The organism is Collimonas sp. (assembly GCF_035566555.1).
Lineage (GTDB): Bacteria > Pseudomonadota > Gammaproteobacteria > Burkholderiales > Burkholderiaceae_D > Collimonas.
In genome coordinates this window covers 1-56,756 of the sequence record NZ_DATMRB010000089.1, presented here as the reverse complement: position 1 = coordinate 56,756, position 56,756 = coordinate 1, and the positions used below count along the sequence as shown (strand labels likewise).

Here is a 56,756-nt window from a genome sequence, read left to right as displayed (position 1 = left end):
GGCTGGTGTCCGGCCCCGGCATCGAAATGATCTATCAGGCCTTGGCCGAGATGCAAGGCATCGCCAAGCCTGAGCCCCTGCAGACTGCACAAATCGTCGAGCGCGCCTTGCAAGGCCAGGATGGTTTGTGCATGGAAGTGGTGGAGTGCTTCTGCGCCATGCTGGGCACGGTTGCGGCCGACGTTGCCGTCACCCTTGGCACTTTGGGTGGCTTGTACATCGGCGGCGGCGTGGTGCCGCGCCTGGGCGAATATTTTGCGCGTTCGCCGTTTCGCGCCCGCTTTGAAAACAAGGGGCGCTTCAGCAGCTATCTGGCGAAAATCCCGACCTTTGTCATTACCGCTCCGTATCCGGCGTTTGTCGGCGTCGCCGCGATCCTTTCCGAGCACCTGGGCGGCGGCAACGCAGTGCCTATCCTGGAAAAAATCCGCAAGGCGCGCGACCAGTTTTCGCCTGCTGAGCAGAAAGTCGCCAGCCTGATCCTGGCGCATCCGCGCGCCGTGATGAGCGAGCCGATTTCAGAAATCGCGCGCCGCGCCGATGTCAGCCAGCCGACTGTGATCCGTTTCTGCCGCACCATGGGCTGCCAGGGCCTGGCCGATTTCAAGCTGAAGCTGGCCTCGGGCGTCACCGGCACGGTGCCTGTTGCGCATAGCCAGGTGCATGTCGGCGATTCGTCGCTGGATGTCGGTGTGAAAGTAGTCGACAACACCATTTCCGCGATGATGGAGGTACGCGATAACCTGAACGCCGATACCTTGTCGCGCGTGATCGAGGTGCTTAGCCAGGCCAGCCGCATCGAATTCTACGGCTTCGGCAGCTGCGGCCTGGTGGCGGAAGATGCGCAGCAAAAATTCTTCCGCCTCGGCATCCCATCGTCGGCCTATACCGACCCGCAGTTGCAAGAAGTCTCGGCCGCCATGCTGAAAAGCAGCGATGTGGTAGTGGTGATCTCGAATTCGGGGCGCCTGCGCCACCTGGCGCCGGCAGTGGAGGTGGCAGTGCATTCCGGCGCCACCATCATTGCGCTGGCGCCAAGCAATTCGCAGCTGGCCAAGCGTGCCCATTACACGCTGGCGGTCGAGCATGATGAAAGCAGCATGATGCATATCCCGATGGTGTCGCGCATCCTGTTGCTGCTGCTGATCGATGTGCTGGCGGTCGGCGTCTCGCTCAACCGTTCCAGTCCGTTCGCCGAACTGCAGCGCCAGGCCAAGCGCGGCATCCTGACCCATATCGCCTCGCTGGGCGAGTCGGACAGCGACAAGATCGCCGCTGAAGGCGACGGCAAATCGGCGCAATCGGCGCGCGGCAACCAGGAAGTGACCTTGTCGCCAAACGTAATTTCGCACATCAAATAAATGGCAATGCGGCTGCCGGACCTTTTTCTTGAAAGAGGCCGGCGATGCCTCCCTAGATGATGCGGCGCAAGGTATTGTCGCGTTTGACAAAGTGGTGCCATAGCGCCGCCAGGGCATGCAAGCCGATCACCCAGTAAAAGACATTTCCCAGCGTCTCGTGGATAGCCTTCATCGATTTGGCCAGATCATGATCGGGGCCGATGACCGTGAATGAGCCCAGTCCTGCCAGGTTGACCGGATGGCCGGCGAGGTTGACGGTCAGGATGCCGAGTATGGGCTGGGCGATAATGAATATATATAGCGCCAGATGCGCAGCCTTGGACAGAAATTGCAGGACCGGCAGATCCGCCAGCGGCGCCGGCGGCGATTGATAGCTGCGCCAGGCGACGCGCACAACTGACAGCATCAGCACGCTGCAGCCGGCCCAGAAATGGGTTGCAGTCCAGAATGCGCGCGAGTCGCTGCCCTTGGGGCCGCGCATTTCAATCGCCAGGTAGGCCAGCGCAACCAACAGGAAAATAGCCCAGTGCAACAGGATTGCCGGCCGTGAGAAACGTTCTTGCGGGGGAAGGGGTGACATGGTCGCCGTTCTATGGAATATGCTAGCGCTGATTCTGGCACACGGGATAGTCAAAAACAATGCCGCCTGACGATCGCCAGGCAGGGATAAAGCTGTCGCCCACAAAAAATGCCCATTCGCACGCGAATGGGCAAAGTCTGGGAGTTACCCAGGGACGTCTTTCACTAATGCCACTCTTCGCAGCAAGCACTACAAGGCAGTACTGACAAGAATGATCGGCGCGCCGAGCTCAAGCGGCGCGCCAACAACGCTTGCCGTCTTTAGAACGAGTGGCTGATACCAGTATAGAACGTGCTTTGGTTCTGTCCAACCAAGCCTGTGCTGTCGCCAGTTTGCACTTGGAAGTCCGTATTCGAACCATTGCGGACGGTGCCGACGCTTGCGTACAGCAGAGTGCGCTTGGACAAGCTGTAGTTGGTGCCCAGCATGAACACGTTTGCGCTGCCGACGTCGTGGTTAAGCTTGACGTGGTAAGCCGCGCCGATCAGTGTCAGGGCTGGAGTCAACTGGTAGTTGGCGCCGAGCCAGAATTGATTGGCTTTGTTGGCTGAAGCCATACTTCCTGCAGCCGCCGTAGAAATGTCTTGCGCCGGCGCCGAAATGTTTTGCCAGCCAGCGAACAGTTTCGCTGGACCGAAGGTCACGTTGCCGCCGACGGTGATTTCCTTGGAGTGCTGAAACAAGCTGTCGTAACTACCGTTGTCATCACGTGCTGCGTCATACATTGCCAGCAACTCATAGTTTGGCTGTACGAAACCAACTGCGAGACCGGTGGTGTTGCCGCTTCCGGAACCAGTCGGGCCCTTTGTAAAGGAGCCTGCGGCTTCGCCGGCGCCATACATGGCGTGGACATACAGGCCGCCCATGGTGTCAGGTGTGATGTACTGGATCTGGTTGCTGGTTTGCGGCCAGTTGCGGCCTTTGAACAAAGTCGAAGTACTGACGTTCTGTTGGCCGGTCGGATCGATGCTCCATACGCGGTCGCTTGGCAGCGCCAGGTCGCGGCCGATTTTCACGGTACCGAAACCGCCGTTCAAGCCAACATAAGAGCGGCGTGACCACAGACGGCTCGAACCGCCGTTGACGCTACCAGTGCTGGAGTCAAAACCGTTTTCCAATGTGAACAGCGCTTTCAAGCCGCCACCCAGATCTTCGGTGCCCTTGAAGCCGAACATGCTGGTGCCCCATTCGTTGCCGCCGACACCCCATTGGCCGCCGCGGGTGAAGCTGCCGTCTGCATTTTTCTGGACTTGATTGCTTTGGTAGTTGATGCCTGCGTCAACGCGGCCGTAGATGGTCACATTGGTTTGCGCTTGGGCCTGGCCGGCGAAGGCGCATGCCAGGACAGCGGCAACCGCGAGCGGCTTGGCTTTCAGAACAGATTTTCTCATTTCATCTCCTAAGTAAAAATGTGGCGTTGACCACTGCTTTCCGAGTCTTGTGTTGCTCGAAATTCTTGAATCGGACTTTGGTTAGTGCGTGTACCTTGGTGCTGTACTTTGCGTTCAGTTAATGCCGATTTCTTTATTGGTATTGATGGTAAACCGATTTATGAAATTTTTGTTTTATTTGTGTAGTTTTACTATATTTCTGTTGCTAATTTACAGCACTATTTAATTGCTCATGCGCACAGCGGCGAGTTGTGGCAGCGGATGGCCTATCAGGAGTGCCCGGATTCGGTGATTAATTTATTTGTTTTCTTGTGGAAATGTTTTTTACTGTATTTTTACTACAAGTAATTTTGATACATTTATGCGCGCCCGGGCAAGCCGCGGACGCGCCAGCATGCACCTAGACCCGCTCCAGCAAGGCATGGACCTGCGCCAGTTGCGGCGGCTTGGCGCCGGCATTCAGGCAAGCGGCTGAGCCGCAGGCAACCGAAAATCGCAGATGTAGCAGCCAGTCGGGGCTGGCGCCGGGAGCCGTGGCGGATTCCTGGATCAGGGAGTAGATGAGCCCGGCGATGCCGGCGTCGCCGGCGCCCACGGTATCGACCACCGTGATCGGCGGCGGCGCTACCTGCCAGTATTCGGCGCCGGCGTGGATGGCGGCGCCCTTCGAGCCCAGCGTCAACAGCACAGTGGCGGAGGGGTTGAAACCGCGCAGGGTGGCCAGGGCGGCTTCGGTATCGTCGCTGCGGAACAGGCCGGCCAGGTCTTCGTCCGAGACCTTGATGACATCTGCCAGCTGCGCCATTTTTTTCAGCACGCTGTCGTAGCGCTGGTCCATCACGTTGCGGAAATTGGGATCGTAGCTGATCTTGACGCCGCGGCTGTGCAGGTCTTCGGCCAGCTCGATCAGTTGTCCTGCCAGCGGCGCGCGGGTCAGGCTGATGCCACCGAAATGCACCCATTGCGCCGCCTGCTGCCAGCCGTCAGGCAGCAGGGCAGCATCGAAGGCGAGGTCGGCGCTGTTGTCGCCGATGAAATTGTATTGCGGCGGCGTGGTTTCATAGACGATCGCCAGCAAGGGCGAGCGCGCGGCGCGCTGCAGGAAGCGCAGGTCGAGTTGGCCAGCCTGGCTGGCGGCGTACAGTTCGTCGCCGAACCAGTCCTGGCTGATGGCGCCGGCAAATGCGGAAGGCACGCCGAGGCTGGCGGCGGCGCGCGCCACGTTCCAGGTTGAGCCGCCGGTCTTGCTCAGCCATTGGTCGGCGCCGACCCGTATCAGATCGGTGAGTGCTTCACCGGCGCTGACGAACTGGGGCAGGGGGCGGGCGGGTTTGTTTGTTTCAGACATGACGGCATCCATGCAATGTGAAGTGTGATTTATGTAGCTTATTTATGTGGCTTATTCGAGCGGGCTGCCGACAGCCGCCAATGCTTCCAGATAGGCGCCCATCGGATGATAGAAGTCGGTCTTGCCGTGCGGCGGCTTTTCCGGACCGTAGCGCCGGTTGTCGCGCTGCAGGATGCGATACCAGCCGCCGCGTTCCTGGTCGATCAGGTGTGCGTCGCTATAGGCCCATAATTTCTGGTAGCTGTCCCAGTAGGCGGTGTCGCCGCTGCGCGCGGCCAGCAGGGCGGCTGTCGCCAGCGATTCGGCTTGCACCCAGAAATACTTGTCGCCGTCGCATACGCTGCCGTCCGGCGCCAGGCCGTACACCAGGCCGCCGGATTGCTGGTCCCAGGCGGCCGGCATGGTGACATCGAACAGCGCCCGCGCACGCGGCAGCAGCCAGCCGGCATCGCCTTGCAAATGCCGGGCATGGCGTTCCAGCAGCAACAGCAGCTTGGTCCATTCGGTCATGTGGCCGGGCTGGAAGCCCCAGGGGCGGAACATGTTGCTGCTGTCATGCCGGTTGTATTCCCAGTCGATGCTCCAGTCAGCGTGATAGTGCTCCCAGATCCAGCCGTCCGCCATGGCAGCCTGGCGCACAGTGATGTTGTGCGCCAGCAGTTCGGCGCGCAGCAGATAGCGCCGTTCACCGGTGGCTTCAAAGGCGGCGATCAAGGCTTCGCAGCTATGCATGTTGGCGTTCTGGCCGCGATACGTCGACACTACGCCCTCGGGCGTGGCCTCGTCAGCGTACAAGCCATCGGCTTCCGACCAGAACAGTTTTTCCATCAATTCAAAAGTAGCGGCGATGCCCTCAACCGCCTCGCCGATGCCGATGTGCGCCGCATGGGCATGCGCCAGCAGGACGAAGGCCAGGCCGTAGCAATGCTGGGTGCGGTCTGCCGGCAAGCCGTTTTCCAGCACCCAGGCATAACCGCCGTACGACGGCTGCCAATGCCGTTGCTGCAGGAAGCGCAGGCCATGGCGCGCAGCATCGCGGTATTCTTCCTTGCGCTCGAGGCGCCAGGCCAGCGCATAGCAGAACACCATGCGGCTGCTGTTGACCAGGTGACGGCTGGCGCTGTTGTAGACGCTGCCGTCATCGTTCAGGTAATGGAAGAAGCCGCCGTTCGGATCGATCGCACGCGGGTGGAAAAAGGCGATGTCGCGCCGCATGCGGTCGCGCAGGAATTCCGGGTCGCGGTAATCGGGCGTGGAAGGAGCTGGTCTCATGTTTGTAGTTTTTATAGGTCAATACAGGCGACGGCCGGCCTGGCAAGCCGTCAGCGGAAAAACGAGTCGAATTGCATGTCGAACTGTTGCAGGGCTTTTTGCGCATTCTGCATTTTCTTGCGGAATTCCGGACCGCGCTTGAGCGCCAGGCCGACCGCCAGGATATCGATCACGACCAGGTGCGCGAGCCGCGCCGAGATCGGCGTATACGGGTCGATGTTGAAACTGAGGTCGATCGGCACCAGCACCGTCGCCAGTTCCGCCAGCGGCGTGCCGCTCGGTCCCAGTACGATGATGTCGGCGCCGCCCTTCTTGGCCAGTTGCACGCTACGCAGCAAGGCAGCATTGCCGCCGCGCTGCGAGATGGCGACCACCGCATCGCCCGGCTGCAGCAACGAGGCGGCGATACTGTGGATATGCGGATCGGAGTAGGCGACGGTAGGAACGCCGGAACGGAAAAATTTATGCTGGGCGTCGGCCGCGACTATCCCCGAAGTACCCTGGCCATAGAATTCGATCTTGTTGGCCTTGAGCAGGACGTCCAGCGCTTTCTGGATGGCGTCGGCGCTCAGATGGTTGCGCAGGTCGAGCAGGGTGTTGATGGAACGGCTGCAGATCTTGTTGACCAGGTCGGCGGCGATATCGTCCTGCGCCAGCATTTCGTTGGCGCCCGGCAGCGCCACCGCCAGGCTCTGCGCCAGTTTCAGCTTGAAGTCGTGCCAGCCTTCATAGCCGATGGCGCGGCAGAAGCGCACCACCGTCGGTTCCGATACCTGCGCATTTTTCGCCAGTGCGGTGATGTTTTCCGCCAGCGCCAGCTGCGGGTTGTCGAGAATGGTCAGGGCGACCTTTTTCTCCGACTTCGAGAGCAGGTCGATCTGGGTCTTGATCGCGTCCAGCAGCATTGTCATGCCGGGTCCTTATAGCTCTGGCAGCGCTTCTTCGCGCCATTGCAGACCGTCGCGCGCAATCAGGGCGCTGGCCGCCGCCGGGCCCCAGGTGCCGGCGGTGTAAGGAATCGGATCGTCTTCTTCCTGGTCCCAGAATTCCAGGATAGGCTCGACCCATTCCCAAGCCGCTTCCAGTTCGTCGCTGCGCATGAACAGGGTCAGCTGGCCGCGCAAGACGTCCAGCAGCAGGCGCTCGTAGGCTTCCATGCGGGGCGATTTGAAACTCTCGCGGAAATTCAGTTCCAGCTCGACCGGCTTGAGGCGCATGCCGTCGCCCGGGGTCTTCGCCATCAGGTTCAAGGTCAGGCCTTCGTCCGGCTGCAGGCGGATCACCAGGCAGTTAGGCTCGAAGCTGCTGTTCGGCTGGGCAAAGATCGAATGCGGAATGGTCTTGAAGCGGATCACGATTTCCGCCAGCGAATCGGCCATACGTTTGCCGGTGCGCAGGTAAAACGGCACGCCGGCCCAGCGCCAGGTGTCGACTTCGGCTTTCAGCGCGACAAAGGTTTCGGTACGCGAATGCGGATTGGCATCTGCTTCTTTGCGATAGCCGGGTACGGCGACGCCTTCGACGTGGCCGGAGCGATATTGTCCGCGCACCACGTTTTGCGCCAGCGTGGTGGGCGTGAAGCGCTTCAGCGAGCGCAGCACCTTGAGCTTTTCGTCGCGTACTGCATCCGGCGTGATCGATACCGGCGGTTCCATGGCGACAATGCATAGCAGCTGCAGCAGATGGTTTTGCAGCATGTCGCGCAAGGCGCCGGAAGTTTCGTAGTAGCCCATGCGGTTGCCGACGCCGAGTTCTTCGGCGATGGTGATCTGGACATCGGAAATCCATTCGCGGCGCCACAGCGGTTCGAACAGCACATTGCCAAACCGCAGCGCCAGCAGGTTTTGCACGGTCTCTTTACCGAGGTAGTGGTCGATGCGGAAAATCTGCGATTCGGCAAACACCTGGCCGACTTCGGCGTTGATCTGCTTGGCGCTGGCGAGGTCGCGGCCGAGCGGCTTTTCCAGCACTACCCGCGAATTCGACGTGGCCAGACCGCTGGTAGCCAGGTTCTTGCAGATTTTCGAGAACAGGCTGGGCGGGGTCGCCAGGTAAAACACATTGGTGATGGCGTGGTCGGGCCGCATGGCTTCCACCAGCGCTTTGTAGGACGAGGCATCGGTGGCGTCCATGCCGACATACTTGATGCGCTGGCAGAAGCGCGCCCAGACGGCAGCGTTGAAGCTTTCCTTGCTGATATGCGGCCTGGCGTCCTGTTCCACATGCTTGAGGAAGTCGGCGTCGCTGCTGTCATGCCGGCCGATGCACAGGATGCGAGCATCCGGCGGCAAGTCGTTGGCGCGGTCGCGCGCATACATCGCCGGCAGCAATTTACGCATTGCCAGGTCGCCGGTGCCGCCAAAGATTGCCAAATCAAATTCTGCGAGAGCCATTGTTTTCCTTTGCGGGACAGCCGGCCGCCACGCGGTGGCCTGTTATCCCCAGCTAATTAAGTGAAACTAAGTAAGTGAGATATTAAATTGCAATTGCACTGTCTGCATCCGGCAGACTAGAGCGCTGCGCGCGCCAGCGCAATCAAGCCGTTGGTCGAGCTGTCATGGCTATGGCTCTGCTGCGCCGACGTCCCGGTCAGTTCGCCAAGGATGTTGCTGGCCAGGACCTTGCCCAGCTCGACGCCCCATTGATCGAAGCTGTTGACGTCCCAGATGACGCCTTGCACGAATACCTTGTGTTCATACAAGGCGATCAGCGCACCCAGGCTGGCGGGCGTCAGCGCATCCATCAGGATGGTGTTGCTGGGACGGTTGCCGGGGAAGGTGCGGTGCGGCAGCAGGGCGGCGATCTGTTCTGCCGGCATGCCCTTGGCTTGCATCTCGGCCTGCACTTCATCCGCGCTTTTGCCGCGCATGAAAGCTTCCGATTGCGCGAAGCAGTTCGCCAGCAGCGCAGCCTGGTGGCCCGGCAGTTGGTGGCTGGCGTGCAGGGTAGCGATGAAGTCGACCGGCGTGATGTCGCTGCCTTGATGCAGCAGCTGGAAATACGCATGCTGGCCATTGGTGCCGACATTGCCCCAGATGATTGGGCAGGTCGCCACTGCCTGCGTGCTGCCGTCCAGTGTGACGCGCTTGCCGTTGCTTTCCATTTCCAGCTGTTGCAGGTAGGACGGGAAATTGCCCAGGTCCTGGTGGTAAGGTGCAATCGAGACTGAGCGATAGTCGAAGAAGTCGCGGTACCAGATGCCCAGCAAGGCCATGATCACCGGCATGTTCTGTTCCAGCGGCGCGCTCTGGAAGTGCTGGTCCATGGCATGGGCGCCGGCCAGGAATTCGCTGAAATGCTCGAAACCGACTGCCAGCGCCACCGACAGGCCGATCGACGACCACACCGAGTAGCGGCCGCCAACCCAGTCCCAGAACGGGAACATATTGTCCGCATCGATGCCGAATGCAGTGACGCCTTCGACATTGGTGGAGACCGCGGCGAAATGCCTGGCCAGGTCGGACTCGCTGGCGGCGGCGCCGTTTTGCAGGAACCAGTTGCGCGCAGAGTGCGCGTTCATCATGGTTTCCGCTGTGGTGAAGGTTTTCGAGGCGATCACGAACAGCGTCGTTTGCGGATCGACTTGCTGCAGTACAGCGTCGAGGTCGTCGCCATCCACATTGGAGACGAAATGCAAGTGCAAGCCATCCTGCTGGTAAGGACGCAGCGCCTGGCACACCATCTTGGGACCGAGGTCGGAGCCGCCGATGCCGATGTTGACGATATCGGTGATCCGCTTGCCGGTATATCCCAGCCAGGCGCCGGAACGAACTGCGATCGTGAAAGTCTGAATTCTCTGTAGCACGGCATGGATATCGGCGCTGACTTGCTGGCCGTCGACCACCAGCGCCGGCAGGGCGGGCGCGCGCAGGGCGGTATGCAGTACGGCGCGCTGTTCGGTGGTGTTGATCTTTTCGCCGGCGAACATGGCCGCGCGCCGGCTTTCGACCTGGCGCTCACGCGCCAGGGCAAACAAGTGCGCCATGGTGTCCGCGGTGACGTTGTTTTTTGCGTAATCCAGGAATAAGCCGGCAGCCCTGAGCGAGAACTGTTCGAAGCGGGACGGGCTGGCGGCGAACAGTTCGCGCAGCGGCCGTTCTTTGACGCTGGCGTAATGATCGTGCAAGGCTTGGAAGCTGGCGGTAGTATTAAGCGCTGTCTGTGGCATATCCGGAATCTTCATGGTAAGTCAGGAATTTATACGACTATACAACGTCGACGGTAATTTCACTACAAATTATTTTGTAGTTTGCTGAAACTGCCTTATCTTTCGCTTGTCTTTCGTTGTCTGAGCGCGATGTTTCCCGATTGCCGCTTCGTCCGTTTCAGCGTCGCTGTTATTGCTCATTGTGAGGCGGGACTCGCGGTTTCCTGCAGATACGGCCCACTTTCAAAAATCACAACGGAAGCGGGAATGGGTTTGCAAATTAACGGCGAACCGATATTTTGTAGTAAAATTTCAATTCGTCTACTGTTTCAAGGATTTTCATCATGTCTGTTCAAGCCAGCGTAGCCAAAGTCACCGAACGTATTGTTGCACGCAGCCAGCCTTACCGCAGCGCCTACCTGGCGCGCCTGGAGCATGCGCGCCGCCAGGATGTGCAGCGCGGCGCGCTGTCCTGCACCAACCTTGCACACGGTTTTGCCGCCTTTCCAGTCAATGATAAGTTGAAACTGAAACAGGACAAAAGTTCATCGATTGCGATTGTATCTTCCTACAATGACATGCTGTCGGCGCATCAGCCGTTCGAGCATTATCCGCAGATTATCAAGGAAGCAGTGCGCGCCGCCGGCGGCGTCGCCCAGTTTGCCGGCGGCACGCCCGCCATGTGCGACGGCGTGACGCAAGGCCAGCCGGGCATGGAACTGTCCCTGTTTTCGCGCGACGCAATCGCCATGGCGACTGCGATTGCGTTGTCGCACAATATGTTCGACGCCGCGGTCTATCTCGGCATCTGCGACAAGATCGTGCCCGGCCTGCTGATCGGCGCCCTGCATTTCGGCCACTTGCCGGCCGTGTTCATTCCCGGCGGCCCGATGACCAGCGGCATGAGCAACAAGGAGAAAGTGCGCATCCGCCAGCTCTACGCGGAAGGCAAGGTCGGCCGCGCTGAATTGCTGGAGGCGGAAGCGCAGTCCTACCATAGCGCCGGCACCTGTACTTTTTACGGTACCGCCAACAGCAACCAGATGCTGATGGAAGCGCTCGGCCTGCATCTGCCGGGCTCGGCTTTCATCACGCCTAACACGCCGCTGCGCGAAGCCCTGACCGCGGAAGCCGCGCGCCAGGCCTTGCGCATCACCGATCGCGGCAACCAGTACCTGCCGGTCGGCCATGTCGTCAGCGAGAAAAGCATCGTCAACGCCATCGTCACCTTGCTGGCGACCGGCGGCTCCACCAATCACACCTTGCACCTGGTGGCGATCGCCAAGGCGGCCGGCATCGTCATCGACTGGAACGATTTCGACGCCCTGTCGGCCGTGGTGCCGCTGGTGACCCGCATCTATCCCAACGGCGATGCCGACGTCAATCATTTCCACGCTGCCGGGGGCACCGGCTTCGTGATCCGCGAACTGCTGGATGCCGGCCTGATGCATGAAGATGTCAAAACCATCCTCGGCGACAGCTTGCGCGCCCATTGCGCCGAACCGTTCCTGCAGGGCGATACGGTAGTGTTCAAACCGGCTCCCGAAAAGAGCGGCGACGACTCCGTGCTGCGCACCGCCAGCGCGCCGTTCTCGGCGGATGGCGGCTTGCGCCTGCTGTCGGGTAACCTGGGCCGTTCGGTGATCAAGATTTCCGCCGTCAAGCAGCAGCACTGGGTGGTGCAGGCGCCGGCCATCGTCTTCCATTCGCAAGAAGCCTTCATGGCCGCCTTCCGCGCCGGCGAGCTGGACCGCGATTTCATCGCCGTGCTGAGCCACCAGGGACCGCGCGCTAACGGCATGCCGGAACTGCACGCGCTGACGCCGGCGCTCGGTATCCTGCAAGATGCCGGCCGCCACGTCGCGCTGGTCACCGACGGCCGCATGTCGGGCGCTTCCGGCAAGGTGCCGGCGGCGATCCACGTCACACCGGAAGTGCTGGCTGGCGGCCCGCTGGGCCTGGTGCGCAACGGCGACATGATCCGCCTCGACGCCGAGAAAGGTATACTGGAAGCCTTGGTGCCGGCCGAAGAATGGGCGCAGCGCCAGCCGCAGGCAACTGACCTGTCAGCCAACCATGTCGGCATGGGACGCGAGCTGTTTGCCATGTTCCGCACCACGGTCAGCGCGGCGGAAGAGGGCGCTACCTGCTTCGGTCTGCCGCCTGCAATGCCGACATCGACAGAAGCCGCAGAGTCGGCGCATTCAGAACAACCACAGAAAGCAACGCTATGACATCCTCAAATCTCTTGTACGGTAATCAGCTGTTAGACATCATGCGGGCGTCGCCGGTGATCCCGGTGATCGCTATCGACGACATCGAATATGCAGTGCCGCTGGCCAAGGCGCTGGTGGCAGGGGGCATCCGCGTGCTGGAAGTGACTTTGCGCACCGTGCACGGCTTGCCGGCTATCCGTGCGATTGCCGAGCAGGTGCCGGGCGCGATCGTCGGCGTCGGCACGCTGACCCAGGCCGATGAATTCGTCGCCGCGCGCGACGCTGGCGCGGTGTTTGGCGTCTCTCCTGGACTGACGCCAGCGCTGATCGCCGCCGCCAAATCCAGCGGCTTGCCGCTGCTGCCTGGCGTCATGACGCCGTCCGAAGTGATGGCGGCGCGCGAAGCAGGTTTCCGCCAGCTGAAGCTGTTCCCGGCGGTGCCGGCCGGCGGCGTCGGCATGCTGAACGCGATTGCCGGCCCTCTGGGCGACGTCACTTTCTGCCCGACCGGCGGCATTTCGCTGGAAACGGCGCCGGATTTCCTGGCTTGTAAAAACGTCGCTTGCGTCGGTGGTTCCTGGCTGACGCCGAAGGACTTGCTGAAGGCCGGCGACTGGGCTCGCATTACCGCCCTGGCTGCCGCCGCCAGCAAGTTGCGCAAGGTGCTCTGACCGTATTTCCTCCTCTGAGCAGGCCCGCATGGTTTTTCTGCCATGCCGGCCTGATCGACCCGGCCTGCGCGCCATCTTCCCTGCAAATAAGTATTTCACCGCATTTCTTCTCAGATTAATCCTATATTCAGTAGCAAAAAGGCATGTTACTCTGGCCTTCAGACATTCCGGTAATAGCTTTTGCAAGTCACATTACTGGACGTCATCAAGAGAAGTTGTTATAATGATCGGCTCTCAACAACATCGTGCTTTCTCAACAGCACATTTTTGGGTTTCGTGGCTCGCGTCAGCGGGTTGTCTCATGCTTCGGCAGCGCCGGAGTTTCATCAAGCGTCGGGGAATTCATCCTCGCATTCTGTACCGCCCCATGCGGTAGTCGGCTCGTTCAATGTCCTCCCTGCGGGAAGACCGGACGGGATCATAAAAAATTGTTTGTTTGTCGCGCTGACAGGTTCCGGCTATTCCGGTACGTGCTCGGTGGTCATTCAATATGCATCGCCAGACAAAGTCGGATTCGCGGTCACGGGCCAGGCCCTTGCACGCCGCAGACTTTTTCCGGCCATGCTTATGGAAGGGAGAAAGCATGACAAATCGCTATCGCAACGCCATGATAGGCGCTGTCGTCACCGTTCTGGTGGTGGCTGCAATTGGCTGGTCGATTGGCCCCGCAGTGATCCGCCAATATCAGGGCGACCTGATCTACTACACCGGGCGCCACCTGGTGCTGGTGGGATGGTCGCTGTCATTGTCGCTGCTGTGCGGCATCCCCGCCGGCATCCTGCTGAGCCGGCCGTACTTTGCCCGGCACGCCGAAAAATGGATGCAGCTCTTCAATATCGGCAACACCATTCCTTCCATGGCGGTGCTGGCGCTGGCGCTGGCCTTGTTCGGCATCGGCGACAAGCCGGCCATCATCGCCTTGTGGCTGGCGGCGCTGCTGCCCATAGTGCGCAATACCTATGAAGGCTTGAAGCTGGTATCGCCGTCCATGAAAGAGGCAGCCAAGGGCATCGGCATGAAGCCGCTGCAGGTGCTGTTCCGGGTCGAACTGCCGAATGCCTTGCCGATCATCGTCGGTGGCGTCCGCACCGCGCTGGCGATCATCGTCGGCACCGCGCCCTTGTCGATCCTGATCGGCGGCGAAAGCCTGGGCGGCCTGATCTTTCCCGGCATTTATCTGAACAACCAGGGGCAATTGCTGCTGGGTGCCACCGCCACCGCGGTGCTGGCCTTGCTGCTGGATGCGATCGTCTCGCTGGGCAGCAATGCTTATCTGAGCAAGCGCGGACTGTTGCGCTGATCCACCTCAACCGGACAAGGAAAAACCATATGCAAAATCTATCTCAAGCCGCATCGCGCATTGCTGCGCTGCTGGCCGTGACACTGAGCTTCATGGCGCCGGCCGGCGCCGGCGACCTGGTGGTGGGCGGCAAGAACTTCACGGAGCAACTGATCCTGTCGTCGATGACCCAGCAATACCTGAGCGCCAAAGGCTACACCGTCGATCTCAAGAACGGCCTCGGCACCACCATCATGCGCCAGGCGCTGGAAAGCGGCCAGATCGATATCGTCTGGGACTACACCGGCACGGCGTTGATCGTCTATAACAAGATCGATGAAAAGCTGGACCAGGAGCAGTCCTATGAGCGCGTCAAGCAACTCGATGCCGCCCGCAACCTGATCTGGCTCAAGCCGTCGGCCTTGAATAATACCTACGCCCTGGCGGTGCCGCAAAAGCGCGCCGAGGAAGAGGGGCTGAACACGATCGAGGACCTGGCCAGCAAGATCAACCAGAGCCACCAGCAGGATCCGGATAAAAAATACCTGATCGGGGTCGATTTTGAATTCGCTTCGCGCCCTGACGGCCTGGAGCCGCTGCAAGCGCTGTATGGCTTTGCCTTCGATCGCAGCGAAGTGAAGCAGATGGACGCCGGCCTGGTGTACACGGCCTTGCATAACGACCAGCTGAATGTCGGCCTGACTTATTCCTCCGACGGCCGGGTGCAAGGATTCAACCTGAAGCTGCTGGAAGACAGCAAGGGCTTCTTCCCGTTCTACAGCGCCACGCCGATCGTGCGCAAGGAAATCCTCGACGCCAATCCGCATCTGGCTGAACAGCTGGACGCATTGTCGGCCAGGATCGATACCGCCAAGATGACCGAGATGAATAAGAAAGTGGATATCGACCAGTTGCCGATCGCCCAGGTAGCCGCGGATTTCCTGCGCGCCGAAGGCTTGATATGAGAGGCGCGCAATGACATTTTATAACTACCTGTTAAGCGCCTGGCCCGAAATCCTGCACCTCACCATCCAGCATCTGATGCTGGTCGGCATAGCGGTGGGCCTGGCGATCCTGATCGGCGTGCCGCTCGGCATCGTCATGATCCGCCATCGCTGGCTGGCCAGTCCGCTGATGGGCCTGGCGACCGTGATCCTGACCTTGCCGTCGATTGCCTTGTTCGGCCTGATGATCCCGCTGTTTTCGCGCTTCGGCCAAGGCCTGGGGCCGCTGCCGGCGATCACCGCGGTGTTCCTGTACTCGCTGCTGCCGATCATGCGCAATACCTACCTGGCGCTGGACGGCATCGAACACGGCATCAAGGAAGCCGGCATCGGCATCGGCATGACCTTCTGGCAGCGCTTGCGCCTGGTCGATCTGCCCTTGTCGGTGCCGGTGATCCTGGGCGGCGTCCGCACCGCGGTGGTGATGAATATCGGCGTGATGGCGGTGGCCGCGATCATCGGCGCCGGCGGCCTGGGTGTGCTGATCCTGCACGCCATCAGCCAGAGCAATATGCAAAAACTCGTTATCGGCGCGGTCCTGATCAGCTTGCTGGCGATTGCCGCCGACCTGCTGCTGCAGTGGCTGCAGCGCCTGCTTACACCGAAAGGAATGCAAAAATCATGATTCAACTCGACCAGCTCAGTAAAGTATTCACACAAAAAGACGGCGCCAAGGTCAAAGCCGTGGATCAGGTTGACCTGACGGTTGCCGAAGGCGAGATCTGCGTCTTCCTGGGACCATCCGGCTGCGGCAAGACCACCACTCTGAAAATGATCAACCGCCTGATCACGCCGACGTCCGGCCGCGTGCTGCTGAACGGCGAAGACACCACCGGCATCGATGAAGTCAGCTTGCGGCGCCAGATCGGCTATGTGATCCAGCAGGTCGGCCTGTTTCCCAACATGACCATCGAAGAAAACATTACCGTGGTGCCGCGCCTGCTGGGCTGGGACAAGAAGCGCTGCCATGAGCGCGCCACCGAACTGATGGCGATGGTCGCGCTCGATCCGAAGCGCTTCCTGAGCCGCTATCCGCGCGAGATGTCGGGTGGCCAGCAGCAGCGCATCGGCGTGATCCGGGCGCTGGCGGCCGATCCGCCGGTGCTGTTGATGGATGAGCCGTTCGGCGCGGTCGATCCGATCAACCGCGAATCGATACAGAATGAATTTTTCCAGATGCAGCGGGCGCTCAACAAGACCGTCATCATGGTCAGCCACGATATCGACGAAGCCATCAAGCTGGGCGACAAGATCGCCATTTTCCGCGCCGGCAAGCTGGTGCAGGTGGATCATCCGGATACCTTGCTGGCGCGGCCCAAGGATGAATTCGTCGCCTCTTTTGTCGGCCAGGACGCGACCTTGAAGCGCCTGCTGCTGGTGCGCGCCGGCGATGCCGCCGCTAATTCGGCCACCGTGCTGGAAGACGCCAGCCTGGCATCGGCCTACGGCGTCATGGATGATAACGACTATCGCTACGTGACGGTGACGAATGCCGCCAACCATGCGCTGGGCTATGTGGCGCGGCGCGATGCGCGCGGCGCGCAGGGCGCCTGCATCGACAAGATGAAGCCGTTTACGGTGAGCGCCACGCCCGATGAAAACCTGCGCGTGGTGCTGTCCAAGATGTACAAGCACAGCACCAGCTGGATGCCGGTGATCGACCAGGACAACAGCTACCTGGGCGAAGTTACCCAGGATTCGATCGCTGACTATCTCAGTTCCGGCCGTACGCGCAGTAGGGTGGGCATGTAATGCCCACGCGTCACGTGTGATGTGCCGCCGGCCCTGGTGGCGGCAGCGCGTGGGCAATAAAATCTGGCCACCCTGCGGCGCGAACTCTGCTCAGCATTTACAATAGACGGCTTTTCCACCCAACGCCGTCATATAAATCTATGCTTTGGTACATTAGTGGGGCAAGCGCATGACGGCTGGCGTGATTGCTTTGGTGTTGTGTGCAGCCTTGCTGCATGCTTCCTGGAACGCCATGCTGAAAAGCAGCGGCGACCGCCTGTGGGCCATCACCCTGATGACCATAGGCTCAGCGGTGGCCGCCTTGCCCATCGTACTGTGGGCGCCGTTGCCGGCGGCGGCCAGCTGGCCTTATATCCTGATGTCGGTGGCGCTGCATGCCGGCTACAACCTGTTCCTGGTGCGCGCTTACCGGGCCGGCGATTTCGGCCAGTCTTATCCGATCGCGCGCGGCTCCTCGCCGTTGCTGGTGTCGCTGGGAGCGGCATTCTTTGCCGGCGAACAGCTGGGGACCCTGACCCTGATCGGCGTCGCCCTGATTTCGGCAGGCATCGTCAGCCTGGCGCAGATCAAATTCAAACGCAACGGCAACACCGCTGGCGGCTACCGCCAATGGGATGCACCCTTGTCGGCATTTACAACAGGCGTGTTCATTGCCGGCTATACCATCGTCGACGGCCTCGGTTCACGCCTGGCCGGCAGCGCCGCCTCCTACGCCGGCTGGATGTTCCTGCTGGATGGCTTGCCCCTGCTGGTGATTTACCTGTCGCTGCACGGCCGGCTGCCGTTGGCGCTGAATACCCGCGCCAGCTGGAATGCGCTGGGCGGCGGCGTGATGTCGCTGCTGGCTTATGGCATCGTGATCTGGGCGATCACGCTGGCGCCGATGGGGCCGGTGTCGGCCTTGCGCGAAACCTCGGTGCTGTTTGCGGCATTGATCGCCCGCATTTTCCTGGGCGAAGCCCTGACCGCGCGCCGGCTCTTGTCATGTGCGGTGATTGCCGCCGGGGCGGTGGTGCTGGGCTGGACTACCTGAGCGATATCGATATTGAAGAGCCAATGAAAAAGGCCACTGGAATCCAGTGGCCTTTTTATTTATTGCGCGGCGGTCATGCGACCGCCGGCTTGTCTGGCTGATTAACGATCGCCAAACGAGCGACGTGCGCCGCTGTCGTTGGAACGGTTGCCCTTGTAGCCACCGCCGCCGCCTTCTTTGCGTGGTGCTGCACCTGGCTTGCTGAAAGTACGGCCGCCCGGCTTTGCGCCGCCACGGTTGTCGCCTGGTTTCCAGCCGCCTGGTTTGTGGTTCGAGCGCGGAGCCGAAGCCGAACGCTTTGGTTCGAAACCTTCAACCACATCGACCGGGATCAGTTGCTTGGTGAAACGTTCGATACGCTTGACGTTGACGCCTTCAGCATGGTTCACCAGCGACACGGCAACACCGTTACGGCCGGCACGGCCGGTACGGCCGATGCGGTGGACGTAGTCTTCCGGGAATTTCGGCAGGTCGTAGTTGAAGACGTGGGTGATTGCAGGAACGTCGATACCGCGGGCGGCGACGTCGGTAGCAACCAGCACACGGACTTGACCGCGACGCAGGCTGTCCAGGGTGCGGTTACGCGCGCCTTGGTGCATGTCGCCATGCAGGGCAGCGGCAGCGAAACCAGCGATGTTCAGACGGTCGGCGATAGTGTCGGCATCACGCTTGGTAGCGGTAAACACAACTGCCTGGTCCATGGTGACGTCACGCAGCAGATGGTCCAGCAGGCGATTCTTGTGCGACAGATCGTCAACGAAGTGAACCTTCTGTTGAATGTTTTCGTGCTTGGTGGCGGAACCGGCGATCTGGATGATCATCGGGTTCTTGGTGATGCGCTTTGCCATGTTGCCGACCACGCCGTCCAGGGTAGCCGAGAACAGCATGGTTTGACGCGACTCAGGAGTTGCGTCAACGATCTTTTCGATGTCGTCGATGAAGCCCATGTCCAGCATGCGGTCAGCTTCATCCAGCACCAGAATCTGCAGCTGCGAGAAATCGATCTTGCCCGATTCCATGTGGTCGATCAGACGGCCAGGCGTGGCAACCAGGATTTCCGGGTTCTTGGCCAGCAGTTGCATCTGCTTAGGGTAAGGCATGCCGCCCAGGATCGAGATCGCCTTGACGCGCTTCATGTGCGAACCGTACTTGTCGGTCGCGGTAGTTACTTGCAAAGCCAGTTCGCGGGTCGGTGTCAATACCAGCATCTTAGGCTGTGCCGGCTTGAAACGTGGACGCTCGCCGCGTGAACGGGAGGCTTGCATTTCTTGATTAGGGGTCTTGCCGGCAGCAGGCGCAGGGGCAGCTTGTTGCTCGGAAGCGAATTTGTGCAGCGCAGGCAGCATGAATGCTGCAGTCTTGCCGGAGCCGGTTTGCGAGGAAACCAGCAGGTCACGGCCTTCGATTGCGGCAGGGATAGCTTGTTCTTGAACGCTAGTCGGCTTGGTGTAGCCAGCCTCGGTCAGTGCTTTGATAACGGACGTGTGGAGGCCAAGTGATTCAAAAGTCATTTTTCTTCTTTCGTAAAGTGCAGCGTCATAAGCTACAAATAATCGCGCAAACTATCGACCAGGCGATGAATGCAGCGAACGCAAAAAAGCAACGCCAACCAACGAAATGACTAAGAGACAAATACAAAGAAATTTCGGCACAAAAGCTTTGCGCCGGGACGGTGTCAGGATCGACACACAAGGCGGGAGGGCTTTTACAATGCGATGTCCTATAAAGATCAGGACACGCCTAGGCTTGCGCAGCTACATATTATTTTTTTACAGCAGGTTTTTACAGAGCACCAGAAACTGGATATGATCGTGAAGCAGTGCACTGTCTGCGCTCGTTATTGCAACGCAGCACAGAATCATACAATACTTTCAGACTTGGTGCAGCATATTCCTGCAAATGCCGGGAATATGTAGTTGATTTGTCGCCATATCGTTGTTTGTTGGCGGCGCGTTCTGGGTATTTGCGGATTCGGATACAATTTAATATTTATTAATCAACAACAGGAGTGCTTGCATGGAAAATAACGATAGCGAACAAAAGGCAGCATTGGGGATAGTCTGGGCCATCGTCGGCGTGGTGGTGGTGGCAGTGCTATTGCTGGCAGGCTACTTCGGCCTGACCGCGGGCAAGAGCGGCAGCCAGCCGGCGGCAACGGTCTCGGCGCCCCAGAATGCTGTTGCGCCTACTGTCGCTAATGTTGCCGCGAGTACTGAGCAGGCTGCGGCGGGCGTTCCTGCCGCAGTCAAGATCTTCTTTGAAACCGGCAAGTCCGAAGTGCCGGCGAGCGCCGCCACCGATGTTGCTCCTATCGCCATGTACCTGAAGGCCAACAGCGCCGCAACGGTCGCCGTCTCCGGCTACCATGACGCCAGTGGCAACGCTGAGGTTAACGCTGAAGTGTCGAAAGAACGCGCCAAGGCCGTGCGCGCGGTACTGGTCGCTGCCGGCGTGGAAGAAAGCCGGGTCGTGCTGGACAAGCCGCAAGTCTCGCTGGGCGGCAACGATGCCGATGCCCGCCGGGTGGAAGTCACTGTGCATCAGTAAAACTGACGGCGCAGTACAGGTAAAAGTAAAAAAGCCCGGCATGCTTTGCCGGGCTTTTTTTCGGCCTCGCAGTCCTGCGAGGCTGCCGATTGCCAGAGGATTACTCGGCGATACCGCCCACCACGTGCGAGAAGCCGCCGTCGACATAGGTGATTTCGCCGGTGATGCCGCTAGCCAGGTCCGACAGCAGGAAGGCCGAAGCATTGCCGACGTCTTCCACTGTCACGTTGCGGCGCAGCGGCGCGTGCTCGGCGACGAAGCCCAGGATCTTGCCGAAGCCCTTGATGCCGCTGGCGGCCAGGGTCTTGATCGGTCCGGCTGAAATGCCGTTGACGCGGATGCCCTTCGGCCCCAGGGAACCGGCCAGGTAACGCACGCTGGCTTCCAGCGAGGCCTTGGCCAGACCCATGGTGTTGTAGTTGGGAACCACGCGCTCCGAACCGAGATAAGTCAAGGTCAGCAGCGCCGAATTCGGGCGCAGCAGCGGAATCGCCGCTTTTGCCATGGCCGGGAAGCTGTAGGCGGAAATGTCATGCGCGATCTTGAATCCTTCGCGCGACAGGCCGTCCAGGAAATCGCCGGCGATAGCGTCGGCCGGGGCGAAGCCGATGGCGTGCACCAGGCCGTCCAGGTGATCCCAGGATTTGCCGAGGTCGGCAAACAGGGCATTGATCTGCTCATCGCTGCCGACGTCGCAGTCGAAAATCAATTCACTGTCGAATTCTTTCGCAAAATTGGTAATCCGTTCCTTGAAGCGCTCGCCGACGTAGGTGAACGCCAGTTCGGCGCCTTCGCGTTTGCAGGCTTGTGCGATGCCATAAGCGATCGAACGGTTGGACAGCAAACCGGTGATCAGGATTTTTTTGCCTTGCAGGAATGCCATATTGACTCCAGATATGCGCGCCGCTTGCAGTGGGGCGCTTGGTGTTGTGTGCTTGAGGTTCTTGGCGAACAGGGCAAGATTGTAGGGGTTCGGCGAGCGGAGGGCAACCATGCCGCTAACCAGTCCCGCAATGCCTTTTTGATAATTCTGGTGATTTTAAAAAAGACCCGTGGCGCTGGCGGGCCAGCGGCAGGGGTCTTTTGACAGCGACGCCGGAGATAAGTATCAGCTGCGCGAGCCGCGTGACGACGCCAGGACCACCGGCTTGCCGTTCTTCTTCACCGCCACCTTGTTTTTGCTGCTGCGACTGGCGACGGCCGTGTGATAACGCACATTATGGCCGGCTTTCTTGCTGCCCGAGCTGGACGCCAGCATGCGGTTGGGCACCTGCAGCTGCAGGCTCTGGCCGCGGCTGACGCCGTCGTGATGCAAGCCGTTCCAGGCTTTCACCTGGCTGACGCTGACGCGATAGCGCGCTGCAATCGAGGCCAGCGTGTCGCGCTTGCCGACCTTGACGTAGATGCGGCGGCTTTCCGGCGCATCCGGCGTCACCGCCATGGTGGCGTTGTCGGCGACTTCAGCGGTGATGTCGCTGTTGGCTTCTTCGGTTTTAGGCACCAGGATGGTGGAGCCGGCTTTCAGCAGCATTCTAGGTGGAATATGGTTGACTTCGCGGATCACGGCCGGCGTGGTGTCGAACTTGGCGGCGATGGTTTCAATCCGCTCGCGCGCGCTGCCGACAGTGTGCGAGGTCCAGGAAGACAGTGTGTGGGTCCACTTGGTCAGGTTATTCTTGAATTTCTCGGCATTGCTTTCCGGCAGCAGGATCTTGGTGTCGGAGCTGCCGATGATGACCGGGCGGTTGAACTGCGGGTTGAGCGCCTTGAATTCGTCCAGCGATAATTCCGCCAGCTGCGCGGCGACCTTGACGTCGATGTCGCGGGTCTTGCCGATGGTGACGAAGTAAGGCTGGTTGTCGATCTTCGGCAGTGCGATGTTATACATGTCCGGCGCCGCGACGATGTTCTTGACCGCTTGCAGCTTGGGGACGTAGTTGCGGGTTTCGGCCGGCATCAGCGGCGCCAGGCTGTTGAAGTCGGTCGGCAGGCCGGCCGCCTGGTTCTTGTTGATGGCGCGCTGCACCGAGCCTTCGCCCCAGTTATAGGCAGCCAGCGCCAGTTGCCAGTCGCCGAACATGCCGTACAGTTTCTGCAGATAGGTCAGCGCGGCATCGGTCGAGGCCAGGACATCGCGGCGCTCATCCTTGAACATGTTTTGCTTGAGATTGTAGTCGCGCCCGGTGGACGGCACGAACTGCCACATGCCAGCCGCCTTGGCGCTGGAATAGGCTTGCGGATTGAACGAGGATTCGATGAACGGCAGCAGCGCCAGCTCGGTCGGCATGCCGCGTTTTTCCAGCTCTTGCACTACGTGAAACAGATAGGGCGAGGCGCGCAGGGTGGTGCGCTCAAAATAATCCGGCCGGGCGCTATAGAAATCGGTCTGGTTGACCACCTGCTGGTTATCCAGGTCGGGGATGCCGAAACCCTTGCGGATGCGCGCCCAGATGTCGACTTGCTCCATGCCAAGCATGCCGGCGCTGGGGTCGTTCGGGTCGATCAGGCTGAAAGTGGGGGTGTAGATGGAAATGTCGTTGGCTTGAGCCAAGAGCGGAGTGCCGAAAAAAGCGAGCGCGGCAAAGGCGAAGGTCTTGAGTTTTAGCTGGTACATGGGTTCAATTTATGTGACCGGAATGTCATAGACCGGTAATAATGGATTAGACGCAGTGTACGTAAGGCGGTTTTCTCCCGTCAAGCAGAAATTGCACTGTTACATGCGATAAGTGATTGATTTATTAGGTATTACTTTGTGGAAATCGATATGCGGAGACTATCTAACGATATCGAACGATCGATCGCAATCAATCTTTAGCGCAGGCGACGCAGTTCGCCGCCCATCTTGCCGAATCATTTGAAATTGTTTTTCCATTCCCGCAAGGCAGCGAAAGCCGCCACCGGACCATCTTTTGCGGTGAGGCGGCCGTCGCCTTGCAGGCTGGCAATGATGCTTGGCTCCAGGTAGCGCAAGAAGGGGTTGGTCGCGTTTTCCAGGGCAATCGTCGACGGCACGGTCGCCTGCTGGCGCGCGCGCTTGGCTTGCTCGGCGGCCATGCGTTCGACCAGCCGGGAATTGCCTGGCTCGACCGCCAAGGCAAAGCGCAGGTTCGAGATGGTATATTCATGCGCGCAGTAGACTTGGGTATCGCCCGGCAAGCTGGCGAGTTTGGCCAGCGAGTCGACCATCTGCGCCGGGCTGCCTTCAAACAGTCGGCCGCAGCCGCCGGCGAACAGGGTGTCGCCGCAAAACAGCCAGGGCTGGCCTTGCGCCACATAGGCGATATGGCCGCTGGTGTGGCCTGGAACATCCAGCACCGACAGGCTCAACCCCAATTCTGGAATGGTGGCAGTGTCGCCTTCGCGCAGCGGGCTGGTGACGCCGGCGATGGCTTCGCCGGCCGGGCCGAACACCGGCACCTTATAATGCTGCAGCAAAGTTTGTACGCCGCCGACGTGGTCAGCATGGTGATGAGTCAGTAAAATAGCGGCAAGCGTCAGTCCGTGGGCGTCCAGCGCGGCCAGGATCGGCTGGGCGTCGCCGGGATCGACCACGGCGGCCAGGCGGCTATCGTGGATCAGCCAAAGATAATTGTCGTTAAAAGCCGGCACCGCCAATACACTTAGCGACTTATTGACAGATTCATCCAGTGATTTATTGAACAAGGCAGGCATGGCACATCCGTCAGCAGAAAAGTCCATTATAGCGCTCGGCCCCTGGTTGCAGACGCCCACCGGCAGTTACATGCAGGAATGGGAACAGGCGCACCTGGATGCGATGACGGCGGATATCTTCGGCTTCAATGCGATGCAGATCGGCGTGCCGCAGATCAAGGCGCTGCAAGCCAACCGCATGCGCCATAAATGGCTGACCGACAGCCGCTTGCCGGAGGCGGGCGAAGCGCAGTCGGGGGCGCAGTCAGGCATAGTAGTGACCCATGATTTCGCCGAGCTGCCGTTCGCCTCGCAAAGCCTGGACCTGGTGGTGCTGCCGCATGTGCTGGAATTTGCCGCCGAGCCGCACCAGATTCTGCGCGAAGTGGAGCGGGTGTTGATTCCGGAAGGGCAGGTCATCATTTGCGGCTTCAACCCCGCCAGCCTGTGGGGCATCCGGCAAACCGTGGGCCGCATGTCGGGCGCGCACTTCCTGCCGCAGAACGCCGAGTTCATCAGCCTGCTGCGGCTGAAAGACTGGCTGAAGCTGCTCAACATGGAGGTCAACCGCGGCCACTTCGGCTGCTATGCGCCGCCGTACACCAGCAGCAAATGGCTGCACCGCGCCGCTTTCATGGAAAAGGCCGGCAACCGCTGGTGGCCGTATTTCGGCGCGGTATATATCGTGCAGGCGATCAAGCGGGTCAAGGGCATGCACCTGATCGGACCGGCGTTCAGCAAGCAGGCCATCAAAGCCGGACGCGGCGTGCCGGCTACCAACAAGATTCACAAGGCGGATCAGAGCGGCGTGGAGTGAACCCGCCATAACGGTTTTTTTACAGCACGGCCTGCCACGCAGGCCGTACCGATAACAGAGTAGTGAAAGACAGCATGGATAAAGTAGAGATTTTTGCCGATGGCGCTTGCAAGGGTAATCCCGGCACCGGCGGCTGGGGTGCGTTGCTGGTGGCGGACGGCAAGGAAAAGGAATTGTTCGGCGGTGAGCGCAACACCACCAACAACCGCATGGAGCTGAAAGCCGTGATCGAAGCGCTGACCGCCTTGACCCGTCCTTGCGAAGTGATCGTCTTCACCGACAGCCAGTATGTGCAAAAGGGGATCAGCGAATGGATACATGGCTGGAAGGCGCGCGGCTGGAAAACCGCGGCGCGCGAACCGGTCAAGAATGTCGACCTGTGGCAGGCGCTGGACGCCGCCCAGGCGCAGCACAAGATCGAATGGCGCTGGGTCAAGGGGCACGCCGGCCACGTCGGCAACGAACGCGCCGACCAGCTCGCCAACCGCGGCGTCACCACGGTAGTATAAAAGTGCGCCGAAGGCGCGGCGGCATTGCCGGCGCGGCTTTCGCAGCAAGTATTTTTTGTGTTTGTATTGAATAGAATATGAAGTGACCATGCGACAAATTGTTCTGGATACCGAAACCACCGGCCTCAACCCGCGCACCGGCGACCGCATCATCGAAATCGGTTGCGTCGAGCTGCTGAACCGCCGCCTGACCGGCAATAATTTTCATCGCTACATCAATCCCGAACGCGATTCGGAAGAGGGCGCGCTGGCAGTCCACGGCCTGACCACAGCCTTCCTCAGCGACAAGCCGAAGTTCGCCGAGATTTTCGAGGAGCTGCGCGAATACACCCGCGGCGCCCAGGTCATCATCCATAACGCTCCCTTCGACCTGGGCTTCCTGGACGCTGAATACAAGCATCTCGGCAAGAGCCCGTTCTCTGTCGATGTCGCCGGCGTCATCGACACGCTGGTGCAAGCCAAGGAAATGTATCCCGGCAAGCGCAACTCGCTGGACGCGCTGTGCGACCGCTACGGCATCTCCAATGCGCACCGCACCTTGCACGGCGCGCTGCTGGACTCGGAATTGCTGGCCGAGGTGTACCTGGCCATGACGCGCGGCCAGAACAGCTTCAGCATCGATCTCGGCGGCAGCCATGGCGACGCCGGCGGCGATGGTGCAGCCTTGGAGCTGCTGCCGCTGGCGGAAATCGTCGTGCGCAGCGCCAGCGAGGACGAACTGGCGGCGCATGAATTGCTGCTGAACGGCCTGGACAAAGACGCCAAAGGCACTTGCATATGGCGCCTGGCGGCCGCCGAACCGGCGGAAAACACGCCATCGCAGTAATCTTGCAAATTTTTTTCACAAGATACTAGCCACGAATCAAAAATACCCTTATAATTTCGCTTCTTTAGGCGCGTAGCTCAGCTGGTTAGAGCACTACCTTGACATGGTAGGGGTCGTTGGTTCGAGTCCAATCGTGCCTACCAGTATTCTCGACGTTTGCGGGGGTTCTGGGTTTTTTTTGGGTTTTTTCCAAAAGAAATTGTTGTGAAAACGTCGTTAGCAAATCATGAATGGAAGCGCAGTACGGCTTCCATTTTTGCTTTTTCTCTTCCGCGATCTGCGGCATCAATCCACTTAGCATAGACCGTAAATAGCATTTTGGCATTCGCATGGCCAAGCTGTCTAGCAATGTAAGCCGGATTTACGCCGGCCATTAGCGCGGTCGTCGCATAAGTGTGCCGGGTCTGATAGGCCCGCCTGGCTCGTATCCCCAATTTCTTTAGACATGGCTTCCAGTAATGGTCCCGTTGCGACCGCTCGTCGTGCCATGGCCTGCCGGTGACAGGGTTTTCAAAGATCTCTGCCCGTTTCATATAAGTAAACCGTTTCTGGGCTTGAAGCATATTCATGGCCCGATCAACCAGGTCGACGTCGCGGACCTCACTCGTTTTCAGATCCTTGAGGCCGCCCTTGAACGTCTTTGCGCGCGAAACGCAAATCGTCCGATTGTTCCAGTCAATATCATCCCAGCGTATCGCGATTATTTCTTCGGGCCGCATTCCGGTCAGGAAGGCGAAAATGAAATAGTGAGCAACTTGCAGATCGAATCGCTCAGTCATATCGGCAAGAATGCGCTCCATCTCCACAATGGTTAGTGGATCGGGCGGCGTTTTCTGATGCTTTGAATTCTCGATACCCTCAATCGGATTAACCACGTCCCGCATGTCACGACCAGCAAGAATGAAGGTTCCGCGCAATGGAATCAGATAGTTATTGCATAATTTCGCCGATGGCCATGGATGACCACCGACAGCCGCGGCGATTTTTCCATGGGTAATAAGGTTGATTCGCGTATCGGCTCCAAACTTTCCCTTCCAGAACTCCAAGGCATTTCTGTACTGTGATTGAGTGGCATCCGCCAGTCTCCCTTTTGTTTCAAGATACAACTCACAAGCGTCGGCGAAAGTAGGCGTGTCGGTCGCACTCTCCGCCGCATGCGGTGAGTTTGGAAAAGTGGCGGCGTAGTCGAATGTTCCAACTGAAATTTTGGATTTTATTTCTGCAACCAGGCGCTCAGCATACTTGATGTTCGCTGGCGTTGGCCGTAAATCCAGTTTCTCGCGCCGCTGCTTCCCTTGCCAGATGAAAACGACACGGATGCTCTTGTCGCGAAGCTCTACGCCCCTTGCTCTACCCATTTGTAATATTCCTCAACGTTCATTGTTATGTGGCCATCTGGCGCGCGCCGATAGTGCCTACCTTCAATCCAGATACCGTCTTCGATTTTTCGCCGCACGGCTTTATCGGTATAGCCAGTGATGGCGCAAAATACTGGAATGAGCGTGTAGCGGATATTTGCGGCAATCGTACTCACGGTTTTTCCCTGGCTATCGAAGACTGCATGGCGGCATCGATGGCATGGCGCAGCGATATGCCCTCAGCAATAAGCGCCTGATTTCGATCATAGAAGCTAGTCTTTATTGGAGTACCTCGCGGGCCATGCTGCGATTGCTGCGCGTGGATATGCTCCTGCGCATCAAGCCAATCTATGCGCAAAGTGTCATCGCTACTTTGGGTAGGCGCTACCGTCTTCTTAGTTACTTTGGTTTTGCCCGCAGATCTTGCTGTCTCTAAGTGGCCGGCGAGCACTTTCCCCGCGCCGCTACCATGCTTTTTCACGACCTCAAGAGCGACATGAGCGGCAACCTCTTTGCGCGCCACCATGCCTTGCACGTCGCTGTTGGATTCTGCCAACGTCAGCATCTGCGAAACATAATTCGCAGATTTTCCAACCTTTGATGCCACTTCTTGATTTGTCCAGCCGAACCCGATCAGTTTGCGATATTGCAAACCTTGTTCCAGAGGTGTGAGCGGCTTCCCTTGCGCACTGGTGAGCATGTGGGCGATGCGCTCGGCGTCATTGCCACGAAACTGGCGTGCATCGATCCGCAGGATTTCCACACCTTCGACGATCAATTGCAGGATGGCTGTCAGGCGATGGTGGCCGTCGACCAGGATGATTCGACCGTCCTCGACGCGAACAACCAACGCATCCAGTTCAGCTCCGGCCTTGATTGATGCCTTGATCGAATCAACGTGCTCTTGATCGATTGGGCGCCCATTGAAGCCAGGTTCAATTTCAATGATGCGTGGATCAACTTGGAATCGGGTGGTTTTCTGAACGCCATCGATTTTGCGTTCCGCCAGCACTTTGAGCGATACGGCTCCTGTCATGTGTTCTGTCATTTTTTGCCTGTCTTATTTAGGGGCTAGATTGGTTGTATTTGTACTAGTATGAAATGGCTGTTGGCCATGATAAATTTTCCTTTTGGAAACCATTTGAGGAGGACATATGCCGCAATTCGAGACAGAGCACAATGGGAGCACGATTAAAATCATGAGCACAATTGTCCGAGGCGGAAAATATCGCTGGGCGGTTTTCATCGACGGTATATTGCAAAATCCACGAGAAGTCGAGCCGTCTGACACATGGAACAATGCACGAGACCAAGGATTGGCGTTTGCAAAAGTCCGTATTGACGCTAGATGATGTCGACTGATGTGGCAGAGCATCGATTACAAAGGCTTCGAAATCCAAGTACTTCTGCATCTTAAATACTTGACTCCAACCCATGTGGCACTGTATTCGTATTTTGGATATGTCCATAAAGTGTGTGATGGTATTGCTATAGATGAGCAACGCCTTTTTTTCTCTCATCCATTGCCAAGCTTTGCCGAAGAAGATGCATTGAGGTTTGCATATGAAGAAGGGCAACTGATTATTGATGGACTTCATCCTATCTTTTCATTGAAGGTGTGCAGCAATGTGCAGATTGTGCAATCCCATGCGCTGATGTGAAACTTCAAGTCAGCTCAGCTCGATACCTGCCAGCGCTTTGATTTCCTTAGTCGACATGCCAGTGGTTTCGTGCAGCTTTACCAGTAATGTAGAACCGAGTGGTTGCACTCCATTGCGGACCTTGCTAATGACTGGCGGCGCGACTTCGATTGCCCGAGAAAGGGCTGCATCGTTTTTCAGCTGCAGCAGCTCCAATACGGTATCCAGCATGTGAGCGACGGAGTTGGTTGATTCGTTGGTTTTCATTGCGATCCTTGTAAGTAGATTTGTTGAATTGGGAATGTTGGTTCGATTACTGCATCTTCTGTTCGCCGCGGCGATTCGCTTGGTGCGTCCGCCATGCTTCAATCGTCGCCTGCGCGGCGACCATCTTCCAGCGGTGCACTTCATCCAGTTCAATCGCCGCGCGCATGGCCTCCAGGTGCGCTATGTATTCGGGACTGGAGTAGGCGTCGCGCTCCTGGGCTGTGAGGGTCTTCTCGGAACTAGCGGCCATGCAGTTGGCCTTGATCGTTTTCCGAAACTCTTCCATGTAGATGCGATTGGCGCGGGAGATCGCGGCTTCGCCAGCCTGAAAGCGCAAGAAATCTAGGGCTTTCTGGGCGGCCTCATCGCTGAAGTGGTCGATCCTTGTGTCTGTCATGATGCTTCCTGTCTAAAAAATGAGTTACTTGCGGCGGGCGGTGATGCAGGCCTGCGGGAAGGCGCGCACACCGTCGATTTTCATGTTCGCTTTCAGCGAGGTCGCCATCTGCTTGATCGGCGTCATGTTCGCTTGTAAGAATGTAATGTATTGAGGATTCGCGGCCACAAACTTGACCAGGGTTAGCAGGTCGGTGACTTCGGCGGTCCAGCGCTCTGAAGTCGATACGCCGGCAATCTTTGGCGCCGCGCTGGCGACGAGCGGGGCGGTCATGACGCTGGCGATAGTCTGGTTCAGCGTGACCCGGGCATGGGCTACCTGAGCATCTGCGTGAGCCGCTGCTTGTACCTGGTTGGCGGCGAGTGCTTCGGCACTGGCCTTGTTTGCTGTCTCGATATCGCCGGCTGCGGTAGCTTCTTCGGCGGCTTTGGTAGCGGCTGCAGCTTTCTCTGCTGCGGCCTGGGCTTCACGAACCTTCTGGTCTGCCGCCGCTTGCTGATCGCGGGCTTCACTCTCTAGGCGCAAACGCTCTTGGCGGGCCTGCTCATCGGCGATACGTTGGGTTTCAGCAGCTCTTTTCCGCTCTGCCGTCACATAGTCGAGCATGAGTTTCTTGAGAAACGCGATGCCGGCTTCGCAACGCTCAATCGGACCACGAAACAAATCCATGACTTCTTTCTTCGACGCGTCCATCGGGCGAGTGATCTTGAAGCGTTGCTCCGTCAGGTCGTCAACCTTGCGCTGGAGGTCCGTCAGCTCTTCGACGGCGATCTCGTACATGGCCGGCGAATTGATCGTGATTGAATTCGCGACGGCATTCACGCTATCAGCAACTTTCTCCAATGCTGCCTTCTGAGGCAGAGCTGGTAGGGTGGCGGGGCGGATGTCTTCAACTAATTCCATGTTTATCTTTCCATTTCCGTAAAGTTAAAAGTGATATGAATGCTGCAAAATCTGTCGAGTCGGTATAGGGCACCAGCCGGTATGTCCCATCGGGGCGCAATCCCAAGGCGTAGCGGTCCACAATTGCCGCGCCTTCCAAGTTATGGGTGGCCTGGTAAGCGGCCAGTTGAGGCCCAATCACCGGCCCCAGCGTCATCATCTTCTTGATGTCGAGGACAGCACGCCGGCCACGCACCACGCCGGTCCGGTCAGATGTGCCGCAGTAGCCGTGGAGCGGGTGATACATGCGCTTTTCGATGGTGTCTGGTACAAAGCCGGTATCGCTGCGAAACTTCTTCCAGCCGGCCAGGTAAGGCAGCATCTCCGGCGCCAGGCTGTCTTCATCAAGATCATCCAGGTCGTGCAACTCGGTCATGCGGTGGACTGCCTGACCCAGCAGTCGGGCGCGCTCCAATGCTTCCGGCGGCACCATCGCGTAATTGACCAAGGGGCTGAGAATCTGCGTCACGCTGGGCACTACCTCGCCGTGCCAGCGATATACGTGGCTGGGTTCGTCGAAAGTAAGCATCAGGCCGACGAGTTCTTGATCCACGCCAGAACGTCATTGAAATTGGCGTTCGTGATGTCAGCCATGGCAAAGCCAAACTGTCGTTGGATGTCAGTCGAGCTCAGGGCGGCTGTTTCCAGCTTCATCTTGAGGTAGTCGAACTGCGCTTCTGAAAGCGGCGACTCGTTCTTCGGTTCCTGCAGCGGAAGCTCGTCCGTTTTTGGTGGCGCAACGTTTTCGGGAGCTTTGGCCGGCTCTGCCGCTTTTGCCGACTTGGACTGCGGCATCTTTGGCGGCGCGGCCGGAAGGTCCACGTTCGCGAAAGCTTGTTCCGGTGTTGTGTCGCCTTCTTTAATAGCCGTCAGAATGCCGCGCAAGGTCACGAGTTTTTCAAGGCCAATGTCGTCAGTGCCAGAAACGCCCAGGGTTGAGCAGATCTGTTCTTGCGTGACGCCGTAAGACTGGAATGCCTTGATCGCGTCCGCGCGCCGATTCGCCAGTGTCTTGAAGTCGCCCATCACAGTCGCCCGCGCCGCGTCATACATATCAGCCCAAAATGCTTTCGGTACGCCCTTCAAGATGGCATTTCGGAGCGCGATAGAGCAGGCCGCGTTCGCCGTGACGCCGATCATGTCAGCGTTGTAGCGCTTCCCGCGGCTGTCGGTAATGCGTCGTTGCACCTCATAGGTGATAGCTACGTTCTTCTCCAGGTCGTGGAAAACACCCTGCGTGGTGACAAACTCGCCCTGGTCACTAACGACGCGAGCGCCGGCGCGGCTATTGCCCCATGCTGACGCGATTACTTCGGCAAAGCGGGCGCTCGGGCCTTCGATGGTTTTTCCTGCGCGGGGCAGGGAATAGATGCACTCGCCGGCCACCTTTTCAGTCAGCGTCACCATCTGCATTGCTTCGTCGCGAAATTTCTTGATGGAGCGAGGAAACCTGTGTGCAGTCGTGACCTGCTGTTCGATTTCCGACTTGTTCAGCAGCGCAATAGTGCCGCTTTCGATCGTCATGATGTCTTGGACTTCCATGTGATTCCCTTCAATTTGTTGAATTCTTGGGCGCCAAAGCGCCATGGAGTGAACAGGCGCTGTTACTGGCTGCGCTTCAGTTCGGTGTGGCACGCACGGCGGAACGCTAATTTGCTGTTCTCGTCGTCTGGCCAACCTTGCGCCTCGCATAGATCTCTAAGCGTAGGAGCGGCATAGCCGTCGGCGTCAGTGCAGATTGCATAGGCTGAGAATACGAGCAGAAAAAAGCAAACGGCGAGCAGCCAAGAGAACAATGTGGCTCGCGTCATTGCTGCACCATCACGGTTACACCAAGCGCACCAGCGTCGTAGGCAGCGTCCATCAGCGCATTGCGATCACCGATGCCGGAGTAGGTTTCAGTGCCGCCGTCCTGTGTCTTGATCGTGATTTGGAAGCTCATGTCAGCTCCTTGTGCGCATCTCGCATATGGTCTGGCAATCCTGTCGGCTTGACTTTGCGTCCGCACGCACTGCATTGGACTTTTGGTTTCGGCGGTTGATAGGCTGCTGCTTTGGCCTTCTTTTCTTCGGCTCTGCATTCGCGGCAGCTGCATGGAATGCCAGGAGCATCTTCGTTAAGAAATACGCCGCAGCCTTGGCAAAGTGTTCCTTCCAACATCATGTCTACTATGTCGCCCATCACATTTCCTAGTTGATTGATTTGTGCCGATCTTGAACAAAAGCGGTACAAATTCATTTTGCGTGTTGCTGCTCCAATGAAATAAATTATACGCAAATGGATAAATAAATCAATACGCGAACGGATAAATATTTTTATTTGTAAATATCAATCAGAGCCGGTGTGCGCTAGATCGAGGCTTTAAGGAAAGGGAGGGAAGTGGGGGGACGCTCTAGAAATATAACGTAATCAACAAAATTCCATAATTACTGGCCGCGATTCTTGTTGCTGTATATCAATTCCGGTGCGATTATGCTTCATCGACATTACCGTCGGAAATTTGGAGGCTATATATGTCAAACGTATATGTTGAGCCAATCCCAAAGGGGCGCGATGGCGCAATTGAGGGTTATGTCCTTGAGCATGCCAATGACGCTAGAGTTATCAATAAGATTTATCCAACGCAAAAAGCGGCAATAGACGAGGCGAAGACTTTAGGTCATAAACCACTGGTGGCCCGTGTTCGTGTCACAAACAAGGGGAATCCTGATCACTGGCGCTCTGCAGATTAGAACTCAATCAACTGTCGGCCAAAAACTGTCGTACGCTTGATAAGAAAGCTGGCGTGCCACACCTGCGAGAAAAAAATTCAAAATGTACGTCGAGCTGACTATCGATCCTCCATTTAGGACTGGGATTCGATGAGCTGACCGAAATCGGCCGTCTAGCTTTTCCATGGATTTCTTTGGGAGCATTTCACATGACGCATCGCGCCATTGATCAAGTTCTTCAGCGAGTACAGGGCGCGAAGTCCGATTCAGACTTCAACTATTTTTTCTCACTCCTTTTGGCAGGCGAAGCCCTGTTCAAGACCGTGACCCTCGGAATGATCGCGGCGCTCGTAGATGACAAGGACCGTAATCGCTATCGTCTTGAGTACACGCTTGCGCGTGCGGACGGCCTCGGCGAGTGGGGGCGGGTGCTTGAAGACGCACTTTCAGGTACAGCTTCGCAGTTTCTGCTGGCCGATGCGCGGACTGAGCAAGCGGAGCTTACGCGCATCAGCGGCCCCGGAGCGTGGCAGTATGAGGCGGTGGTTTACCTGAAGTCGGCGCTTGACGCGCTAGATATCGATGCCGAGGTAATTCCTGCAAAGTCTGACTTGAAGCGATGGTTCAGGCTCTTCGTCACTCTACGCAACAAGACGCGGGGCCATGGGGCCACTCATCCGTCAAAAGCGGGAATGGCTGCTGATGATCTTGAGAAAAGTATTAGCTGTATAAGCCAGAACTTGTCGTTGCTGCGGCGTCCCTGGGCGGATCTCCATCGAAACTACTCCGGCAAATATCGCGTTTTGTCGATTTCAGGTGATTCGTTGCCCTTTGAATACCTGCGGAAAGAGGCGCATCATGCGCTGCGGAATGGTGTGTATGTGTATTTTGGGACTTTTCGTCGAGTGCCGCTTGTGTGTGCTGGCCCCGACTTGCACGATTTCTTCTTTGCCAATGGGGGGCTGGGGCCTAAGCGATTCGAGATGTTGTCATACCTTACGGATGATAAGCTAGATGGCGAGGCCGCTGACTATGTAATACCTCCCGGCACTCTTCCCGCGAGTGAGACACAGGGGCACGGAGAACTTTTTCCCCGAGGTGAGTGCTTCTCGAACGTTCCGGATGTGCTGGAAGACTATGTTCCGCGGCCGACGCTGGAAGATGAATTGCGTCGGTTACTGCTCGATGACCGAAGGCCAATTGTAACCCTCGTTGGTCGCGGCGGAATCGGAAAGACATCGCTATCAATCAAGGTTATCCATGGCCTTTATGAGACGCTGCGCTACAGTGCAATTGTCTGGCTCAGCGCGCGCGATGTCGACCTGCAGTTTACTGGCCCTAAGCCAGTTAGACCGCAGGTGGTATCTCCAGACGAGATGGGTCGGCTATATGCAGAACTTGTTCTTGCTCCCGATCAATTGAAGGCAAAAGGGTTTAACGCGCGATCGTTTATTGAAAAGCAACTGGAAAAGAATGACCTTGGTTCGTGCTTATACGTTTTCGACAATTTTGAGACGACACAAAACCCGATTGAAGTGTTCAACTGGATTGATACTTTCATTCGATTACCCAACAAAGCTCTGATTACGACACGGCTGCGTGACTTCAAGGGCGACTATCCCCTCGAAGTCGGAGGAATGGAGGACGCAGAGGCACGAGACCTAGTTGGCCGCACAGGGGACGTTCTAGGTATTGATAAACTTCTCGATTCCGCATACGTTGCCGAATTAATCACGACGTCTGAGGGACATCCATATGTCATCAAGATACTGCTCGGCGAGGTGGCTCGGACCGGCAAGCACGCTAATGTTGCCAAGTTGGTTGCTGGCAACGACGAGCTACTTACGGCTCTGTTCGAGCGAACCTACGCCTCTTTGTCGCCGTGCGCTCAGCGCGCCCTTCTCACATTGTCTGCTTGGAGCTCATTGGTGCCACGCATCGCGCTTGAGGCCGTCCTCATGCGATCGACAGCGGAGAGGGGCGAAGTAGAGAAGGGCGTTGAGGCTCTCATTCAGTACTCCATGGCCGAATTACATACAGCGCCAACAGACCAACAGGTCTTTGTGCGCTTGCCATTAGTGGCCAGTGCATTCGGAAAGAAGAAACTAAGTGTTAGTCCATTGCGAGCGTCTGTGCTGAGCGACGTGGAGATGCTTCAAATGCTCGGCCCGAGTCGCAGTGACGATGTTCGTCTTGGGTTGGCATATAAGCTGGAGAAATTCATTGCCAACATTGCGAGTCGAGTAGAAGCGGGACAGTCCTTCGAGGACTACGCTCCAATCGTGGAAATGATCTGTCGTGCATACAATCCCGGATGGCTGTTGCTTGCACGCTGGCATTTGGAGACCGGTACTGAGGAAAACCTCAAGCAGGCCAAGATAGAGCTTACAAGATATCTGGAGCAGCAACCGGCTGAGTCAGACGCAGCGGATGCATGGCGCCTCCTTGGTCAAGCGTGCTTCAAAACTGGCGATAGACTCGGCGAGATTCACGCGTTCATTGAACGCGCCCAGCTCGCTTCGGTTGCTTACTACGACATTTCGAACACGGCAAACCGCCTGAATGCAATGTTGCGTGAATCTGCCCTGGCAGTCGACAAGGAGGAGAGGCAACACCTTGCACTGCGTCTTCTCAGCGTGCTTGAGAGCAGGAAAATAGAGGCTGGTGCCGGTGATTTTTCACGCATGGCATGGCTAGCTTTGCGCACAGACCAGCAGTCCAAGGCAATCGAGTTCACGAGAGCAGGATTGCAGCTCGAGCCTGACAATCTGTACTGCCTTGGTCTGAAGGATAAACTCCACGTAGATACCACCACTGACGGCAGATTTTGAAGCCGAGAGCTGACGTTGATCTCAGCCGCGCACGTGGCGAATTCAGCACATATCCACCAATCGGGATGGTTAAACTGTAGTAGTTTCGATTTGATCTGACAGTAAGGCCTTGCCAAAGGGTGGGGTTACCCGGTTTGATAGAGGTGCGAATCTTTATTAAACCGCGCGTAAGCGCCAAGGAGTAACCCCATGCGTAGTGTTCCTCAGAATGTCATCAAGCACAAGGTCGGCCTGCTCAATCTTGCTGCGGAGCTTGGAAACGTGTCTCGTGCCTGCAAGGTGATGGGATTTTCCCGCGACACGTTTTATCGCTATCAAACGGCAGTAGAAACAGGTGGTGTGGATGCCCTGATTGACGCCAACCGTAGAAAGCCCAATCTCAGAAATCGCGTTGAAGAAGCCACTGAAGTGGCCGTAGCTCAATTCGCCCTGGAACAGCCGGCATTCGGCCAAGTCCGTGTATCGAACGAACTGCGTAAGCGTGGTGTTTTCGTTTCCCCATCCGGTGTACGGTCCGTCTGGCTACGGCGCGACTTGGAATCGTTCAAGAAGCGTCTTGCAGCGCTGGAGCGGCACGTTGCCGAAACTGGCGAGGTTCTGACCGAAGCGCAGGTCGTCGCGCTGGAGAAGAAGCAGGAAGACGACGTGGCGCACGGAGAGATCGAGACGGCTCATCCTGGCTATCTCGGCAGCCAGGACACTTTCTATGTCGGCACCATCAAGGGCGTAGGCCGAATCTACCAGCAGACCTTCGTTGATACGTATTCGAAGTGGGCAGCGGCCAAGCTCTATACTACGAAGACACCAATCACCGCAGCCGATTTGCTGAACGACCGGGTGTTGCCGTTCTTGGCGGAGCAGGAAATGGGCTTGATCCGCGTGCTGACCGACCGTGGTACCGAATATTGCGGCAGGCCGGAAGCGCATGATTACCAGCTCTACTTGGCCCTCAATGACATTGAGCACACCAAGACGAAAGTTCGGCATCCGCAGACTAATGGAATCTGCGAGCGCTTTCATAAAACCATTCTGCAGGAGTTTTATCAGGTCACGTTTCGGCGCAAGATCTACCACTCGATTGAAGAGCTGCAAAACGATCTGGACGACTGGCTGGCTTATTACAACAACGACCGCACACATCAAGGGAAGATGTGCTGCGGTCGGACGCCCATGCAAACACTAATTGACGGAAAGGAGGCCTGGCAAGATAAAATCACGACACTGAACAACTGAATTTGACCTGACAACTGCACACGTCAAACCGGGGAATGTCCGATCAGATCGCGACTACTACAGTTAAACCGTAAGAGGCCGCTACTCTCGCGCCTTTAGCAGTGCTGAGCCGCGTGGCACGATGGCTGCAACTCGATGGATGCTACGAATATCGGCTAATTGAATTGTAATTGGGGGAATTCCATTGTTGATGGAGCCTAGGGACACTTCATCTTCACGTACCCAAAGCATTTCTTTTACAAGCGCCTTATCGTTGTTCAATTTTACGACAACATCATCACCAGGTTGGGCCTCGCTTGTAGGCTCAACGACTAGAAATTCACCGCTTTTGATTCTTGGCCTCATGCTATCCCCCCGAACACGAAGACCATATGCTCCTGGATCGCGGCTATATGTATAGATATAGCCGTCACCATCGCCGGGCAGGTAGTCATTAATGCTGATATAGCCATCTGCCCCGCCTTGCCCAATCCCCACTATTGCCACGTACTTCCCTTTTGGTAGGTTTTGTTCCGGTCCCGCGTTATATGCGTCGCCACCAGCTGGCTTGATTTCGCTTGTTTCATCGATTAGCCATGAAGCGCTGACATTGCACGCAGCAGCCAGTTTTTTAATCGTTTCTGTCTCTGGTCCCTTTTTTCCAAGACCCTTCAGTATTCGATTTATTGTTGGTTGCGGCACGCCGGATCTACGCGAAAGCGCGCTTTGCGTTTCGAATCCGGCTGCTTTCATTGCAGAGTCAAGTCGTTTGGCGATTGTCATGTTCGGAATATACATCCGCGTATAGTCGGCAGCAAATTTCTATTCGAACGCGCATTGATAATTTATTCGTTCGCGTATAATATGCTCGTATGGAAAAAGACATCAGCACAGCGCTTAGAGAAATCAAAGTTAAAACGAGGTGGAGCGAGCCGACTATCGCGACAAAAATAGGCGTATCCCAGCCTACGGTTAATCGAATTCTTAAGGGACAGGCCGATTGCATGGGGAGGACGCGGCTGGCAATTCTGGATTTGTATAAAACTGTCTATAACCTGCAACCGTGATTGGCCGCCCGCATTTTTGTTTACTGCGATGGCGTGCTGCGGTGTCACAACCCACTCCAAAGTAAGTTTGTTCGATGTGCCGCTACTCATGCTCCTTCGCAATTTTTTTGTGGGACTCGGCAATTTATTTGGGATTGGCTTTGCTTCACATTTCTTTTTTCAGATTGATTACCCATAGAAGAACTGTAGCGTCAGTTCTACAGGATTAAAACCACCATAAAGAAGGAAAGTAGGGATGAATTTACGCCAATCGTATTTAGGCATGATCAAGCAAAGGTTAGCGACGCGATTTGGTAAAGAAGGTCGACGTATAAAAGCGCTTTACGTAAATTGCGCACGGTTTTTGTTACGGCCCGTACTCCGGGCCGAGTCGGTAGAGCTACGACGTTCGCTATCCAACTGTGATGCTGGAGGAGTTTCTCCTGAAACGATTCAGCATTCGGCCCTCTGTGCAAGTACGGGGCCGGCGGAGAAATGTTGGTGTAAGACTGCGACTAGCTGCGCTGGATAGCTTTCAGCGTCTCCGTATGAATGGCCACGGGGTCGATCTGCGCGCCGAGTGATGTATGGCAAAACGGACAGTTCAGCGAAATACATTTCCAGCTTTTGCCGGCAGAAATTCCGCTCATCGCATCGATTTCTAGGCGCGATATTAATTTTTCGCATTTGGGACATTTTGTCATTGATGGTCTCTTTCGTGAAAATTTTAATGTGGGACCGAAAATTTACCACGACTGAGATGTCGTTAATTTTTTTTTAAAACTTACAAATCGTTTTTCCTTGGTTGAACTTTAGCTTTTTTTACACCCAAGAGAAACCACCACAAAGAAGGAAAAGTAGTGATGATTTTACGTCGTTCGTATCTGGGCATGATCAGGGCGGTTACAGGTGGATGGGATGCAATGTGTGCCACTCTCGGGTACTCGCGAGATGCGCTGGAAAACCGTGTATACGAAAAGAAGGGGCAATCGCTAACGGTGGAGACCGCCTTACAGATGCAATCAATCTCTGACACGAAGCTGTTCGCAGAAGCCATCGCGACTCTAAGCGGTGGGGTTTTTGTGATGTTGCCGGAGTCGAGTGAAATCGATAATGAAGCGCTGCTGAGCAAGTTCAACAAGCTGCACACTCATATTGGTTTGTTGTCTCGCCGCTTCAATGAAGCAACGGAAGACGGCGAGATCGACAAGCGTGAGCGTGCTGACTTGGCTGCTATTGGAGACGAAATCCATCGGCATACCCAGGAGCTGCTGGCGCTGACCTTTCGCATTTACTGCCGCGGTGAAGAAGAGAAGGTGGCGGCGTGAGCGAGCCAATTGTATCCATCGCCGGCATCATCCAGCATGCGCATGAAGCGGCGGAGCAGGGCAGGCCGGCGAGCGTCTGCCGGTATCCATTTCATTCTGAAGCTGCAGAGCGCTGGCATGTTGCGTATCACGAGCGCCAGAAGGAGCTACGAGAAATGGCGGCTGCATGATTCCTGTTTCTGTAGGTGATCCACGGCATGCGGCAGATCGCTATGCCGAACGCACGGCGAAGATGGTTGTTTTCAATCATGCCCAGCGAGTCTGCAAAGGGGCATGTCGCAAGAGAAAGAGTGTCGGGCAGTTCGCGCGAGGGGACGATTTTTGCAGGACGTGCAGGTTGCGTACATGAAGCGAAGCCCCATGAAGCGTTCGGCGAAGCCAATGCGCCGAACAGCAATGTCTCATGGCCTGACTGGCGTTCTGTCCTCCTCATCCTTTCAGCGATCAAAGAAGCCCAAGAAGCGCATCAAGACCCGCCATAGGCCGTTGACCAAGATACGTGCCTCCGCGTGCGACCAGGAATGCACTTTGCGTTTTCCAGGCGTTTGCAACTACCGCACCGATACGACTGTTCTTTGTCATTCCAATTTGCTGGAGGACGGAAAGGGCTACGGCATCAAGGCGCCAGATGAGAAGGGCGCCTACGGATGCTGCCGCTGTCATGACGTCCTTGACGGCCGCGCAAAGCGTCCCGTTGGCATGAGCTACGAGGTGATGATCGATTTATTTTATAACGGCGTCGCGCGAACGAACGCGATTTTGCGCCGCCTGGGATTGATGGAGGCAATTTAGTGAGTGTTCGTATTATGTCGATGGTGTTTGAGCGCTATCAAAACGGCGGTGGCGAGATGCTTCTGGCGCTGGCACTGGCCGATCACGCCCATGATGACGGGACCAGTATTTATCCATCCGTTGAGCAGTTGGCCTATAAAACGCGCCAGTCGGAGCGTACCGTGCAATACCAGTTACGCGCGATGGAGAAGAGCGGATGGCTGATTCTGGTCAACTTTGGCAATGGTGGCCGTGGTGGCGTATGGAAGGAAATGCAGGACTCCAAGATTGCTATGGGGAACGGTCCGCATGCCTGGCTGTGCCACTATTTCGTTATCACGAAGACCCGCGTGTACGTGACAGGCTTCGAGGAACAGTGGTTCGTTGGCCGTGTCGCGCTCGCCAAGGGACAGTCTGTCGGTATCGCCGGTAAGCACCGTTGGGCGCAGCTGATCATTGTCGATGAAGCCGCCGGCGTGAGCGACGACCACTTCGACGTGATCGATGGCACGCAGACGCAACCCTGTAACCGCACGCTGATCGCCTCCCAGGGTGTCCGCAGCAGCGGCCGGCATCATGCCTCGCATCACAAATTATCGGCGCGCAATGGCGGTTCGTGGCATTCGCTGCGCTTCAATTCCGAGCGCTCGCCGTTTGCGACCACCAAATGGCTCAAGGAGCGTGAGAAGGAGAGCGGCGGCCGGGATTCGGTCGAATATCAGATTCGCGTGCTGGGCCTGTTCCCTGAGCAGTCAGAGCGCTTCCTGCTAGGCCGCAGTCAGGTAGAGAAGCTAGTTGGCGCCGAACGCACCATCAGCGCCGGTGAACCCTATGGCAATCTGTTCATCATCGACGTGGCCGCCGGCGTCTTCCGAGACAAGACCGTCGGCACTTACGCGCGGGTGATCGGCAATGGTGATCGCATTGACGCTGATCCGCGCCGCGTGGACATCATGGACGTGCCTATTTTCTCGAACGCTCTGGACTGGCAGCATATCGCCGGCGAGGTGTTCCACTATACACAGCGCCTCTCCAACTGCACCATCCTTGTCGACGTCGGTGGCCAAGGCATCCAGTTCGCCAAGATGCTCGAAAACCTCGGTTGCCCGAACGTGGTCAAGATCAACTGGGGGAATCCATGCTTCAAGAAGAAGAACAAGGACCGCTTCTTCAACCTTCGGGCGCAGTGCTCCGTGCTGGCCGCCGAGGCCGTGAAGGACGCCCGCATCACGTTCTCCAATCAGCACGCCCAAGACCTACTCGACCAGGCGTCAAAAATTCCCTATTTCTTCGACGAGAGGGCCAGGTATCACATCGAGCCCAAGGACAAAATGAAGGAAGAGGGCATCCCATCGCCGGACCTGTGGGATACCGTCTGCATGGCGTTCCTTGAGAGTGCACATTACATTGGATCTGAAAACTGTGATGCTGGACTGTTGCGTTTAGACGCGGCACGTCGGATCGCAAAGGATGCCTTTGCGGAGGCATGATGTAGACAAGGGCATATTTATGTAGATGTCTAGATGCCATTTGCTACTAGTTTTGGTTAGTGCGCAGAATTACCACCCTGTCATTTGTTACATCTAGGATGGCATTCTCGAAGCAGATAGAATCGATTTGGATCAATGCTACATGCTGAGATATGAGCCGTTCCATGTCACACAGGGCGTCTTACGGAAAATCTGCTTGTATCCATTAATGGCAATCGTTTGGAATTTAGTGTTTGCCATAGCGATAGATTTGATTCGATGAAATTTTTCGAAATTACCGGGAAGAGGTTTAGCCATGATGCAGCGAAGGTACTGAAGTGATTGCACTTTAAATTATTTTTCCCTAATAAATTTTGACTTGACGGAGAGGTGAATAATGATCCATCCAGGCGCAGTGCTACGCAAAGAGATTCAAGGCGGAAAGGTTGCTCCTTTCATTGGTATTTTTGATGCTTTCTCTGCGACTATCGCCGCGCAGCATTCTGACAATCTGTTTTATTCCGGATTTGGTTTTGCCGCAAGCCATTATGGACTGCCAGACGTTGGTTATATCGCGTGGAGCGACATGGTGAAGGCGGCATGGCGTATTCGTCAAATTCTGCCCAAACATAAAATGCTCGTTGATATAGACGATGGCTACGTGGATGTTTCTGTGGCATGTCACGTCAGTACGCAACTAGAGCAAATGGGCGTGGCAATGATTATGCTTGAAGACCAAGCAAGGCCTCGCCGTTGCGGTCACTACGAGGGTAAAGTGCTGTTGCCTCTGGAGCAGTACATGGAAAAGCTTGAAATGGTGCTGGCGCAACGCACCGATTTATGCGTTTTGGCTCGTACTGATGCTGCAGGTGACGAGATTTATAGGCGAATAGAACGCTTTTCGGAAACAGATGCCGACGTGATTATGGTCGATGGAATACGCTCTATCGAAACATTGCGCGAAGTACGCAAAATGACAAAAAAGCCTTTGTTATTCAATCAGATCGCCGGTGGTAAAAGTCCGCGTGTCACATTGTCTGAGTTGCGCGAAGCGGGGGCCGGACTAACGCTCTATTCCACACCATGTCTGTTTGCGGCCCAATCTGCGATTGGGAATGCTTTGACCACTATTTTTGCCGATGATGGTCGTCTGCCGGAGGCTCTACATGGCCACTCAGTTGGTGTTGCGGAGTGCAGTGCACTTCTTCAAAAAAATATGAATCGCCATATGCCAATGCCTAAAACAAAGCTATCGGTGGTAGAACAATCTTGTTAATTTTCTCTCTGTTTGTTTACATTGCCACCGGGTGTATTGCAGGTTATCTGGCAGGCTTGTTTGGGGTTGGCGGTGGCATTATCATTGTGCCGGTTTTGACTACGCTCTTTAAAGAAATGGGCATTGAATCATCGGTCATCATGCCATTAGCTATTGGCACTTCAATGGCTGTCGTGTTTGTCACTTCCATGATGGGCGCGCGTGCCCATCATGCTAATGGCAATGTCGATTTCAAAACTGCAAAGGAATTATTACCTGCCATTGTTGTTGGTGTCATCATTGGAGCAATAGTGGGGTCGTCCATCTCGCGAAATGCATTAGCCGGATGTGTCATTGCCTTTGAAGTAAGCATAGCAGGTATGTTTTTGTATCAAGTCTGGCATCGAGAAGGGCATGCTGAAGAGGTAGCGCAAAAACAGATCTTACAACGAAGGCCAATGTTTGTTATCTCAGGTTTTCTCGGCGTGATTTCAAGCGTTGTTGGAATCGCAGGAGGAACATTATTTGTGCCTCTTCTAGGTTTTGATGGCATCCATATGCGCAAAGCGATCGGCACGGCTTCTGCATTGGGCGTTCCGATTAGCATAATCGCGGCATTTGTTTATATTGTAATGGGGTTAATGGGTGACAAGGTACTTCCCGCCTACTCACTGGGTTTTGTTTATTTGCCGGCTTTTGCTGGATGCGTTATCGGTAGCTTATGGTCTACAAAGCATGGCGCTATTCTTGGCAAGCGACTTAATCTTCGATGGCTGAAACTTGCTTTTGCATTAATATTATTAGCTGCTGCGAGCAAAATGCTGTTTTCATAGATACGCTTTTTTCGGGAGTAGGGTGTTAAACGCCAAGTCGTTTGTTCGTGCCTCAGAAGCTCGTTGAAGGTTTTCAGTGGATTAACGGTAGCTTTTCCGAAGATGTCGAGATGTTTGAAGATCGGTATCCTAAATCTGCCATGGATGTCGACATTCTCGGAATTGATTTGGTCGGGCTGCTGTTCCAGTTGTATCGCGCTGATCCGCCCGACTAAGATGGCATCATTTTTTCAGAACAACTTGATGTACCCTAGGTACAAGAGGTGCTGGTTATGTTTGGAAATATATCCTCTCCCCTCACAATCTTTCTTCTTTTCGCTGGAGAATCCTATGCGCCTTTTACATTCCGTCTCTCTGCCCGCCCTTATTCTTGTCGCAGCAACAAATGCCTATGCCAAATCTGAGGTATGTCATGCTACCTCCGAGAAGCAAGTTGCCTCTTTATTCGATCGCTGGAATGCTGCGTTGCAAACTGGCGAGCCTAAGAAGGTAGTAGCCAACTACGCCGCAAAATCAATCTTGCTGCCCACGATGTCTAATAAGCCGCGCTTGACTAAAGAAGAGAAGGAAGACTACTTCGAACATTTCCTCCAACGCAAGCCAGTGGGGGCGATCGACAGCCGCTCCATCGAAATCGACTGTAATAGCGCTATCGACACAGGTTTATATACGTTCAAATTTGCGGATGGCTCGGAGGTGAAGGCTCGTTACACTTTCACCTATAAGTGGAATGGCAAACAATGGCTTATTTCCAGCCATCACTCCTCCGCTATGCCGGAGAACAACTAAGATCTAGCCGTCCAAGTTTGTGGGAGACAATTTACAACCTCCTGCTCCCCAGCCATCTTTGATATAGCGTGCCTCGTGCTGGAGTAAAATCCGCCGTGGATATTCTGCATTTTGTTTTTGATTCCCGGGTGTAATGCCAGGATTGATTGCACAGGTTTTATCAAAGCAAAACAGAGGCTGAGTCGATTTTTCTTTTCGCTTATTTACCCAAGTCAGTCCACTGTTATAGGCTGCCAATGTAAAAGCCATGCGCTCGCATGGATTGATTGCGTCTACCCGTTCATATAAAAATTTATCATAGTAGACTAGCGCTCCACGAAAAAAATCAAAGAGTGTTCATAACGATTCCGATATAAGTTCAGTGTAATCTAGGGAATATCCTATATCAAATATTAATTACTTGATTTTGAATTCTTTAACTTTTTCCAGTGCTCCTGAACGGCCCCGTCACGATAAATCAATTATTTACTTGCGTAGCTTTTCAACGTCATGTGCGAAATTTGTTGTGCGGGAAACATGGTTTCCGCTTCGTGGGTGATGCGCAACTCGCGCATCGGGAACGGAATTGAGCAATTCACTGCTGCCAGAGCGGCCTGCAATTTTTGCGCAATCGACCAGCGCACCTCCCAGTATTCGGAGGTAGTAGTCCAGGCTCTCAGATTGAGCATAACTGCACTGTCGGCATGATCGGTTACAACCACGAGAGGAGTCGGTGTCACCAGAATCCTCTCGTCCGCCAGCAATAATTTCTGCAAAGCCTGGGTCGCAACCGCTGGGTCATCTTTGTAGCTGATGCCGATCGGTATGTCGATGCGACGCGTGTTGTTGCGGCTATAGTTGGTTAACGCGCTGTTCCATAATTGATTGTTCGGAGTGTGCAAACAGATACCGTCGGCTCTTGTCAGTTGGGTTGTAAATAAGCCGATTTCATCGATAGTACCCTCGATAGTGCCATTCGAGATGTATTCGCCGACCTGGAATGGACGCAGGCACAGCAGCATCATACCGGCTGCGATATTTTGCAAAGTTCCCTGCAAAGCTAGGCCGATCGCCAGGCCGGCAGCCCCTAGGATGGCGACAATACTAGTGGTCTGAACACCGAATTGTCCAAGTACGGCAACCCTTTCGTCGACGATCCTAGTGTATTCGCGCATTACAGCCACACATAGCTGTCAAAGTTTTCAGGTGGTGGATTTGAGGAGGTCGCATTGGGGGGCGCTACTTTGGCAATTTGTAGGCAGAGCGATAGTTTCTCGATGAATCGTCATTCGGTCTTGTGAGCGACTTTCTCTTCGTCTGTTCAAGAAATCACAACGATCATTAATCTGCGTCAGCATTCCATGTAATTCTTGATCAGTCGTCGATCGTCGTGCCAACAGGTGCCAGACGGCGTTTTCGTTCCATCGATAAAAACGCGTATAAATACTTTTTGCACTTCCGAAATGATCAGGTATATCGGCCCAGGATTTTTTATTCAAGATGACCCACAAGACGGCCTCAATAAATATACGATAATCATGCTGAGCTAGATTTAGTCCCGATGCTCTCGATAGAATATGCGCCACTTTTTCCCATTGTTCGTCGAGAAGTTTTCCCGTGTATTTGATCGGTTTCATTTTTTCCTTTGAGGCGAAGATTTTTCAATGAATTAAAATTCTTTACACACCATCATTTGAAAACATGTGAATATTTCGAGGTCAACCGCTACGGTATTTGGTCCTGGAAACGTGGCACTTCATAGCGTTCTGTAACCTTGCTGTCTGGACCAACTACTAGCATCACCACCACAATCGATTCCTCGCACCTGAATGTAATAGACCGTTTTTGATGTCAGAGAACGGATTGCGTGGCGATATGGAGGAAAGTTGTTGGGCCTCGGTAACTCCTCGATATTCAATTGGGGGCCGTTGGGCGCGCCCCTTCTGATTATGAATTGATAAGCGGTGATTGGTCGATCCATAATGGGAGCAGACCATGCAACGGTAATAGAATCGTGGCTATTCTCAACGGCCTTGACAATAGGTGTTCTAGAAAATTTGATAGAAGAAAATTCTGATGTCATGATTTTTCTATTTCAAAAATAAATCGGAAGAATGCGAAGTCAATGAGACGAGAATTGCGGTTATTTTGCAACTGGCAAACGTTACAGTTTTTTTCGGTGGTGAGTCCAAACTGACCCGGGCAGTAACTCTGTAATTACCCATCCTTTCTAAGGTGGTTCCTTTGCAATGAGGGCGCCATGCCGCGTGTGATCAGGACGTCGGAGCCGCTGGTACGCGTTTCAAACGCTTGATGGTCGGTGGTTCTATTGCGATAGGTTGGCTTCCAGCGAGGTAAATCCTCACTGTCCGCGTTCGTCGTCACCCTGAACCACAGCTCGTGCGAGCTAATTCGAATTTGTGACAAAGAGTCACCCGACACGCTGTCGCAATATCGTTAGAACACCTTCGAAATATTTGTTATCTACCTGCCAAATCTGACAGCTATTGGTATTTGCGCACCTAAGGTAACTTCCTCAGTCGGCTGCGGCCCCCTTGAACTCTCATGTCATGGTGCGTCGCCGCCATTCACATGAGGATAATAAATAGATGGCAACTCCGAACAAAAATTCCTGGCTGACAGCTCTGACGCTGGCTTGCTTGTCGTCCTTGGCATATGCCGATAGCACCCCCGTCTCCGCGCCGGGAGCCTCGCCAGAACGTACACTGATCAAGCAAGCGCCAATGCCGCGTGCGAGACAGACCTTACCGCCCTCGCCGGAGCAATCGAAATTTAATCTGCCGCCCAGTACAAAGCCGCGGACCGACCTGGTTCCAGCACAAAAGAGATCAGTGAGTGGCCAGCGCAGCAAACGAATGGCGGCCGCGCCAAATTGCCAGGATATGGACATACTCGCTGGATATGACGGCAAAGCCCTGGCCGACTATATTGCCAACCTACCCGACTATGAATGCCATTACGGCTTGTTCTCGCTGACTACCGCGCAAGCCACCAAGATTTATGCGGCTGATAATTTGTCAGCGGTCGCCAATCGTTTCGCGCAGGAAGCGCATATCTACAATGCCACCAATCGGGCCTTGGTCAATCTGCTAATCTATCTGCGCGCCGGCTACTACTTAGCCAGCAGCAATGTGATTACCAATCCCTCTGTATCATTATTGGCTACCTTGCGTCCGTCAATCCGGCAACTAGTCGACGGCGATACCCTGTTTCGGGAAAACTCCATAGCGTCGAGCACCGCCAGCGAAGTGCTGAAGCTCATCACTAACATGAGCGACGAAACCTATTATCTGGACAGCATGAAGAACCTAGTGATGCGCTACACCAATAGCGTCAGCAATCCGTATGCCGTCGATGCGTTGCGAAAACCGACCGCGGCCGGTGGCTTTACCGGTGTGCTAACTGTGCTGTTCTATGCCCATGGTAGGGCCGATGGCAAGCGGATATTCCAGAGCGACATGATGTACCCAGCTGCACTCAATAATTTTGTCGTTAACAACAAGGACTCTCTCGTGGGGAGCGAAACTGCGTATCAACTAACTGACACGGCAAACGAGGCATTTCGTTTCATGCAATACCCCACGCAGAAAACTGGCGTCAAAATCATGATCAAGAACCTGTTAGCAACAACCACCATGACTGGCGCAGATAATGATCTCTGGTTGGCCGCAGCGACAGCGGTGAAATATAACGACGATGCTAACTGTGCAGAATACGGTACCTGCGGTTTTGAAACTCGACTCGCTGATATCGTACTGAAAAGCACATATTCCTGCGACCCTACCTTACGTATTCGTGCGCAGCAGATGACACCGGCGCAAATGAGATCGTCGTGTGATGTGATACAAAAAGAAGAGTCTTATTTCCACGATATGCTTCAAACTAATCGCACGCCCGTGGCTAACGACCATAATACTTCGCTGGAAGTGGTGGTATTTGGTGATTACACCAACTACAACAAGTACGCCGGGGTGATATATGGGATCAGTACCAATAACGGTGGGATGTATTTGGAAGGCAACCCCGAGGTACCTAGCAATCAGGCGCGTTTTATTGCTCACGAAGCATCTTGGATGCGTCCGGCATTTCACGTGTGGAACTTGGAACACGAATATATCCATTATCTGGATGGCCGCTTCAACATGTTCGGAGATTTCACCACAAGTACAGCAAAGCCTGCGGTTTGGTGGATCGAAGGGATTGCCGAGTATTTGTCCAAGAAAAATGACTACCAGGATGCGATCGATGTCGCCCATACAGGCGCTTACCGCCTAAGCCAAATATTGGGCAATACATATGCGATGACGGATTATGTGCCGCGAGCATATCGCTGGGGCTATATGGCAACGCGGTTTATGGTTGAGCGTCATCGCAATGACGTCGATACTGTGCTAGCTAAATTCCGCGTCGGCGATTATGACGGCTATCAAAATATGATGGCTTACATAGGCGCTCGTTACGATAGCGAGTTTGCCAGCTGGGTCAAGACTACGGGCACTTCGGGTGAGCCGCCATTACCCGATGGGCCGCAGTTGACGAGCTGCGCGTCATCCAGTTATCTGGGTAAAAATTGTTCGATCAAGGGCTTATCGTCTTCTGATCACGTATATGCTTATATCCAACTACCGAACGGGGCAAAAAACCTTAATTTGCGCACTAGCAGCGGTAGCGGTGACGTCGATATGTATATTGCTCTTGATCGTTATCCGACCACCAGTTCTTACGATGCCGCCTCCCACAATCCAGGAAACAGGGAAAACATTGCTCTGACAACTCCAGCTTCTGGTCGTTGGTACTATATTTTGCTCGTCGCTAAGCAAAAATTCAACGGTGTGTCACTGAGCGCTACCTACGATTAATGTGTCGAATGACGGTAGCTGCGCTGATCGTACCGGATGGTCTGTGGTGTATCGGGGATTACCAATGATTGTTTTTTCACCTCGACAAGCAGCGTTTGAAAACAAGGTCGCATCCTGGCAACTTTGGCAGCTATGATGACAATATGATACGGGTTAGGATTGCCACGATTTCGATCCAAGAGATCGGCCCTATCAATTGATTTCAAAGGCAGGCAATGGCTAACAGCTATTTCAGGAAACACTCTTTCGTGGCGACCTTGAGTTGCGCGGCGATTCTGGTTTGCAGTACATTCGTCAGCAGGTCGATCATGGCTGACGAAACCTGCAACTCTCCCTATATGTCGAACCTCATCAAGGGCCAGGAGGACTTTGCCTACGTCTGGACGCTTGGTGTACGCGGCATGGGAGACGGCTTCGATAAACTGGTGACGGTGGATGTCAATCCAGCGTCGAAAAGTTACGGAAAAGTGATAGCCACCATCTCTGTCGGCGCGCGTGGCGAGGCCCATCACACGGGCTTTACCGACGACCGGCGCTTTCTCTGGGCTGGCGGTCTGGACGACAATAAGATCTACGTCTTCGATATCCATAGCGATCCGGCCAAGCCGAAACTGCTCAAGACCATCAGCGACTTTGCCAGCAAATCGGGGCTGGTGGGGCCGCATACCTTCTACGCGTTGCCGGGCCGCATGCTAGTCGGTGCGCTCTCCAACAACAAGGATCATGGTGGCACCACTGGCATGGCGCTGTACAACAACAAAGGCGAATTCCTTAGCAAATACGACATGCCTACCACGCAGGGCGGCGATGGCTACGGCTACGATATCGGCGTCAATCCCGCTATGAACGCGTTGCTGACATCCAGCTTTACCGGTTGGAACAACTACATGATGGATTTTGGCAAATTGCTGAAGGATCCGTCAGCCATGAAACACTTCGGCAGCACCATGGTGATGTGGAATCTGAAAACCATGCAGCCGGAAAAAATCATGAAGGTGCCAGGCGCTCCGCTGGAGGTGCGCTGGTCACTGAAGGAGGGCGACGACTGGGCGATTACCGCGACCGCACTGACTTCGAAGCTGTGGCTAGTGAAGAAAGACGCGCGCGGCGAATGGCAAGCCAAGGATGTGGGAAATATTGGCGACCCGGCCAAGGTGCCGCTGCCGGTGGACATCTCGATCAACGCTGATGGCAAAGGCTTGTGGGTCAATACTTTCATGGATGGCATGACGCGCTATTTCGACCTCAGCAATCCGGAAGCGCCAAAGGAAATTTATGCCAAGCACACCGGGGCGCAGGCGAACATGGTGTCGCAGAGCTGGGACGGCAAGCGTGTCTATGTCAGCAGTTCCCTGCTGGCCAATTGGGACAAGAAGGGAGCTGATGACGAACAGTTTCTGAAACTGTATAGCTGGAATGGCAAACAGCTGCAGGAACAATGGACACTCGATTTCTACAAATTGAAGCTGGGCCGAGCACACCATATCAAGTTCGGGGCTAGGTCTTCCCAGGACGTCTCTTGAGTTTCGGAATTTTCTCGCGTCCTCCGCGCCGCAAAAGCGCCAGCCTCTGCTCCGTTCCGCAACGTTGCCGATTGCCGGCAACGGCTATGTTGGCGGTTTCGCTCGTTCTGCTGCTTTGCTCAAGCCGTGCGCAGGCACTGGAGCGCAGTGGCTTTGTTGCACCCCCGGCAGGTACTTACCGGCTGCAACGGATCCTGAACACGCCTGAAGGGCTGGTGCTCGACAGCGACGGCAGCCCGCAAAAACTGTCGCGCTATGTCACCGGTAGAGTCACACTTTTTTCTTTCATTTACACCTACTGCACGGATGCCCGCGGTTGTCCCCTAGCATATGCCACCTTCCACAACCTGAAAAAATCCATCGAAGGCAGTCCAGGCATGCGCGATAACGTGCGCTTTGTCAGCATGAGTTTCGATCCACAATACGACACGCCGGAAGCGATGCGCAACTATGGCGGTAAAGATGCGCGCGATACGCACGGCCTGCCGTGGCATTTTCTGACCAGTCGCGCGCGCAGCGATTTACTACCCATGCTGGAAGGCTTTGGACAAGATGTCTCAGTCGCCTCGCCACCGCCGAACGGCCAGCGGATTCCGTTGTTGCGTCATATGCTCAAGGTGTTCCTGATCGATGCGCGCGGCCAGGTCCGTGAAATATACAGCCCGGCCTTCCTCCAACATGACATGATATTCAACGACATCAAGACCTTGCTAATGGAGCAGGGTATCAAAGCTCGATGAAACGCCTGTTGTTCGCGCATTGTCTGCTAGCAATCGCCTTGGCCGCATGCCAGCGTCCCGATGAAAGCAGTATTGTAGCCTTGGCGGACAGTACACTTGGCTTACCCCCGCTGACTGCGCCGCATACCGTTTTGCCGCTCCCGGCGCAGATCGAGCTGGGACGAAAATTGTTCATGGATCGACGCCTATCGTACAACGACACCATGTCTTGCGCCATGTGCCACGTGCCTGAACAAGGATTTACCTCGAATGAGTTGGCGACTCCCATCGGTTTCGAAGGACAAAGCCTACGCCGAAATGCCCCGACTATTCTGAATGTCGCCTACGTGCGGCGCCTGTTCCATGACGGCCGGGAAAGCAGTCTGGAAAAGCAGGCCTGGGGGCCATTGCTGGCAGCGAATGAAATGGCGAATCCGTCCGTCGATCATGTGGTTAGCAAGATCAAAGCCTTGCCGGATTATCAGCACCTGTTTGAATCCGCATTCAACGGACGGGAAGTAGGTCGCGAAACGATAGGCACCGCTCTCGCCAGTTATGAGCGCACGCTTCTATCCGGGAATTCTCGCTTTGACCGCTGGCGCTACGGCCAGGTCAAAACGGCCATTAACGATAATGAGCAGGCCGGCTTCCGTATTTTTTCCGGCAAGGCCAACTGCATCGCGTGCCACAGCATGGACAAGAATAGTGCACTGTTTACTGACGGTAAATTTCACAATACGGGAATAGGCTGGTTGTCCAGCGCAGAGAATGCCAGGATGACGTACCGTGTGCAGCTTGCGCCAGGTTTGAACGTGACCATGGATGCACGCACTTTGCAAAGCGTATCCGAAGCGGCATCAAACGACGCGGGCCGCTATGAAGTCACGCGCAATGTCGTCGACCGTGGCTCCTATCGCACACCGACCTTGCGCAACATAGCGCTCACCTCGCCGTACATGCACGATGGCTCGTTGTCCGCGCTGGAACAAGTCGTCGAGTTTTATGACCGTGGCGGCATAGATAATCCTGACAAAGACGTCTTGTTGCAGCCGCTGCATCTGAGTTCGGATGAAAAGCGTGATTTGCTCGCCTTTCTCCGCACTCTGACCGGTGAGAACGTAAAAGAATTGGGTATCCAGGCGCGCGCGGCAGCTGTCGGTGGCGGTCCGACTCAGTCCTTCCGGGAGCGAGCCGGAGACGATCCCAGTGGGAACAGAAAACCTTAATTTTGACTGAAAAGATCGTGAGCCGTACCGCTTATCTTATGTTTCTCATTTAATTTAACTTAATTTCATCTCGCTGAGGTCCACAATTTGTCACTCTGTAATTGTGGGAAATTTTTCTTGCGTGATGGAGTTGAATTTAATAAAAGCACGGAGATTAAATTTGATTTAATCAAGCCTGAGAGCATTCCATGCTCGGTAATCGTCAAGCTTGGACAATACTGGATAGAACAGTTACTGACTGTGTAAATTCGACGACTGCGAATATTCAGTCCATGACACTGACCAATATTAGTCGGCCGTTCAACTCTGCTATTTCGCTGCGTGAAACACAAGTGCTCTCGCCTGTGCTAAGTTATCCCAAAGACTCAGATGCAATTCTACATAAATTCACCTGCTCCCAGTGATGGGGGAATCGTAAGTTGCAGTATCGTATGCAATCGATGGAATCTATGCTGAATGATGTGCGCGATTAATGGTTAGCACGCCTTTTTTCTGTGAACAGGAAAACCCCCTTATCTCACTCTTGGCGATGGCTCTATCATCATCGCCATGAAACCTTCCATCATTGCCCAAGACATTCAAGCCATGGTCCGCCATTGGCTGAGTACGCCGCCGAACGGCTATCTCGGCTCGGACTATGGCGCGGATCCCCAGTCGCTTTTGCAAAACCCCATGGCCGCCGGCATCGGCGATGCTTTCATCGGTAAGATGCGCGAGGACGTGCCGGCGCTGGATGCGATGCCGTCTGGTGCTGTCAATGTCTTCTATGTGGACTCGCAGCCGGATCGCCGTGAGCTGATTGTCGATGTGGCTGGCTGGCAGGAGCGCGTGAGCTGACATGGCCTATTCCAAAGAAGACTTTGATCGGGTGATCGTCAATTCCGTCTCGCAGTTCCCTGAGCTGGCGGCGTTGTACCAGGTGGGCGATCCGCGGCTGCTGCAGGCGCAATCCGCAATCGCCCAGATGATGGCGATGATGTCGCAGCAGATCGAGCTCGGTGCGATGGAGCCATTTGACAAGGTCCGGGATTCGACTGTACTGGCCGATGCTTCGCTCAAGGGCTTGATACCGATGGCAACACCTGCGCGCGTGAAGGTGAAAGTTGAGAATCCTACCAATGCTGAGTTTGCCATTGGCGCCGGTCGTGGGCTATTGGATTCGAGCGGCCGCATGTACGTTGCCGATTCGCCGGTAACGGTGCCTGCCGGCGGTGTTGGGTATGCTGAATTGGTGCAAAAGCAGGTGCGTGCAATCGAGCATACCGTGACCGTTTCGCAGGCATTTTATAAGATTGAGGTGCCGCAGCCAGCAGACGGGCGCTTTATCAGCGGTATCTCAGTCGCCGATGCGGCCAGCACACCGTATATATATAGTGTGGAATTTACGAATGTTGCCAATGGCGACAAGGTGTTCCATGTGGAATGCGACGAATACCGGCGCTTGTTCGTCGTGTTTGGCTATGCCGGTTATGTGGGTTATCAGCCCAACGTCGGTGAGGTGCTGACCCTGACTGTATATGAGACCACAGGGGACGTGCGGCCGGACGCTGGCAGCCCCTTTGCCCTGGATTATGCGGTGGCGCCGCAAGACGGCCTCATCAAGATCACGATGGACTCGCTATTGATTCCGGGTGCCGCGCCAATAGATATCGCGGCGCTGCGGGAGCTTTGCAAATATCCGTCAGCCTATGACCAGACGGCGGTGTACCTGGGTGAGTTTGATTTTCTGGTTCGCCGCAATATCGCCGGCCTGAAATTTCTCTCGATCTGGAACGAAACGATTGAAGAGTTGGTGCGCGGGCCGAGCCTGGACAGTATCAACCGGCTGTTCGTCTCCTTTGTGCCGCCCGATGGCGCCACGCGCGAATCGATCGAACAGGAGATTGTGCGCGTGATCAAGGCCGCCGATGACTCCTATCGCATCGTGTTCATCACGCCCGCCATGCTTCCTATTGGCATGACCATCGTTGCCGAGGTGGCGCGTATTCACGACGCCGTTGCCGTCAAAAAGCAGATTCTGGACGTGTTGCTGAAGGAATACGGCGAGAAAGCCGTGCCGATCCGCGCCGGCATGCTGGTGGTGAAATACAAGGCGATCTATGCGCTGCTGAAGAACAACGTCCAGGCGCTCCAGGATTCGGGGAGCGACTTTTCAGTGACGATCACGCCGATGAAGGGTAAGCAGCTGCCTGAACATTTCCGCTACATGACCCCAGAAAGCCTGAATGTCTCGGTGACGCTGGCCAATTACAACCTTGGCTCCTGGGGGCAGTAATGGCCGTCGACAGCAGAATCCCATCGCTTGCGCCGCTCCAGCGCAGCCACGACGCCAACGCGCTGGAAGCGGAACTGAAGCAGTTGGTACTGTTCCTGTTCAAGACTCATTTACGGGACGCTGAGCGCGAGCTGAACGTCTATGGCGTGCCGCACCTGGGTTCCTTGCCCTTGATCGAGCGGCACGTCAAACGGGAAGGGTTGGCGCTGATCCGCACCGAAGAGCCGGCCATGCGCTATCTCTATAAAGCCTGGCGTGCGCGCAATCCCAAGCGGGGATTGCATTTCCTGCGCATGTATCTGCAACTGCTCTGGCCGAATGGCTGGATCGTGGAGCAGCTTTGGCAGGATAAGAGCAAGCCCTATCCGACGGCCTTGAGCAGCGCCAGCAGCATTGGCAGCGCAGATCCTAGCGCTACCCATTATCTGACCAGCCGGATCCGGGTGTCGATCGATGATGAGGGAGAATTGGGAATGAACATTCCCATGGTAGCGCCCGCGTTGCGCGCGGTGATCGCTGCCAAGTATGTGCTGCAGCTATCGCTGTTGAAGCACTTTGAGAATGAGATTGGTCTATTTAACGGCGCCATGGCGCAGCAATTTTATCGGGCTGAAGGCGAAGCGATGCTGCCTTCACCGCACTAGACAGGAGAGAATAGGATGCGAACAGGTGTGATTCAGTACAACCTCAATGATCGCGGTCGCGAACTAACGGGCAAGCCACGACATTTCAACATCGACAAGGTGGCCGCCTTTATCAATGGCGCCAGGACACAGGAGCGTATTCAAAAGCGCGATATGTTCGGCTATTACGGTCATTGGCCGCGCGTCAAGTTCGGCATGATGCCGCCGGAAGGCGGGATTTATCAGGGAAAATTAGTGAAACTGGAGCCGGCGATCTC

General features: G+C 55.8%; 56 protein-coding genes, 1 tRNA gene and 1 pseudogene (1 of these 58 running past the window's edge). 32 read left to right on the top strand and 26 right to left on the bottom strand.

Features of this window, described 5'->3' with window-relative positions; genetic code table 11:
- Positions 1–1,361, top strand: partial view of a glucokinase gene (locus VNZ65_RS11320; protein WP_414649102.1) — the 3' portion only. The gene continues 607 nt to the left of window position 1, outside the view; the window shows 1,361 of its 1,968 coding nt (coding positions 608–1,968); the start codon falls outside the window, past its left edge; it ends in the stop codon at positions 1,359–1,361.
- 52 nt (positions 1,362–1,413) lie between these two features.
- Here VNZ65_RS11320 and VNZ65_RS11315 read toward each other — a convergent pair whose 3' ends face one another.
- From VNZ65_RS11315 to pgi, 7 genes are all read right to left on the bottom strand, one after another.
- A complete protein-coding gene (locus VNZ65_RS11315) occupies positions 1,414–1,941 on the bottom strand; it encodes a cytochrome b (RefSeq protein WP_325668979.1) in 528 nt (175 codons plus the stop codon).
- 260 nt (positions 1,942–2,201) lie between these two features.
- Positions 2,202–3,332 (bottom strand): porin, encoded by a 1,131-nt coding sequence (locus tag VNZ65_RS11310; protein WP_325668977.1) that lies wholly within the window; start codon positions 3,330–3,332, stop codon positions 2,202–2,204.
- 400 nt (positions 3,333–3,732) lie between these two features.
- Positions 3,733–4,680 carry a carbohydrate kinase gene (locus tag VNZ65_RS11305; RefSeq protein ID WP_325668975.1) on the bottom strand — a complete coding sequence of 316 codons (948 nt, stop codon included), beginning with the start codon at positions 4,678–4,680 and terminating at the stop codon, positions 3,733–3,735.
- A 51-nt stretch (positions 4,681–4,731) separates the two neighbouring features.
- A complete protein-coding gene (locus VNZ65_RS11300; RefSeq protein WP_325668973.1) occupies positions 4,732–5,952 on the bottom strand; it encodes an AGE family epimerase/isomerase in 1,221 nt (406 codons plus the stop codon).
- 50 nt (positions 5,953–6,002) lie between these two features.
- A complete protein-coding gene (locus VNZ65_RS11295; RefSeq protein ID WP_061946325.1) occupies positions 6,003–6,857 on the bottom strand; it encodes an SIS domain-containing protein in 855 nt (284 codons plus the stop codon).
- A 15-nt stretch (positions 6,858–6,872) separates the two neighbouring features.
- Positions 6,873–8,345, bottom strand: coding sequence for a glucose-6-phosphate dehydrogenase (zwf, locus tag VNZ65_RS11290; protein WP_325668971.1), 1,473 nt, complete (start codon positions 8,343–8,345; stop codon positions 6,873–6,875).
- A gap of 116 nt (positions 8,346–8,461) precedes the next feature.
- Positions 8,462–10,120: a glucose-6-phosphate isomerase gene (pgi, locus tag VNZ65_RS11285; RefSeq protein ID WP_325668969.1), complete on the bottom strand. Its 1,659-nt coding sequence runs from the start codon at positions 10,118–10,120 to the stop codon at positions 8,462–8,464.
- A gap of 323 nt (positions 10,121–10,443) precedes the next feature.
- On the opposite strand from pgi, the gene edd reads away from it, so the two are divergent.
- The 7 genes from edd to VNZ65_RS11250 all read left to right on the top strand — a co-directional run bounded on the left by edd (position 10,444) and on the right by VNZ65_RS11250 (position 18,054).
- Positions 10,444–12,333, top strand: a complete 1,890-nt coding sequence (edd, locus tag VNZ65_RS11280; protein ID WP_325668967.1) for a phosphogluconate dehydratase — start codon at positions 10,444–10,446, stop codon at positions 12,331–12,333.
- Positions 12,330–12,986, top strand: a complete 657-nt coding sequence (locus VNZ65_RS11275) for a bifunctional 4-hydroxy-2-oxoglutarate aldolase/2-dehydro-3-deoxy-phosphogluconate aldolase (protein WP_325668966.1) — start codon at positions 12,330–12,332, stop codon at positions 12,984–12,986. Before edd ends, VNZ65_RS11275 begins: the two co-directional genes overlap by 4 nt.
- A gap of 607 nt (positions 12,987–13,593) precedes the next feature.
- Positions 13,594–14,286 (top strand): ABC transporter permease, encoded by a 693-nt coding sequence (locus tag VNZ65_RS11270; protein ID WP_414649101.1) that lies wholly within the window; start codon positions 13,594–13,596, stop codon positions 14,284–14,286.
- Between the two features lie 29 nt (positions 14,287–14,315).
- The gene (locus VNZ65_RS11265) at positions 14,316–15,230 is read left to right on the top strand and encodes a glycine betaine ABC transporter substrate-binding protein (RefSeq protein ID WP_325668962.1); all 915 of its coding nucleotides are present in this window, start codon (positions 14,316–14,318) and stop codon (positions 15,228–15,230) included.
- A 10-nt stretch (positions 15,231–15,240) separates the two neighbouring features.
- Positions 15,241–15,894, top strand: a complete 654-nt coding sequence (locus VNZ65_RS11260; protein ID WP_325668960.1) for an ABC transporter permease — start codon at positions 15,241–15,243, stop codon at positions 15,892–15,894.
- A complete protein-coding gene (locus VNZ65_RS11255; protein WP_325668958.1) occupies positions 15,891–17,021 on the top strand; it encodes an ABC transporter ATP-binding protein in 1,131 nt (376 codons plus the stop codon). Before VNZ65_RS11260 ends, VNZ65_RS11255 begins: the two co-directional genes overlap by 4 nt.
- Positions 17,022–17,190: 169 nt before the next feature.
- Entirely contained in the window at positions 17,191–18,054 is an 864-nt protein-coding gene (locus VNZ65_RS11250; protein WP_325668957.1) for a DMT family transporter, read from the top strand.
- Positions 18,055–18,155: 101 nt separating this feature from the next.
- Here the strand turns inward: VNZ65_RS11250 and VNZ65_RS11245 are convergent, their stop codons facing one another.
- Entirely contained in the window at positions 18,156–19,565 is a 1,410-nt protein-coding gene (locus tag VNZ65_RS11245) for a DEAD/DEAH box helicase (RefSeq protein ID WP_061942001.1), read from the bottom strand.
- A gap of 505 nt (positions 19,566–20,070) precedes the next feature.
- On the opposite strand from VNZ65_RS11245, the gene VNZ65_RS11240 reads away from it, so the two are divergent.
- Entirely contained in the window at positions 20,071–20,601 is a 531-nt protein-coding gene (locus VNZ65_RS11240) for an OmpA family protein (protein WP_325668955.1), read from the top strand.
- Positions 20,602–20,701: 100 nt separating this feature from the next.
- Here the strand turns inward: VNZ65_RS11240 and fabI are convergent, their stop codons facing one another.
- The 3 genes from fabI to gloB all read right to left on the bottom strand — a co-directional run bounded on the left by fabI (position 20,702) and on the right by gloB (position 24,273).
- A complete protein-coding gene (gene fabI / locus VNZ65_RS11235; protein WP_061941998.1) occupies positions 20,702–21,484 on the bottom strand; it encodes an enoyl-ACP reductase FabI in 783 nt (260 codons plus the stop codon).
- Between the two features lie 225 nt (positions 21,485–21,709).
- Complete coding sequence (locus tag VNZ65_RS11230) at positions 21,710–23,215, bottom strand: transglycosylase SLT domain-containing protein (RefSeq protein ID WP_325668953.1); 1,506 nt, start codon at positions 23,213–23,215, stop codon at positions 21,710–21,712.
- Positions 23,216–23,451: 236 nt separating this feature from the next.
- Positions 23,452–24,273 carry a hydroxyacylglutathione hydrolase gene (gene gloB / locus VNZ65_RS11225; RefSeq protein WP_325668951.1) on the bottom strand — a complete coding sequence of 274 codons (822 nt, stop codon included), beginning with the start codon at positions 24,271–24,273 and terminating at the stop codon, positions 23,452–23,454.
- Between gloB and VNZ65_RS11220 the strand changes: the two genes are divergently transcribed.
- The 4 genes from VNZ65_RS11220 to VNZ65_RS11205 all read left to right on the top strand — a co-directional run bounded on the left by VNZ65_RS11220 (position 24,272) and on the right by VNZ65_RS11205 (position 26,547).
- Positions 24,272–25,069 carry a class I SAM-dependent methyltransferase gene (locus VNZ65_RS11220; RefSeq protein WP_325668949.1) on the top strand — a complete coding sequence of 266 codons (798 nt, stop codon included), beginning with the start codon at positions 24,272–24,274 and terminating at the stop codon, positions 25,067–25,069. The genes gloB and VNZ65_RS11220 overlap by 2 nt on opposite strands.
- Before the next feature lie 74 nt (positions 25,070–25,143).
- Complete coding sequence (rnhA, locus tag VNZ65_RS11215; RefSeq protein ID WP_325668947.1) at positions 25,144–25,578, top strand: ribonuclease HI; 435 nt, start codon at positions 25,144–25,146, stop codon at positions 25,576–25,578.
- A gap of 88 nt (positions 25,579–25,666) precedes the next feature.
- The gene (gene dnaQ / locus VNZ65_RS11210; protein ID WP_325668945.1) at positions 25,667–26,404 is read left to right on the top strand and encodes a DNA polymerase III subunit epsilon; all 738 of its coding nucleotides are present in this window, start codon (positions 25,667–25,669) and stop codon (positions 26,402–26,404) included.
- Between the two features lie 66 nt (positions 26,405–26,470).
- Positions 26,471–26,547: transfer RNA gene (locus VNZ65_RS11205), tRNA-Val, on the top strand.
- An 81-nt stretch (positions 26,548–26,628) separates the two neighbouring features.
- Here VNZ65_RS11205 and VNZ65_RS11200 read toward each other — a convergent pair.
- From VNZ65_RS11200 to VNZ65_RS11190, 3 genes are read right to left on the bottom strand one after another with little or no spacing between them, the layout of a single operon-like run.
- Complete coding sequence (locus VNZ65_RS11200) at positions 26,629–27,762, bottom strand: site-specific integrase (protein WP_325668944.1); 1,134 nt, start codon at positions 27,760–27,762, stop codon at positions 26,629–26,631.
- On the bottom strand, positions 27,741–27,938 hold the full coding sequence (locus tag VNZ65_RS11195; protein ID WP_325668942.1) for an excisionase: 198 nt from the start codon (positions 27,936–27,938) through the stop codon (positions 27,741–27,743). The genes VNZ65_RS11200 and VNZ65_RS11195 overlap by 22 nt, the downstream gene beginning before the upstream one ends.
- Positions 27,935–28,810 carry a ParB/RepB/Spo0J family partition protein gene (locus VNZ65_RS11190; protein WP_325668940.1) on the bottom strand — a complete coding sequence of 292 codons (876 nt, stop codon included), beginning with the start codon at positions 28,808–28,810 and terminating at the stop codon, positions 27,935–27,937. Before VNZ65_RS11190 ends, VNZ65_RS11195 begins: the two co-directional genes overlap by 4 nt.
- 313 nt (positions 28,811–29,123) lie before the next feature.
- Here VNZ65_RS11190 and VNZ65_RS11185 point away from each other — a divergent pair, with 313 nt between their 5' ends.
- Entirely contained in the window at positions 29,124–29,423 is a 300-nt protein-coding gene (locus tag VNZ65_RS11185; RefSeq protein WP_325668938.1) for a hypothetical protein, read from the top strand.
- A 9-nt stretch (positions 29,424–29,432) separates the two neighbouring features.
- Here VNZ65_RS11185 and VNZ65_RS11180 read toward each other — a convergent pair whose 3' ends face one another.
- From VNZ65_RS11180 to VNZ65_RS11150, 7 genes are all read right to left on the bottom strand, one after another.
- Entirely contained in the window at positions 29,433–29,669 is a 237-nt protein-coding gene (locus VNZ65_RS11180; RefSeq protein WP_325668936.1) for a hypothetical protein, read from the bottom strand.
- A 46-nt stretch (positions 29,670–29,715) separates the two neighbouring features.
- The gene (locus VNZ65_RS11175; RefSeq protein WP_254785154.1) at positions 29,716–30,066 is read right to left on the bottom strand and encodes a hypothetical protein; all 351 of its coding nucleotides are present in this window, start codon (positions 30,064–30,066) and stop codon (positions 29,716–29,718) included.
- A gap of 24 nt (positions 30,067–30,090) precedes the next feature.
- Positions 30,091–30,969: a hypothetical protein gene (locus tag VNZ65_RS11170; protein ID WP_325668931.1), complete on the bottom strand. Its 879-nt coding sequence runs from the start codon at positions 30,967–30,969 to the stop codon at positions 30,091–30,093.
- On the bottom strand, positions 30,956–31,561 hold the full coding sequence (locus VNZ65_RS11165; protein WP_325668929.1) for a hypothetical protein: 606 nt from the start codon (positions 31,559–31,561) through the stop codon (positions 30,956–30,958). The genes VNZ65_RS11170 and VNZ65_RS11165 overlap by 14 nt, the downstream gene beginning before the upstream one ends.
- The gene (locus tag VNZ65_RS11160) at positions 31,537–32,550 is read right to left on the bottom strand and encodes a hypothetical protein (protein WP_325668928.1); all 1,014 of its coding nucleotides are present in this window, start codon (positions 32,548–32,550) and stop codon (positions 31,537–31,539) included. The genes VNZ65_RS11165 and VNZ65_RS11160 overlap by 25 nt, the downstream gene beginning before the upstream one ends.
- Positions 32,551–32,815: 265 nt before the next feature.
- Positions 32,816–32,950: a hypothetical protein gene (locus VNZ65_RS11155; protein WP_268906998.1), complete on the bottom strand. Its 135-nt coding sequence runs from the start codon at positions 32,948–32,950 to the stop codon at positions 32,816–32,818.
- Complete coding sequence (locus VNZ65_RS11150; protein ID WP_325668926.1) at positions 32,947–33,189, bottom strand: hypothetical protein; 243 nt, start codon at positions 33,187–33,189, stop codon at positions 32,947–32,949. Before VNZ65_RS11150 ends, VNZ65_RS11155 begins: the two co-directional genes overlap by 4 nt.
- 332 nt (positions 33,190–33,521) lie before the next feature.
- Between VNZ65_RS11150 and VNZ65_RS11145 the strand changes: the two genes are divergently transcribed.
- The 3 genes from VNZ65_RS11145 (at position 33,522) to VNZ65_RS11135 (ending at position 37,783) form a co-directional block, all read left to right on the top strand.
- Entirely contained in the window at positions 33,522–33,740 is a 219-nt protein-coding gene (locus VNZ65_RS11145; RefSeq protein ID WP_325668924.1) for a hypothetical protein, read from the top strand.
- A 188-nt stretch (positions 33,741–33,928) separates the two neighbouring features.
- Positions 33,929–36,550: a hypothetical protein gene (locus VNZ65_RS11140; protein ID WP_325668922.1), complete on the top strand. Its 2,622-nt coding sequence runs from the start codon at positions 33,929–33,931 to the stop codon at positions 36,548–36,550.
- 189 nt (positions 36,551–36,739) lie between these two features.
- Positions 36,740–37,783: an IS481 family transposase gene (locus VNZ65_RS11135; protein ID WP_325668920.1), complete on the top strand. Its 1,044-nt coding sequence runs from the start codon at positions 36,740–36,742 to the stop codon at positions 37,781–37,783.
- Positions 37,784–37,864: 81 nt separating this feature from the next.
- On the opposite strand, the gene VNZ65_RS11130 is transcribed toward VNZ65_RS11135, so the two are convergent.
- Positions 37,865–38,545, bottom strand: coding sequence for a S24 family peptidase (locus VNZ65_RS11130; protein ID WP_325668918.1), 681 nt, complete (start codon positions 38,543–38,545; stop codon positions 37,865–37,867).
- A gap of 1,126 nt (positions 38,546–39,671) precedes the next feature.
- Here VNZ65_RS11130 and VNZ65_RS11125 point away from each other — a divergent pair.
- From VNZ65_RS11125 to VNZ65_RS11095, 7 genes are all read left to right on the top strand, one after another.
- Entirely contained in the window at positions 39,672–40,136 is a 465-nt protein-coding gene (locus VNZ65_RS11125; protein ID WP_325668985.1) for a YmfL family putative regulatory protein, read from the top strand.
- 360 nt (positions 40,137–40,496) lie between these two features.
- Positions 40,497–40,928: a nuclease domain-containing protein gene (locus VNZ65_RS11120; protein WP_325668916.1), complete on the top strand. Its 432-nt coding sequence runs from the start codon at positions 40,497–40,499 to the stop codon at positions 40,926–40,928.
- Positions 40,928–42,397: a helix-turn-helix domain-containing protein gene (locus tag VNZ65_RS11115; RefSeq protein WP_325668915.1), complete on the top strand. Its 1,470-nt coding sequence runs from the start codon at positions 40,928–40,930 to the stop codon at positions 42,395–42,397. The genes VNZ65_RS11120 and VNZ65_RS11115 overlap by 1 nt, the downstream gene beginning before the upstream one ends.
- Positions 42,398–42,773: 376 nt before the next feature.
- Positions 42,774–43,652: an isocitrate lyase/PEP mutase family protein gene (locus tag VNZ65_RS11110; protein WP_325668913.1), complete on the top strand. Its 879-nt coding sequence runs from the start codon at positions 42,774–42,776 to the stop codon at positions 43,650–43,652.
- Entirely contained in the window at positions 43,646–44,464 is an 819-nt protein-coding gene (locus tag VNZ65_RS11105) for a sulfite exporter TauE/SafE family protein (protein ID WP_325668911.1), read from the top strand. The genes VNZ65_RS11110 and VNZ65_RS11105 overlap by 7 nt, the downstream gene beginning before the upstream one ends.
- 47 nt (positions 44,465–44,511) lie before the next feature.
- The gene (locus VNZ65_RS11100; protein WP_325668909.1) at positions 44,512–44,679 is read left to right on the top strand and encodes a hypothetical protein; all 168 of its coding nucleotides are present in this window, start codon (positions 44,512–44,514) and stop codon (positions 44,677–44,679) included.
- 115 nt (positions 44,680–44,794) lie between these two features.
- Positions 44,795–45,253 carry an SgcJ/EcaC family oxidoreductase gene (locus tag VNZ65_RS11095; protein WP_325668907.1) on the top strand — a complete coding sequence of 153 codons (459 nt, stop codon included), beginning with the start codon at positions 44,795–44,797 and terminating at the stop codon, positions 45,251–45,253.
- 3 nt (positions 45,254–45,256) lie between these two features.
- On the opposite strand, the gene VNZ65_RS11090 is transcribed toward VNZ65_RS11095, so the two are convergent.
- From VNZ65_RS11090 to VNZ65_RS25370, 4 genes are all read right to left on the bottom strand, one after another.
- Positions 45,257–45,502, bottom strand: coding sequence for a hypothetical protein (locus VNZ65_RS11090; protein WP_325668905.1), 246 nt, complete (start codon positions 45,500–45,502; stop codon positions 45,257–45,259).
- Between the two features lie 212 nt (positions 45,503–45,714).
- A complete protein-coding gene (locus VNZ65_RS11085; protein WP_325668903.1) occupies positions 45,715–46,407 on the bottom strand; it encodes a mechanosensitive ion channel family protein in 693 nt (230 codons plus the stop codon).
- Between the two features lie 27 nt (positions 46,408–46,434).
- Complete coding sequence (locus VNZ65_RS11080) at positions 46,435–46,869, bottom strand: transposase (protein ID WP_325668901.1); 435 nt, start codon at positions 46,867–46,869, stop codon at positions 46,435–46,437.
- A 119-nt stretch (positions 46,870–46,988) separates the two neighbouring features.
- On the bottom strand, positions 46,989–47,315 hold the full coding sequence (locus tag VNZ65_RS25370; RefSeq protein ID WP_414649098.1) for a fibronectin type III domain-containing protein: 327 nt from the start codon (positions 47,313–47,315) through the stop codon (positions 46,989–46,991).
- 526 nt (positions 47,316–47,841) lie between these two features.
- On the opposite strand from VNZ65_RS25370, the gene VNZ65_RS11075 reads away from it, so the two are divergent.
- The 8 genes and pseudogenes from VNZ65_RS11075 to VNZ65_RS11040 all read left to right on the top strand — a co-directional run.
- On the top strand, positions 47,842–50,112 hold the full coding sequence (locus VNZ65_RS11075; protein ID WP_325668899.1) for a M9 family metallopeptidase: 2,271 nt from the start codon (positions 47,842–47,844) through the stop codon (positions 50,110–50,112).
- Between the two features lie 308 nt (positions 50,113–50,420).
- The gene (locus tag VNZ65_RS11070; protein ID WP_325668897.1) at positions 50,421–51,635 is read left to right on the top strand and encodes a selenium-binding protein SBP56-related protein; all 1,215 of its coding nucleotides are present in this window, start codon (positions 50,421–50,423) and stop codon (positions 51,633–51,635) included.
- Between the two features lie 86 nt (positions 51,636–51,721).
- Positions 51,722–52,375, top strand: coding sequence for an SCO family protein (locus VNZ65_RS11065; protein WP_325668895.1), 654 nt, complete (start codon positions 51,722–51,724; stop codon positions 52,373–52,375).
- The gene (locus VNZ65_RS11060) at positions 52,372–53,580 is read left to right on the top strand and encodes a cytochrome-c peroxidase (RefSeq protein ID WP_325668893.1); all 1,209 of its coding nucleotides are present in this window, start codon (positions 52,372–52,374) and stop codon (positions 53,578–53,580) included. Before VNZ65_RS11065 ends, VNZ65_RS11060 begins: the two co-directional genes overlap by 4 nt.
- A gap of 549 nt (positions 53,581–54,129) precedes the next feature.
- On the top strand, positions 54,130–54,417 hold the full coding sequence (locus VNZ65_RS11055; protein ID WP_325668891.1) for a hypothetical protein: 288 nt from the start codon (positions 54,130–54,132) through the stop codon (positions 54,415–54,417).
- A gap of 1 nt (position 54,418) precedes the next feature.
- Positions 54,419–55,855: a hypothetical protein gene (locus VNZ65_RS11050; RefSeq protein ID WP_325668889.1), complete on the top strand. Its 1,437-nt coding sequence runs from the start codon at positions 54,419–54,421 to the stop codon at positions 55,853–55,855.
- The gene (locus tag VNZ65_RS11045; RefSeq protein ID WP_325668887.1) at positions 55,855–56,499 is read left to right on the top strand and encodes a hypothetical protein; all 645 of its coding nucleotides are present in this window, start codon (positions 55,855–55,857) and stop codon (positions 56,497–56,499) included. The genes VNZ65_RS11050 and VNZ65_RS11045 overlap by 1 nt, the downstream gene beginning before the upstream one ends.
- 15 nt (positions 56,500–56,514) lie before the next feature.
- Positions 56,515–56,756: pseudogene (locus VNZ65_RS11040) on the top strand (hypothetical protein); the annotation flags it as partial.

Coding starts and splice junctions, on each gene's coding strand:
- VNZ65_RS11315 (WP_325668979.1), bottom strand. CDS start 1,941: ATGTCACCCCTTCCCCCGCAAGAACGTTTCTCACGGCCGGCAATCCTG.
- VNZ65_RS11310 (WP_325668977.1), bottom strand. CDS start 3,332: ATGAGAAAATCTGTTCTGAAAGCCAAGCCGCTCGCGGTTGCCGCTGTC.
- VNZ65_RS11305 (WP_325668975.1), bottom strand. CDS start 4,680: ATGTCTGAAACAAACAAACCCGCCCGCCCCCTGCCCCAGTTCGTCAGC.
- VNZ65_RS11300 (WP_325668973.1), bottom strand. CDS start 5,952: ATGAGACCAGCTCCTTCCACGCCCGATTACCGCGACCCGGAATTCCTG.
- VNZ65_RS11295 (WP_061946325.1), bottom strand. CDS start 6,857: ATGCTGCTGGACGCGATCAAGACCCAGATCGACCTGCTCTCGAAGTCG.
- zwf (WP_325668971.1), bottom strand. CDS start 8,345: ATGGCTCTCGCAGAATTTGATTTGGCAATCTTTGGCGGCACCGGCGAC.
- pgi (WP_325668969.1), bottom strand. CDS start 10,120: ATGCCACAGACAGCGCTTAATACTACCGCCAGCTTCCAAGCCTTGCAC.
- edd (WP_325668967.1), top strand. CDS start 10,444: ATGTCTGTTCAAGCCAGCGTAGCCAAAGTCACCGAACGTATTGTTGCA.
- VNZ65_RS11275 (WP_325668966.1), top strand. CDS start 12,330: ATGACATCCTCAAATCTCTTGTACGGTAATCAGCTGTTAGACATCATG.
- VNZ65_RS11270 (WP_414649101.1), top strand. CDS start 13,594: ATGATAGGCGCTGTCGTCACCGTTCTGGTGGTGGCTGCAATTGGCTGG.
- VNZ65_RS11265 (WP_325668962.1), top strand. CDS start 14,316: ATGCAAAATCTATCTCAAGCCGCATCGCGCATTGCTGCGCTGCTGGCC.
- VNZ65_RS11260 (WP_325668960.1), top strand. CDS start 15,241: ATGACATTTTATAACTACCTGTTAAGCGCCTGGCCCGAAATCCTGCAC.
- VNZ65_RS11255 (WP_325668958.1), top strand. CDS start 15,891: ATGATTCAACTCGACCAGCTCAGTAAAGTATTCACACAAAAAGACGGC.
- VNZ65_RS11250 (WP_325668957.1), top strand. CDS start 17,191: ATGACGGCTGGCGTGATTGCTTTGGTGTTGTGTGCAGCCTTGCTGCAT.
- VNZ65_RS11245 (WP_061942001.1), bottom strand. CDS start 19,565: ATGACTTTTGAATCACTTGGCCTCCACACGTCCGTTATCAAAGCACTG.
- VNZ65_RS11240 (WP_325668955.1), top strand. CDS start 20,071: ATGGAAAATAACGATAGCGAACAAAAGGCAGCATTGGGGATAGTCTGG.
- fabI (WP_061941998.1), bottom strand. CDS start 21,484: ATGGCATTCCTGCAAGGCAAAAAAATCCTGATCACCGGTTTGCTGTCC.
- VNZ65_RS11230 (WP_325668953.1), bottom strand. CDS start 23,215: ATGTACCAGCTAAAACTCAAGACCTTCGCCTTTGCCGCGCTCGCTTTT.
- VNZ65_RS11220 (WP_325668949.1), top strand. CDS start 24,272: ATGGCACATCCGTCAGCAGAAAAGTCCATTATAGCGCTCGGCCCCTGG.
- gloB (WP_325668951.1), bottom strand. CDS start 24,273: ATGCCTGCCTTGTTCAATAAATCACTGGATGAATCTGTCAATAAGTCG.
- rnhA (WP_325668947.1), top strand. CDS start 25,144: ATGGATAAAGTAGAGATTTTTGCCGATGGCGCTTGCAAGGGTAATCCC.
- dnaQ (WP_325668945.1), top strand. CDS start 25,667: ATGCGACAAATTGTTCTGGATACCGAAACCACCGGCCTCAACCCGCGC.
- VNZ65_RS11200 (WP_325668944.1), bottom strand. CDS start 27,762: ATGGGTAGAGCAAGGGGCGTAGAGCTTCGCGACAAGAGCATCCGTGTC.
- VNZ65_RS11190 (WP_325668940.1), bottom strand. CDS start 28,810: ATGACAGAACACATGACAGGAGCCGTATCGCTCAAAGTGCTGGCGGAA.
- VNZ65_RS11185 (WP_325668938.1), top strand. CDS start 29,124: ATGTGGCAGAGCATCGATTACAAAGGCTTCGAAATCCAAGTACTTCTG.
- VNZ65_RS11180 (WP_325668936.1), bottom strand. CDS start 29,669: ATGAAAACCAACGAATCAACCAACTCCGTCGCTCACATGCTGGATACC.
- VNZ65_RS11175 (WP_254785154.1), bottom strand. CDS start 30,066: ATGACAGACACAAGGATCGACCACTTCAGCGATGAGGCCGCCCAGAAA.
- VNZ65_RS11170 (WP_325668931.1), bottom strand. CDS start 30,969: ATGGAATTAGTTGAAGACATCCGCCCCGCCACCCTACCAGCTCTGCCT.
- VNZ65_RS11160 (WP_325668928.1), bottom strand. CDS start 32,550: ATGGAAGTCCAAGACATCATGACGATCGAAAGCGGCACTATTGCGCTG.
- VNZ65_RS11155 (WP_268906998.1), bottom strand. CDS start 32,950: ATGAGCTTCCAAATCACGATCAAGACACAGGACGGCGGCACTGAAACC.
- VNZ65_RS11150 (WP_325668926.1), bottom strand. CDS start 33,189: ATGGGCGACATAGTAGACATGATGTTGGAAGGAACACTTTGCCAAGGC.
- VNZ65_RS11145 (WP_325668924.1), top strand. CDS start 33,522: ATGTCAAACGTATATGTTGAGCCAATCCCAAAGGGGCGCGATGGCGCA.
- VNZ65_RS11140 (WP_325668922.1), top strand. CDS start 33,929: ATGACGCATCGCGCCATTGATCAAGTTCTTCAGCGAGTACAGGGCGCG.
- VNZ65_RS11135 (WP_325668920.1), top strand. CDS start 36,740: ATGCGTAGTGTTCCTCAGAATGTCATCAAGCACAAGGTCGGCCTGCTC.
- VNZ65_RS11130 (WP_325668918.1), bottom strand. CDS start 38,545: ATGACAATCGCCAAACGACTTGACTCTGCAATGAAAGCAGCCGGATTC.
- VNZ65_RS11125 (WP_325668985.1), top strand. CDS start 39,672: ATGATTTTACGTCGTTCGTATCTGGGCATGATCAGGGCGGTTACAGGT.
- VNZ65_RS11120 (WP_325668916.1), top strand. CDS start 40,497: ATGAAGCGTTCGGCGAAGCCAATGCGCCGAACAGCAATGTCTCATGGC.
- VNZ65_RS11110 (WP_325668913.1), top strand. CDS start 42,774: ATGATCCATCCAGGCGCAGTGCTACGCAAAGAGATTCAAGGCGGAAAG.
- VNZ65_RS11095 (WP_325668907.1), top strand. CDS start 44,795: ATGCGCCTTTTACATTCCGTCTCTCTGCCCGCCCTTATTCTTGTCGCA.
- VNZ65_RS11090 (WP_325668905.1), bottom strand. CDS start 45,502: ATGGCTTTTACATTGGCAGCCTATAACAGTGGACTGACTTGGGTAAAT.
- VNZ65_RS11085 (WP_325668903.1), bottom strand. CDS start 46,407: ATGCGCGAATACACTAGGATCGTCGACGAAAGGGTTGCCGTACTTGGA.
- VNZ65_RS11080 (WP_325668901.1), bottom strand. CDS start 46,869: ATGAAACCGATCAAATACACGGGAAAACTTCTCGACGAACAATGGGAA.
- VNZ65_RS25370 (WP_414649098.1), bottom strand. CDS start 47,315: ATGACATCAGAATTTTCTTCTATCAAATTTTCTAGAACACCTATTGTC.
- VNZ65_RS11075 (WP_325668899.1), top strand. CDS start 47,842: ATGGCAACTCCGAACAAAAATTCCTGGCTGACAGCTCTGACGCTGGCT.
- VNZ65_RS11070 (WP_325668897.1), top strand. CDS start 50,421: ATGGCTGACGAAACCTGCAACTCTCCCTATATGTCGAACCTCATCAAG.
- VNZ65_RS11065 (WP_325668895.1), top strand. CDS start 51,722: ATGTTGGCGGTTTCGCTCGTTCTGCTGCTTTGCTCAAGCCGTGCGCAG.
- VNZ65_RS11060 (WP_325668893.1), top strand. CDS start 52,372: ATGAAACGCCTGTTGTTCGCGCATTGTCTGCTAGCAATCGCCTTGGCC.
- VNZ65_RS11055 (WP_325668891.1), top strand. CDS start 54,130: ATGAAACCTTCCATCATTGCCCAAGACATTCAAGCCATGGTCCGCCAT.
- VNZ65_RS11050 (WP_325668889.1), top strand. CDS start 54,419: ATGGCCTATTCCAAAGAAGACTTTGATCGGGTGATCGTCAATTCCGTC.
- VNZ65_RS11045 (WP_325668887.1), top strand. CDS start 55,855: ATGGCCGTCGACAGCAGAATCCCATCGCTTGCGCCGCTCCAGCGCAGC.